This is a genomic window from Actinomadura sp. GTD37 (assembly GCF_041951365.1).
In the GTDB taxonomy this organism is placed as follows: Bacteria; Actinomycetota; Actinomycetes; order Streptosporangiales; family Streptosporangiaceae; genus Spirillospora.
The window spans coordinates 114,662-170,076 of sequence record NZ_JBGNUS010000009.1; the positions used below are offsets into that span (position 1 = coordinate 114,662).

Consider the following 55,415-nt stretch of genomic DNA (forward strand, 5'->3'; position numbering starts at 1 on the left):
CGCCGAGGACCACCATCACGGGCCCGTCCTCGGGCCGGCCGCCCATCACGCGACGAGTTCGAGCAGGTAGTCGGTGAGGGCGGTCACCGTCTCCCGGCGCCGGGCCTCGGCCACGTCGACCTCGACCTGGAGATGGTCCTCGATGTCGCTGATGATGCTGATCGCGTAGACCGAGTCCACCCCGTAGCGGGCGAGTTCGACCGACGGATCGATGTTTTCGGCGGGCCTGTCGAGGTAGAAGGCGATCCTGTCAAGAAGCCACGATTGCAGCTCGGCATGGGAAATAGTTTCCGGTCTGGTCACCACACTCCTCCTTATGTCAGAGGATCGTCAAAACATTCGCGATAGCCATCGGGTGACGAGCAACACGCAAGATACAACCAAAAGCATGACGTGTCTCATATCGCTGTGTGAACGATCGGACACGGCCATGTCTCTGTTTCGTAAATTAAGTCAGCCGAGCGGTAAAAACGGCGCGTTGTTACTGCCGGGTAACCCCTTCCGATAAGGGGCCCAGCCGATCAAGATCGAACAACGCCGTCCCCGTCCGTCCCAGCGGTCCGCTTCTCCCCCGCGCGGCGCACCACGGCACGCCACCTGCACCGTTCCCCGGCGCCCGCGCGGCGGCGGACCGGCGGCCGGGCGCGGCCGGCCGGGCACGTTCCATGAGAGTTTCGGACAACCACCCGGACACCCCCACCGCGGCCGGGTCGCGGACGCCTTGCCCCAGAGACAGAGTCACCTGTCCCCATCGTGTTAGTCCTCAGGCCCTCCGGTCAGCGACGACCGGCCCGGTCAGCCGGGAGGCGACGGGATTGGGCTCGCGCGCCTCCGCGAGCCGCTCCTGCACGGCGGTCAGGTGCCGGGCCCTCCAGCGGTGCGCCGCGAGCCGCTGGAACTTCGCGACACGCGCGGCGGACGGGCGCGGCACGCCGGTCAGCTCGTAGCCGTGGTGGCGGAGCCGGTCGGCGAGGACGTGCTCGACCAGGTCCGCCTCCCAGTCCGCCATGCGCTCCCGCCACGCCCCGACCCGCCGCGTGTTCGGCGCCTCGTGGGTGCGCAGATGCCACCGGCGCTCGGCCGGCACCGTCCGGCGGGCATGCCGGTAGGCCCCGGTCATCTCGGCGTCGTACTCCTCGCCGAGGAACGCGCACAGCTTCACCAGCGCGTCCGCCGGCTCGGCGACGAGGTCCTCGTAGCGGAACTCGTAGAACGCGTCCGGGCCGAGGCGGGCCCCGAGGCGGCGCCCGGCGTCCACCGCCTCCCGCCAGGTCAGCGCGGCGGCGTGGATGTCCCCCGTGAACCAGGGCATCCGCGTCAGCGAGCTGACCGCGTCGCGCCCGTCGCGGACGAGATGGACGAACTGCGCGTCCGGGAACATCCGCTGGAGCATCGGCACCCGCCGGAAGTAGCTCGGCCGCTTGTCGCCCCAGCGCGGCTTGCCGTGCCGCCGCGCGTAGCAGCGGAAGACGGCCGCGAGCGCCGACCCGAGCGTCGGCGGCGCCTGGACGATCTCCTCCACCACGGCGTCGGCGTCCAGGCCGAGGACGGCGAACTTGGTGTCCTCGCCGCCGGTGATCCATTCGGCGAGCGCCCGCCGGTTCTCCGCCCGCCCGAGGTCGCCGAAACCGTGCCGGTTCGCGTAGGCGACGTGCACGAACCGCGTCTCGGACGGGAACGCGATGCGCCGATGCGAGTGCAGCATCTGCTGGAGCAGCGTCGTCCCGGATCGCGGGCAGCCGAGAACGAAGATCGGCCGGCAGGACTCCCTGGTCATGGGGGGCGAACGTACCCGCGCCTCCTGAGCCCAAGCTCCAGCGAAGCTCAACGCGAGCTGAACATCCGGTCGCGCTCCGGGAGATCACCGCCCGGCGGTGAATGGCGAGGTCAGCGGCCCGCGACGGGCCGCCCGCAAGGTATGAGCCTTCCCCATGGGCAGAAAATAAGCTAAAGTAACTATCGGTGTGCCGGGAAGTCTGGTCGGCGGGACAGGATATGTCTCCGATCAGGAGGGCTATGATGACTCCCCGGCACTTTCTCATTGCGCAGGCTCCGCCGCGCCGAACCCGCCCGTGTGACGCCAGGCCCTACGACCTGAGCCACATCACCTGGGCGCACGCCTTCCCAGATAGCTGAGCACGACCCCACCGCTCGTTCAGCGAATCCATTCTTCATTACCGGGACGCCGTCCTCGGCCGCCCGGACGGTCAATGACGTCTCGATGCGGAAGCGTGCATTTCTCATGGGCGAATTCTTCGACGCCGCGCTCGGTTTCCCCACCGCTCTGTTCAGTTTCTCCCTCCTCGTGGTCGCCGCGTACTGGACGCTCGTCCTGCTCGGCGGCCTCGGCGTCGACCTCCTCGGCGCCGGTACCGATGCCGACACGGGGGCCGGTACCGGCGCCGGGGACGCCGACGGCGGAGACGGTGCGGACGGCCCCGCCGCCGAGCCGCTCGCGATGCTCGGCCTCGGCGGCGTCCCCGTCACCGTCGCCCTCTCCGTCCTGCTGACGCTCGCGTGGTTCGGCAGCCTGACCGCGACGGCGCTGCCGGACGGCGGCCTCCCGCGGATCCTGTACCTGGCGGCGGCCCTGGCGGCGGCGTGGCTCGGCACGCGTCTCGCGATCCGGCCGCTGCGCCGCGTCTTCCAGAGCCCGGTCGCGGCGTCGCTGCGCGACTTCGTCGGGCTGCCGTGCGTCATCCGCACCGGACGGGTCGGCCCGGACTTCGGCCAGGCCGAGGTCACCGCGCCCGACGGGTCGTCCGCGATCGTCCAGGTCCGGCAGCCCGCCGCGGACGTGGCCGTCGCGGGCGCGGCGGAGGGCACCGGCCTCACCGCCGGCAGCACCGCGCTGATCTTCGATTTCGATCCGGACGGCCAGTTCTTCTGGGTCATGCGGCACGACACGGCGTCCGACCTGGCCGCGCACGACCGTCCGGCCCGCTGACCCCCGCTTACCCCCGCCGACCTCATCCCCCAGCAGACAGGGATATCGATGGACACCATCACGATCGGAGCCGGCGTGCTCCTCGCGCTCGCCCTGCTCATCGCCCTCGGCCTCATGCTGATGGTGACCCGGTTGTTCCGCAAGGTCGACCAGGGCCGCGCACTGATCATCTCCAAGCTCAAGAAGGTGGACGTCACCTTCACCGGCGCGATCGTCCTGCCGGTGCTGCACAAGGCCGAGCTGATGGACATCTCGGTCAAGACGATCGAGATCGAGCGGACCGGCCGGGACGGGCTGATCTGCAAGGACAACATCCGCGCCGACATCCGCATCACGTTCTTCGTGCGCGTGAACAAGACCGCCGAGGACGTCGTGAAGGTCGCGCAGGCGATCGGCACCGAGCGCGCCAGCAGCCAGGACACGCTGCAGGAGCTGTTCGCGGCCAAGTTCTCCGAGGCGCTGAAGACCGTCGGCAAGCACCTGGACTTCGCCGACCTCTACACCCGCCGCAACGAGTTCCGCGACCACATCATCCAGGTCATCGGCACGGACCTGAACGGCTACAGCCTGGAGGACGCGGCGATCGACTACCTGGAGCAGACGTCGCTGCACTCCCTGGACAGGACGAACATCCTGGACGCCCAGGGCATCCGGAAGATCACCGAGCTGACCGCGATCGAGCACGTCCGCACCAACGAGTTCACCCGCAACGAGGAGAAGGAGATCGCCCGCCAGGACGTGGAGGCGCGCGAGGCGATCCTGGAGCTGGAGCGCCGGCAGGCCGACGCCGAGCTGCGCCAGGAGCGCGAGATCGAGACCGTCCGGGCCCGCGAGCAGGCGGAGGTCGAGCGGGTCAAGGCCGAGGAGCGGCTGCGCGCGCAGAGCGCGCACGTCCGCACCGACGAGCAGCTCGGCGTCCAGCACGAGAACAAGGACCGCGAGGTGTCGGTCGCCGCGAAGAACAAGGAGCGCGTCCTCGCGATCGAGAGCGAGCGCATCGAGAAGGACCGCCTCCTCGAAGTGATCGCCCGCGAGCGGGAGACCGAGCTGACCCGGATCGCGGCCGACAAGGAGGTCGAGGCCGAGAAGCGGGAGATCGCGAACGTCGTCCGGGAGCGGATCGCCGTCGAGCGGACGGTCGCCGAGCAGGAGGAGGGCATCAAGCGGCTCCGCGCGGTCGAGGAGGCCGAGCGCGCCCGCCAGTCGGTGATCATCCACGCGGAGGCCGAGGCGCAGGAGAACCTCGTCAAGGACATCAAGGCCGCCGAGGCGGCCGAGGCGGCCGCGCTGCACCGCGCCCGCGAGGAGCTGACGATGGCGCAGGCCCGCCAGGAGGCCGCCGAGATGGACGCGCAGGCCAAGATCCGGCTGGCCGAGGGGCAGCGCGCCGAGGCCGCCGCCGCCGGGCTCGCCGAGGTCCAGGTCCGCGAGCGCGACGCCGCGGCCATCGAGAAGGTCGGCCGCGCCGAGGCGCTGGTCGCGCGGGAGATGGCGATGGCGGAGGCCGCCCGCGTCCGGGAGGGCCTGCGCGCCGAGGCGGAGGGCCTCACCGAGAAGGCCGGCGCGATGGCCGCGCTGGACGAGGCGTCCCGCCGGCACGAGGAGTACCGGCTGCGCCTGGAGGCGGAGAAGGACGTCCGGCTGGCGGGCATCGAGGTCCAGCGGCAGGTCGCCGAGGCGCAGGCCACCGTCCTCGCCACCGGCCTGGAGAAGGCCGACATCAGCATCGTCGGCGGCGACTCCGTCTTCTTCGACCGGCTGGTCGGCTCGATCGCGCTCGGCAAGAGCGTGGACGGCTTCGTCCAGAACTCCGAGGTCGCGCGGTCGCTCGCCGGCCCGTGGCTGGACGGTTCGGCGTCGTTCGCCGACGACGTGTCCCGGCTGCTCGGCTCGGTCGACGCCGCCGGCGTCCGCGACCTGACCCTCTCGGCGCTGCTGCTCCGCCTGATCAAGTCCGGCGGCCCGGACTCGGCCGGCCTCCAGGACCTCCTGGACACCGCCCGCCGCCTCGGCGTCGCCGACGCCCCCTTGTCCGAGATCAACGGAACCGCAGTGACCGCGAACTGATCAAAGACCTGCGGCGGGTCGTCGCGCCGGGGGCCGCCGGCCCGGCGACTCGCCGCACCCCGCCCTCCACCGGCCACGGCGCCGCGCGGCCGCACGGCCGCCCCGCGCCGGGCCGCGACGCCGACTGTGCGCTTGATGCGGCGCACCGCGTCCGCACGGGTGGCGGGTCGGCCGGGGGCCGGTGGCGAAACAGCGATGACAGACATGCACGGGCGCGAGGCAGACGGGAGAGACCGGTGAACGAGGTCGTCGGGGAGGCCGCCGCGGGCGAGGCCGGACGGGCGGAACTCGACCGCGGGACGTACGAGGTGCTGCGGGCGCGGCTCGCCGAGCACGCGGCCGAGCTGGCGCGGCGGGCGGAGGCGCTGAACGCCCGGCGGCTGGAGGTCTTCGGCGGCGCCGAGATGCGGCTGGCCGGGACGGAGCGGATCCGGACGGCGCACAACTGCGTGCCGCGCGACGTCGTCGCGGTCGGCGACGTGATGCTGTTCGGCTACAACGTGTCCCTCGGGCTGAAGCCGGAGACGGCGGTCGGCGACGTGTTCGCGCTGCACCGGTTCACGCGGGGCGAGGACGGCGTCGCGTTCACCGCGGCCGGTCCGGAGGCGGTGCCGGGGCTGCTCGACGATCCGCGCTTCCTGCGGGACTTCGCCGACATGTACCGGTACTACCGGCAGGCGCGGCTCCTCCAGCTGCGGCTGGTGGACGGGCGGCTGCTCGCCGTCTTCCAGACCGGCCCGCGCCTGTCGGACCTGCGCGTGCTGCGGTGGCGGACGGCCCCGGACGGCGGCGTCGCCTACGAGGACAACCAGGGCGAACGCGACCACGCGTTCCCGCCGGCGCACGACGTCGACTGGGTCGAGACCACGCGGGACGACCACGTCCTCGGGCGGCACCCGCACATCTCGATCGAGGGCGAGGTGTTCGTCGAGACGATCGGCGGCACCCTCACCGTCAAGATCGAGGACGACACCGGCACCGGCGAGGGGATCTACGCGGAGCCGGTGGACGAGCCGTTGCAGTCCCTGGCGGACGCCGACGTCCTGCACGCGCGGGTCGGGGCGCTGATCCTGCTGCGGATCCGCCCGTACAACGAGCAGGCGTGGCGGCACCTCGTGTTCAACGTCCGCACGAAGGAGGTCACGCGGCTCGACGGCATCGAGCAGGCGTGCCGGAGGCTGCCGGACGACCACGGGATCGTCTTCCCGGGCGGCTACCACCTCGACACCGGCGCCGCGAAGACGTTCGACACCGACGTGGCGGGGCTGGAGTACGAGCGGATGATCCGCTCCCCCAACGGGGAGGACGTCCTCTACGTCTTCCACTCGCGGGAGGACGGCCGGTCGCTGCTGCTGCCGTACAACGTCATCCGCAAGCGGGTCGCGACACCGGTCGCCTGCCACGGGTACTCGCTGTTCGAGGACGGGACGCTCGTCGTGATGCGGGCGCTCTCCGCCGAACCGGCCCGCGTCCACCCGATGCAGATCTGGGCGACCCCGTACGTCTCGGACGCGCACGCCGCCGCGCAGCCGGTCGGCGCCGGGCCGCTGGAGCGGGTCGGGAACGCCGAACTCGTGCGCGGCATCTCCGAATGCCTGGCGATCACCCGGATGGTGGACGAGATGTCGCCGTCCGCCCGGGTGTTCGAGGCGCTGATCCCCGCCTGCACGCGCGCCGCCGACCTGTACCACTGGCTCGCGGACGAGGACCTCGGCGCGGTGACGGCGCCGCTCGCGGACGTCCGCGCGACGGCGGGCCAGGTGCTGGACGAGTTCGAGAAGGTCCAGGCGCTCACCGAGCAGGCCGTTTCCGCTGTTTCCGCGGCGGCGGACGACATCGCCGCGCTGACCCGCCGGGCGCGGGCCGAGCCGCCGTCCACGGCCGACGGCTGGGTGTCGCGGCTGGCCTCTTTCCGCCGCGTCCAGGGCCGGCTGGAAACACTGCGGAACATGCGCTACACCGACGCGTCCCGGCTGGACGAGCTTGCCGAGACCGTCCGGGCCGAGTTGCGGGACGCGGGCCAGGGCGCGGTCGAGTTCCTCCAGGGCGCGGACGCCTTCACCGGGTACCACGCCGAGGTCGAGCGCATCACCGAGGCGGCCGGCGCCATCGGGACCGCCGCCGACGCCGCGCCCCTCGCCGACCTCCTCGCCGCGCAGAACGAGGGACTGGAGGTCGTCACCGAGGTCGTCGGCGACCTCGACATCACCGACGCGACCGCGCGGACCGCGATCCTGGAGCGCGTCGGCGAGGTGCTCGGCGGCCTCAACCGGGCCCGCGCCGTCCTCGGCAACCGGCGCCGCGACCTGCTCGGACGCGAGGGCCGCGCCGCGTTCGCCGCCGAACTCGCCCTGCTGGACCAGTCGATCGCCGGCGCCCTGGCGAGCGCCGCCACGCCCGAGGACTGCGACGAGCAGCTGGGCCGCCTGCTGCTCCGCCTGGAGACCCTCCAGGCGCGGTTCGCCGAGCTGGACGAGTTCCTCGGCGAGCTGGAGACCAAGCGGACCGAGGTCTACGAGGCGTTCTCGTCCCGCAAGCAGACCCTGCTGGACGAGCGCGCCCGCCGCACCGACCGGCTCACCGAGTCGGCCGACCGGATCCTCGCGGGCGTCCGCCGCCGCGCCGCCGCCCTCGCCTCACCGGACGACGTCAACACCTACTTCGCGACCGACGCGATGGTGGCGCGGCTCCGGTCGATCGCCGGCGAGCTGCGCGGCCTGGACGACGGCGTCCGGGCGGAGGAGCTGGAAGGACGCGTCAAGGCGGCCCGGCAGGAGGCGGGCCGCGCGCTGCGCGACCGCCTCGACCTGTACGGGGACGACGGCGCGACGATCCGGCTGGGCCGGCACCGGTTCGCGGTCAACACCCGTCCGATCGAGCTGACCCTCGTCCCGCACCGCGACACGGTCGCGTTCGCGATCACGGGGACCGACTACCGGGCGCCCGTCCAGGACGCCGGCTTCGCCGCGACCCGGCCCCTGTGGAACCAGACCCTCGTCTCGGAGACCGCCGAAACGTACCGGGCCGAGTACCTGGCGACGTCCATCCTGGCCTCGTCGCCTCTGGACGACCTGTTCGGGGCGGCGGCCGGCGGGCGCCTGCTCGGCCTCGTCCGCGACGTGGCCGCCGACCGCTACGACGAGGGCTACGAGCGGGGCGTCCACGACCACGACGCGGCCCGCATCCTGGAGACCCTGCTGCGGCTGCGCGCCGACGCGGGCCTGCTCCGCTACCCGGGGCCCGCCCGAGCCACCGCGCAGCTCTTCTGGACGCACGGCCCGGACGAGACCGAGCGCGCCACGTGGTCCACCCGGGCCCGCTCCCTCGTCCGCGCCCGCCGGGCGTTCGGACGCGCCGACGCCCTGACCGCGCTGACCACCGAACTCACGTCCGCCATCGCCGGGTTCACCGGCCGCGACGCCCTGCCCGCGCCCGACCCGCTCACCGCCGAGTACCTCATCGAGGAGCTGGCGAGCGCACCGGACGGCTTCGTGACGAGCCAGGGCGCCCGCACCCTCCTGAAGGGCTTCGCGCAGGCGCTCGGCGACGCGTCCCTGGACGACGACCTGCGCGGCGCCGGAACTCTCGCCGCCCGCCACCAGCTCGCCGAGGCATGGCTCGCCTCCTACCTCGGCACGGGCGCGGACGGCGACCCGGCCGACATCCCCGAGGCCGTGGCGACGCTCCTGTGCGCGGCCACCCGCTACGACTCCCCCGCCGCGCTCACGGCCACCGTCGAAGACCTGCTCGGGCACCACCCGCGCCTCACCGACCGCCGCCTCGACCTGCGCCTGGACGAGTCGCTGGCGCGCACCCACCGGTTCCGCACCGAGCGCGTCCCGGCGTTCCGCGCGTACCAGAAGACCCGCAACGACCTGATCGCGTCCGAGGAGAAGAGGCTCGGGCTGGCCGACCTCAAGCCCCGCACGATGAGCGCGTTCGTCCGCAACCGCCTCGTCGACGAGGTCTACCTGCCGCTCATCGGCGACAACCTCGCGAAGCAGCTGGGCGCCACCGGGTCCGGCAAGCGCACCGACCAGATGGGCCTGCTCCTGCTCATCTCCCCGCCCGGCTACGGCAAGACGACGCTCATGGAATACGTCGCCGACCGCCTCGGCCTGGCACTGGTGAGGGTGGACGGCCCGGCCCTCGGCCACGACGTCACGTCCCTCGACCCCGCCCAGGCCCCGAACGCCACCGCGGCCCGCGAGGTCGAGAAGATCAATTTCGCGCTCGACTTGGGCGACAACGTCCTGCTCTACGTGGACGACATCCAGCACACCTCGCCCGAACTGCTCCAGAAGTTCATCCCGCTCTGCGACGCCCAGCGCCGCATCGAGGGGGTGAAGGACGGCTCCCCTCGCACCTACGACCTGCGCGGCAAGCGTTTCGCCGTCTGCATGGCCGGCAACCCGTACACCGAATCGGGCCGGCGTTTCCGCATTCCCGACATGCTCGCGAACCGCGCCGACGTGTGGAACCTGGGCGACGTCCTGTCCGGCAAGGACGACATTTTCGCACTCAGCTACATCGAGAACGCCCTCACCTCGAACCCCGTCCTCGCGCCCCTCACGACCCGCGACCGCGCCGACGTGGAGTTGCTCGTCCGGCTGGCCTCGGGCGACCGGAGCGTCCGCCCGGACCGGCTCTCGCACCCCTACTCCCAGGCGGAACTGGACGAGATCCTCTCCGTCCTGGGGAAACTGAGCCACGTCCAGCAAGTCGTCCTGGCGGTCAACCGCGCCTACATAGCCTCCGCCGCCCAGGACGACGCGTCCCGCACCGAACCGCCGTTCCGCCTCCAGGGCTCCTACCGCGACATGAACAAACTCGCCGAACGCGTCCTCCCGGTCATGAACGCGACCGAGCTGGAGGCGGCGATAGACGACCACTACCGGGCCGAGTCCCAGACCCTGACTTCCGATGCCGAGGCCAACCTCCTGAAACTGTCCGAACTCCGAGGCGCCCTCACCCCGCCCGAAGCCGACCGCTGGACGGACATCAAGGCGTCCTACCAACGCTCCAAAACCCTCGCGGGCAACACGGACGACCCCTCAGTAGGCGCCCTCCTGCACCTGGCCGACAAACTCGCCGCGATCGAGAAAACCCTCCGCCCCCGCTGACCGGAACCGCCCGACGACCTCAGCCGGGTCGGGCCGTGAAGGCTCAGGGACGGCTCAGGACCATGGAGTTGACGGGCGTCAGGTCCGGGAGGGCGTAGCAGGTGGCGCAGGGCGTGCCCTCGACCGGCGGGATGGTCCAGGTCGAGTCGCACCTGGTGCCGTTGTAGCCGTAGCACAGCGTCACCTTGGCGCCCCCGTACTGGTTGTTGACCACGGGCCTGCGCCCGTACTGGTTGACGAGGTTGTGCGGCCCGTACGACCAGAAGGTCTGCGTGATGCGGGAGAACGTGGCGTCGGTGTAGATGCACACCGCCCCGTACGGGCATCCGAGCCAGGGGCCGCCGGCCGGGCGCGTCTGCGCGGCGTCGGCGGCGTTGGCGGTGGGCCCGGCCAGCGTCGCCGCGGCGACGCCCACCGTGGCCGCGGTCGTGGCGAGCAGCGTGCGCACTTTGGTTCTCATGCCGATTTCCCCCTGCATGACGATGATCAGATGGCGCAGACGCTAACCGGGGGCCGCTTCATTCCTGCTTCACATCGCATTCACCCTCGTGGTCCGGGGTCGTGACGGCGAAAGGCGCGCCCGGGGCCCCGGGCGCGCCTTCTGCTTTCGGCGGACGGTCAGGTGGTGGCGTGGACGCGGGCGTCGGCCTCGATCGCCTCGCGGAGGTGCTTCTCGGCGTCCTCGCTGAGCGAGGTCTGGAGGATCTCGCCGCCGTACGGGGTGATCTGCGGGATGACCTTGTCGGGGGTCACCCGCGTGACCAGGAGGAAGAGGGCGGCGCCGCCGGGCTGGAGCTTCGCGCCGAGTTCGCGCATGAACGAGTCGTCCACGCCGACGTCGCTCATCGAGCCGCCCGCCGCGCCGGCGGCGGCGCCGACGGCCATGCCGACGAGCGGGGCGAAGAAGATCATGCCGAGGAGGCCGCCCCAGACGGTGCCCCAGGCGGCGCCCCGTCCGGTGGTGTTGTGGATCTGGTGCAGCTTGATCTTGCCGTCGGGGCGCTTCTCGACGACGGCGGCGTCCGCGAGCTGGATGACGTTCTGGCGTTGCATGTCGATGAGCCGGTCGCGCACTTCGATGGCACGGTCGACATCCGGGTAGGCGATGGCGATGAGATCGCTCATTGGTGTGTCCCCCAAGGTTCTGCGCCTGAGCGCGACGGTGTGGTGCCCATCGAGACGGAAAGCGATCCCGGAAGGCGAGAACATGACCATTCGCGGGGAGAACCTTGACCCTCGCCAGGCCGGAGGCTCGAATTCCTCGGCGAACTCGGATTCCGCATGCGCCGTCAGCAGATCCGGGGCAGAGGATCGCCCACCAGGAGGTCGACTATCCGGGTTCCGCCGAAGGTCGTCTTCAGCAGGACGGTGCCGGGCGGGTCGTCCTTCACGCGGCCGATGATCGCGGATTCCGCGCCCAGCGGGTGAGCGCGCAGAGACGCGAGCGCCGTTTCGGACGCCTCGGACGAGACCACGACGACGGCCCGGCCCTCGCACGCGACGTACAGCGGGTCTATGCCGAGGATTTCGCACGCCCCCCGGACCTCGGGACGGACGGGAATCGCGTCCTCCTCCACCACCACGGCCATTCCGGCGTCGGTCGCGAGTTCGTTGAGGACGGTCGCCACGCCGCCCCGGGTCGCGTCGCGCATGCGGCGGACGGCGTCCGGGCAGCGGCACGTCAGGTCGGCGAGCAGGCAGTTCAGCGGCGCGGTGTCGGAGACGACGTCCGCCTCGATGTCGAGTTCGCCGCGCGCCAGCATGACGGTGACGCCGTGCTCGCCGATCGGTCCCGTGACGAGAACGGCGTCACCGGGACGGATATCGCCGGCCGGCGGGGAATGGACGACGCCCAGGCCGGCGGTGTTGATGTAGCAGCCGTCCGCCTTCCCGCGCTCGACGACCTTGGTGTCGCCGGTGACGATGTCCACGCCGGCGGCGTCGGCCGCGCACCGCATCGATTCGGTGATGCGGCGCAGGTCGTCGACCGGGAAGCCTTCTTCGAGAATGAAGCCGGCGGAAAGGTGCAGCGGCGTCGCGCCCGAGACGGCGAGGTCGTTGACCGTTCCGTTGACGGCCAGATCACCGATGTCCCCGCCGGGGAAGAACAAGGGCGAGACGACATAGGAATCGGTCGTGAAGGCGAGGTGGGCGCCGTTCACCGTGAATCGCGCCGAGTCGTCCAGGCGGTCGAGGAGCGGGTTGCCGAACGCCTCCCGGAAGACCGCCTCGATCAGCGTACGGGTGGCCTTTCCGCCGGAGCCGTGCGCCAGGGTGACGGCGTCCTCGCGCAGGCGGGCCTTGCGCTCCCGCGCCCGCGAGATGCGTTCGAGCACCTGCTCTTCCCGGATGGTCATCGTGTGGCCTCCTTGACCCGCTCCCGCGTGAACCTGCCGAAGTTGTAGTACGCGGCGCAGGCCCCTTCGGACGACACCATGCAGGTGCCGATCGGCGTCTCCGGGGTGCAGGCGGTGCCGAAGACCTTGCATTCCCACGGTTTCAGGACGCCCTTGAGCACCTCGCCGCATTGGCACGCCTTCGGGTCCGCGACCCGTCCGCCCGGAATGTCGAAGATCCGCTCGGCGTCGAAGGCCGCGTACTCGTCCCGCAGGCGGAGCGCGGAATGCGAGATGAAACCGAGCCCGCGCCATTCGAAATAGGGGCGCACCTCCATCGTCCGGGCGATGGCGTCCAGCGCCTTGGGATTCCCCTCCCAGGGGACGACCCGGCCGTACTGGTTCTCGACCTCCGAGCGGCCCGAGGCGAGCTGGGCCAGCAGCATGTGCACGGACTGGAGCAGGTCGAGCGGCTCGAAACCGGCGACGACCAGCGGCTTGCCGTAGTCGCCCGTGATGAACGAGTACGGCCGGCAGCCGATGACCGTCGACACGTGGCCGGGGCCGAGGAAGCCGTCCAGCCGCAGGTCGGGCGAGTCCAGGATCGCCTTGATCGCCGGGAGGATCGTCACGTGGTTGCAGAACACCGAGAAGTTCCCGACCCCGGCCGCCGCCGCCCGCAGCACCGTCATCGCGGTGGACGGCGCGGTCGTCTCGAACCCGATCCCCATGAACACCACCCGCCGCGACGGGTTCCGCTCGGCGATCTTCAGGGCGTCCAGCGGCGAGTACACCATCCGGATGTCGGCGCCGGCCGCCTTCGCGTCGAAGAACGAGCCGCCGCCCCCGGGGACGCGCATCATGTCGCCGAACGTCGCCAGGATCACGTCCGGCCGGGACGCGATGTGGACGGCGTCGTCCACCCGGCCCATCGGGATGACGCACACCGGGCAGCCCGGCCCGTGCACGAGCGAGACGCTCTCCGGCAGGTAGTCCTCGACGCCGTGCTTGTAGATCGTGTGCGTGTGGCCCCCGCACACCTCCATGAACTTGTAGTGCCGGCCCGGCTCGCACAGGGACGCGATCGACGCCGCCAGCGCCCGCGCCCGCTCCGCGTCCCGGTACTCGTCGACGAAGCGCATCAGTCGATCCCCGATTCCCGCAGTGCGTCGATCTCGTCGTCGTAGGCGTCGCCGATCTCCTGGAGCAGCCGCAGCGTGGCCCGCGCCTCCGCCTCGTCGATCCTGGACATGGCGAAGCCGACATGGATGAGGACCCAGTCGCCCGCCGCGAGCCGCTCCCCGTCCAGCAGGCCGATGTTCACGGCCCGGCGGACGCCGGTGACGTCGACCGTCGCGATCGGACGGTCCGGCATGATCTCCACGATCTCGCCCGGTATCGCCAGGCACATCAGCCGGCCCCCCGCGCCAGTTCCGACTGCGTCAGCTCCCACAGCGCGTGGTAGATCGTCGTCTGCGCCTCCTGGATCCGGTGCACGGACGACGACGGCACGACGAACAGGTGGTGCAGGCCGGGCGTCTCCGCCATCCGCCCGCCGGTGTACCCGGCGAGCCCGACCACCGTCATCCCGCGCCGCGCCGCCTCCCGCAGCGCGGCGATCAGGTTGTCGGAGTTGCCGCTCGTCGACAGCGCCAGCGCGATGTCCCCCGGGCGCCCGAACGCGGCGAGCTGCCGGGCGAACACCACCTCGAACCCGATGTCGTTCGACAGCGCGGTGACGACGGCGGCGTCGTTGGCGAGCGCCAGCGCGGGCAGCGGCCGGCCGTGCCCGTCCCCCGGGTTGAGGAACAGCGCGGCGATGTCCTGCGCGTCCGTCGAGCTGCCGCCGTTGCCGAACGTGAACAGCCGCCCCCCGGCGCGGAACGCGTCCGCCATCCGCGCGGCGCACGCCGCGAGGTCCTCCGCGTACTGCTCCAGGACGGCGTCCCGCAGCCGGACGATGTCGTTCGCCTTGTCGATCGTCGAGCGCCGGACGTCCTCCAGGAGGGTGTCCAGCCCCGACCCGCCCGCGTACAGGAACGGGTAGAGCATTTCGGTCACGTCACGACCCCGATCGCCTCCTTGGCGTGGACGAGGACGGTGTCGCCCTCGGCCGCGTCCACCAGTGCCACGCTGATCCGCTCGACCCGCCCGTCCCCGGCGTCGGCGTCGGCGAAGCCGCCGTCGAGCAGCCGCAGGACGACGACGGGGACGGCCTCGTCCGAACAGGTCGTGCAGTGGCCGCCTGCGCACTCCGTCACACGACCACCTCCCGGCCGAGCACGTCCGGCTGCTCCAGGAACACGTGGACCAGCTCCCAGAGCAGGTGGTACGCCGTGACGTGCACTTCCTTGACGACGCGCGGATCGCCGGACCGCACGGTGACCAGGTGGTCGACCGCGCCGGTGAGCGCCCCGCCGTCGCCGCCCGCCAGCGCGACCGTGAGCATCCCCAGGCCGCGGGCGGTCTCCAGGCCGCGCCGGACGCCGCCGCACCGCCCGTCCGGCGAGATCCCGAACGCGATGTCGTCCGGGCCGCCGAAGCAGCGGACCTGGTGCGCGAAGACGTCGTCGAACCCCGCGCCCGCGCAGACCCCGGTGAGGGTCGCGACGTCGCCGGTGAGCGACAGCGCGGGCAGCGCCCGCTTCCCCACGATCACCGGGTGGACGAACTCGACCGCGACATGCTGCGCGTCCGTCGCGGCGGCGCCGGCGCCGAACGTGAACAGCCGCCCGCCGCGGTGGAAGCGCCGCGCCATCGCGTGGCACGCGGCGGCGATCACGCCGGCGTCGCCCGCGAGCGCCGCGCCCGGCTCGGCGCGCCGCCGGAACACCTCGGCCGCCGTGCCGCTCACCGGTCGCCCCCCGGCGGCGGGACGTCCCGCACGCCGTGCTGCCGCAGCGACATCTCCACCGCGAGGTCCCACCGGTCGGACAGCTCCTCCGACATCGCGTGCGCGTCGTCGCACACCGACGTCGCGACCCGCGCGGTCTCCGCGTCCCCGGCGCGGTCGGCGACGCGCCGCAGCATCTCGGCGGACGCGATCTGCAGGTGGGCGGCCACGTAGGCGTCCCGCAGGTGCCGTCCGGCCGGGTCGCGGCGGCTGCGCCCCAGCCCGGCCTCCAGCACGGCCGCGAACAGCTGCCCCGCGTCCCGGATGATGGACGGGGCCGAGCCGTGCGCCCGCAGCCGCGCCTCGATCTCCCTCGTGTGCGCCCGCGTCCGCTCCGCGTAGCGGCCGAGCCGGCGGCAGATGTCCGGGTCCTCCTCCGCCACCGTGGTCAGCAGTTCGCTCAGCGCGGCCTCGACATGCTCCTGCAGCGCGTGCGCGTCCTTCAGATAGCCGACGAGCTGCCGGTCGATCGTCGTCGCCATGGCCTGTGTCCGATCCCGTGTCAGCGGCGCCGTCACATGGACTCGGACTTGACGTACCTGCGCATCGCCGGCGCCTCCTTGACGGCCATGGCGATCACGGCGAGCGCGAACAGCGCCACCATCAGCCGGACGACGCCCGGACCGATATGGATTCCCTTCCTCATCCCACAACTCCCTTTGTCCGTGTTCAGATGACTCTGCGTTCAGCTAGGCGAGTTCCTTCGCGAGCAGCCCCTCGATCAGCCGGACGGCCTCCCCGACCGCCGCGCCGACCGGGGCGCTGAGCTCCATCTCCCAGGTGGCGTCGACCGGCTGCGACGACGGCTCGCACGCCACCAGCAGGACCCGCGGCGGGACCGGGCCGTTGTCGGCGGCCAGCCGCAGCACCTGCGCCGGGTCGAGCCCGTGCGCGTCGATCACGGCGCCGGTGAAGTCGCCGGAGTCCGGGTCCGGCTCGACGAGCGACACCGTGCCGGGCGCCTCGCCGCGGGCCGCCGCGTCGACCAGGACCACCGTCCGGTAGCCGTCCCCGAGCGCGTACATGAGGTCGATGCCCCGGATGCCGAAGTCGGTGACGTCCACGCCGTCCGGGATCCGCCGCTCCGCCAGCCGCCGGACGACCTCCACCCCGAACCCGTCGTCGCCGTGGAACACGTTCCCGATCCCGGCGACGAGGACCTTGCGGGACGGCCCGTCCTGCGGCAGCGGCTCCACCTCGTCCAGCCCGACGAAGAACCGGTGGCCGAGCTGGTTGCGGGAGCCGAGGTCCCGGCCGGGATCGTCGTCGACCGCGACGACCAGGTGGAGCCCGCCCTCCATGTCCTCTTCGACGCGTTCGACGGTGGCGGTGCGGCCGATCAGCGCGAGGTCGAAGATGTCCGCGCCGCCGTGGGGCCGGAGCCTGACCCGGCTCCCCGCGGTCACCTCCCGCCCGCCGACGAGCGCCTTCCCGTTCACCACACGTCCTTCCTCGGGTCGCGCAGGGTGCCGTGCAGCGCGAGCAGCTCGCCGGGCGAGAGCGCGCCGCACCGCTCCAGGATCTGCCGCGCCTTCGGGTCGGTCGCCGCCATCTCCCGCCGCTCCTCCTCGGTGAGGCTGAGCACGCTGAGGATCAGCAGCCGGTCGATCTCCGTCCCGTCGAACAGGTCGCCGGGGCTCTCCGGCGCGACCCGCGGCCAGTCGTAGAGGACGATCGGCGCCGCGAGGACCGTGCCGGTGCTCCCCGGATCCCCGGCGAGCACCGGCCAGAGCCCGTCGCTCCGGCACTCCGCGACGGCGCCCGCCAGCCGCTCCGGCGGATCGGCGGACGAGACGAACGCCCCGCCGCCGCCGGTACGGCACACGACGTGCGCGGACAGCATCCCGGCCCGTACACCGTCGCCCTCGTTCCCGGCGTCGCCCTCGTTCCCGGCGTCGCCGCTGTTGACGACCTCGACCCGGACCCGGACGGCCCCGTCCCCCACCGGTTCGGCGGACACGTCGACCCACCCGGCCACCCGCTCCCACGACCGGACGAACCGGGCCCCCTCGCCGATCTCCTCGTCCTCGGCGCCCGGCGGTACCGCCACCGGGATCCGGACGGGCCTGCCCAGCACCCGCTTCACGGACATGCGGCCACCGGTCACTTCGCGTTCGCGGGCCTCCTGCCACGTCGTGAACGTCTCGTCGCCCCGGCGGAGTTCGTCCACCGGGATGTCGCCGTCCATGACCTGGCGGTGCACCGCGTGCAGGAAGCGCAGCGCGACCTCGATGTGCGCCGCGGGCTCCGCCTCCAGGACGAACTCGGCGCGCACCGTCCAGCGATCGTGGTTCGCCTCGGCGTGAGCGCGCGGGTAGACGCCGCCGATCGTCCACCGCCGGCGGTTCTTCAGCGCCGACCTCCGGTAGGGCCACAGCAGGTAGCCCTCGTAGAGGACCGCGTCGGCGACCGCCCTCACATGGTCCACTCTTGCTCCCCCTCACGTACCGCCTCGGCGCGGCGCAGCAGCTCGTCGACCGTGTCGTCGAACGAGGAGTGCGCCCGGCGCGCCCGGTACGCGGCCAGCCGGCCGAAGCACGCGTCGTCCAGGCGGAGCCAGCGCGCGGCGCCGTAGTAGCGGTCCATCAGGTCCCGCCACACCTGGACGGGCAGCACGCCGGCCGCCTCGTGGTGCCACGGGATCTGCCCGGTGCGCAGCCGCCCGTCCTCGCCGGGGTAGAAGACCGTGCCGTTGAAGGTGAGGTCGAGCGGGACGTCGCCGCCGCCGAGCGCGTGCAGGTAGCGGTCGGCCGCGACCTGCATGTCGTGCCCGCACGGCAGGGACAGCGTCACCTCCGTCCCGCCGCGGAACGTCGGCACGGTCGCGCCGACGCGCGCCCACGTCAGCCCGTGCAGCGACCTGTCCCACATGTCCGGCGTGCCGAACACGCCCGTGAGCCGGTCGCGTTCGGCCTCGTCGTAGGCCCGGCGCGCCGCCGCGATCGTCACCGTCGTGGTGAGCAGGACGCACTGCACCGGCCCGCCGTCCAGCCGCCGCAGCCCGATCCGCAGGTTCAGCGTCGGCGTCGCCGCGAACGCCTCCGCCTCGACCCCCAGCAGATCGAGCCCGAGCTCCGGCACCCGCCGGTTCGCTTCGCTCATACCTGCCTTAGGCGGGGGGACGACCCCCCGCTCCCCCCGGTTCGCTTCGCTCATACCTGTCCCATGCGGGGGGACGACCCCCCGCTCCCCCCGGTTCGCTTCGCTCATACCTGTCCCATGCGGGGGGACGACCCCCCGCTCCCCCCGGTTCGCTTCGCTCATGCTGGGGACAGGTTCGGCATGGAGTCGAGAATCGGCTCGCGGTCCGACGCGTTGATGCCGGTGGAGCGGCGCTGGGTCGAGCCGCCGTCCGGCCGGTGGCCCGGCTGCTTCTCGTAGTTCCCCGTGTTGTTGCCCTCGCGGACGCCCCGCGTGTGCGACGGCTTGTCCGGCTTCACGTCCGGTCTGCCTATCTTGATCATTTCTCCCCCTTCAGCTCCTCGAAGAACCGGTCGATGCGCTTCCAGACGGCGTCGCCGCCGGCGAAGCCCGCCCAGTGCTCGCGCAGCAGGGCGGTGAGCCGGTAGCAGTCGTCGACCGGGAGGATCCAGTGCTCGGCCGCGCCCCGCGCCCGGTGGACGACCAGCGCCTCCACGTCCGGGCGCAGCTCCGCCAGCGCGGGGTTCGCCTCGGTCAGCCGCCGCCAGCTGTCGGCGTGCACGGACGCGTGCAGCGCGCCCGCCGGGCTCGGGTAGCGGGCCGTCACCTCGCCCGATCCGGCCACGGAGAAGAACGCCAGGTCGACCGGGATGCCGAGGCCGGCCCAGAGCGGGCCGTCCAGGCGGAAGCCCGCCAGCTCGCGCCGCTCGTCCGGGACGAGCCGGTAGTGCCGCCCGCCCGCCGCGTCGCCGCTGAACAGGACGGTGCACGCCGCGCACGCGCACAGCGGGTCGCCGTCCGCCATGTCGAGCAGGTGCCGGTGGACGTCCGGCAGCGGCTCGGCGCACAACTCGCACCGCTCGGCGGGCGCGGCGGGCGCGGCCGACGGGGCGGGCGGCGTCTCCCGGCCGGCCAGCTCCGCCAGCCGCGGGGTCGACAGCCCGGCCGTCATACCCGGCTCCGCAGCTGGTCGAGCGTGATCAGCACCGGCTCCGGCGCGGGCGCGGCGATGTCGACGCGCGCCACCTCGGGCGCCGCGGCCCGGACGGCCCGCTCGACCGCCTCCAGGACCGGACGGGGCGGCGCGGTGCGGCCGGCGGCGGCTGCGGTCAGCCGCAGCGTCCCGTCCTCGATGCCGGCGAACTCCACGGACGTGCGGTGCTCGCCGAGGAACCCGTCCAGCGCGCCGAGCGCCCGCCGCACCCGTGTCTCCGGCGTCTCCGGATGCAGGCCGTGCAGGAGCAGCAGGTGCCGGATCAGCTCGTCCCCGGTCAGCGCCGCGGTGTCCGCCGAGAGCCGCACGACCCGGCCGAGGGCCTCCCCGTACAGCTCCGCCAGCGCCCGGACGGCCGGCTCCGCCGCCGGGTCGAGCCGTTCCAGCAGCCCCTCGAGGTGCCGGACGTGCTCGCGGACGCGCTCGTCGTCCCAGCTCATCAGTGGTCCCCGGGATTCCCCTGCGTGCCGAACATCGGCGAGTGCCGCTTCTCGATCGTCCGGCCGCCGCCGACGTACATGTGCACGCCGCACGGCAGGCACGGGTCGAAGCTGCGGACGGTCCGCATGATGTCGATGCCCTTGAAGTCGTCCGGCCCGTTCTCCTCGAAGATCGGCTGCCCCTGCACCGCGTCCTCGTACGGGCCGGGCACGCCCGCGGAGTCGCGCGGGCTCGCGTTCCACGGCGTCGGCGGGTACGGATGGTAGTTCGCGATCTTGTGGTCGCGGATGACGAGGTGGTGCGAGAGCACGCCCCGGACGGCCTCGTGGAACCCGCAGCCGATCGCCTCCTCCGGGACCTCGAAGTCGGTGAACACCTTCGTCCGCCCGGCCCGGACCTCGTCGAGCGCCTTCTCCGCGAAGTACAGCGCCATCCCGGCCGCGTAGGCGATGAAGTACGCGCGGGCCCGGTCGCGCTCGATGGTGTTGGCGTACTTCGGCGGCGCCCACTCCAGGTTGACCTCCGGCATGCCGGGCGTCTTCGGCAGGTCGATCTGGACGCTGTGCCCGGTGGACCGGACGTACGGCGTGTCCACCTCGCCGGCCAGCGCCGTCGCCCACAGCCGGGCGAGCGGCCCGCCGCCGGTGTCGAGCGCGAGATGGTCGCCCGTCTCGGGGTTCTTCCAGCGCGGGCTCATCACCCAGCTGTAGTTGCCGCCGTCGAGGTCGCGCTTCTGCGGGTTCGGCAGCGTCGTCTGGTTCCACGGGTGCCGCTGGTCGATGGGGTTGCCGAGCGGGTCCTCCTTGACGAACGTCTCCTCGTTGACCCAGTCGTTGTAGTACGAGCTGCCCAGCATGATCCGCATGCCGAGGTTGATGTCGACCAGGTCGGTCGTGACGAGCCGCCCGTCCACGACGACGCCCGGGGTGACGTAGGCGCCGCGGCCCCACTCGGACATGTGCCGGTAGTCGTAGTCGCAGAGATCCGGGTTCTGGAAGGCGCCCCAGCAGCCGAGCAGCGTCCGGCGGCGGCCCACCTGGTCGTAGCCGGGCAGCGCTTCGAGGAAGAAGTCGAAGATGTCGTCGTTCATCGCGACGGACCGCTTCACGAAGTCGAGGCAGCGCGTCAGCCGGACGAGGTAGTCGGTGAACACCTGCGGGGTCGCGACCGTCCCGACACCGCCCGGATACAGCGTGGACGGGTGGACGTGCCGCCCCTCCATCAGGCAGATCATCTCGCGGGTGATGCGGCTCAGCTGCAGGGCCTCCTTGTAGACCGAGCCCTCGAACGGGTTGAACGCGGTCATGATGTCGGCGATCGTCCGGAAGCCGTGGACCGAGCCGCGCGGCGCCTCCGTCGTCTTCGCCGTCGCCAACAGGCCGGGGTTCGTCTCGGCGACCATCCGCTCGCAGAAGTCGACGAACACGAGGTTGTCCTGGAACAGCGTGTGGTCGAACATGTACTCGGCGGCCTCGCCGAGGTTGACGATCCACTCGGCGAGCGGCGGCGGTTTGATCCCGTACGCCATGTTCTGCGCGTAGATCGAGCAGGTCGCATGGTTGTCGCCGCAGATGCCGCAGATGCGGCTGGTGATGAAGTGGGCGTCGCGCGGGTCCTTGCCCTTCATGAACACGCTGTAGCCGCGGAAGATGGACGAGGTGCTCTTGCACTCGGCCACCTGCATGTTCGCGAAGTCGATCTTCGTGTAGATGCCGAGGTTACCGACGATCCGGGTGATCGGATCGAACGCGACCTCGACGAGGCCCCCCGGCGTGGGGGTCCTGTCGCTCCTTGCCTGCGTGCCCTGCTTCATCGGCGCGGCCTTTCGGTGACGGGACGGCTCGGGGTCAGTGGCGCGGCCAGCGGGGCTGGTAGCCGCTGGTGAGCCTCTCCCGGTTGTGGCGCCACTTCGGTTCCTTGTTGGCGCTCCTGTTGGTGATCGACCGCATCGTGCGGATGAACGGTCCGTAGGACTTCAGCAGCGTCGAGGACAGGCTCGCGCCGGGCGGCTCGTCCATGAACGGCATGAACCTGTCCGGGAAGCCGGGCATCGTGCAGCCGATGCAGATCCCGCCCACGTTGGGGCAGCCTCCGACGCCGTCCATCCAGCCGCGCTTGGTGACGTTGCAGTTCACGACCGGACCCCAGCAGCCGACCTTCACCTGGCATTTCGGCGAGTTGTAGTCGCGGGCGAAGTCGGCCTGCTCGTAGTAAGCGGCGCGGTCGCAGCCCTCGTGGACGGTCTTGCCGAACAGCCACGTCGGGCGGAGCTTGTCGTCCAGCGGGATCACCGGCGCCTGCCCGACCGCCTGGTACAGCACCCACAGCAGGGTCTCCATGAAGTTGTCCGGCTGGACGGGGCAGCCCGGCACGTTGACGATCGGCATGCCGCCGGCGGAGCGGAAGTCCCAGCCGAGGTAGTCGGCGAGTCCCATGCAGCCGGTCGGGTTGCCCGCCATCGCGTGGATGCCGCCGTAGGTCGCGCAGGTGCCCGCCGCGACGACCGCCCACGCCTTCGGCGCGAGCCGGTCGATCCACTCGTTCAGCGTGATCGGCTCGCCGGTCTCGGGGTCGTTGCCCATCGACGTCCAGTAGCCGTCCCCGTTGATGTTCTCGTTCGGGATCGACCCCTCGACGACGAAGATGAACGGGTCGAGCTCGCCGCGCGCCGCCTGCCGGAACGCCTCCATGAACTCGTCGCCGTTCTCGTAGGCGAGCACCTTGTTGTGGAGGTGGACCTTCGGCAGGCCCGGTATCGCGCCGAGGACGACGTCCTCGATGCTCGGCAGCGAGGCCGCGGTCACCGAGATCGTGTCCCCGTCGCAGCTCATTCCCTCGGACGTCCACAGAATGTGGATCTCTTCCGTCAGCGGCTCCGCCGCGGCGACGCTCACCATCGGTTTCCCTCCCGGCCGGCAGAGATCATTTATCGTTTCCGGCCTGCCCTTGCGGATGGCGCCGAAACACCGGCCGAAAACCCGTAAACCAAGCTTCCGGATTCGGTAAACGCACCGTTTGAGCGGGGGAGATCAGGGCACCGGAACAGCGCCCGTACAGTGGGAGAGGGGCTGCGAGCGATCGGAGGAAGGGTGCACGAACTGGCCGTCACGGAGAGCGTCATAGCGGCAATTTCCGCACAATTGCCCGATTCGCGGGTGGCCGTGGTCCACCTCGAAATAGGGAGACTTTCCGGAGTCATGCCGGACGCGGTGCGATTCTGCTTCGAGCTCGCCGGGGAGGGGACCTGCGTGGCGGGCGCCCGGCTCGACATCACCGAACCCGAAGGGGTGGGCGACTGCGCGACGTGCGGGAGCGTGTTCCGGGCGCGCGGACCGCTCGCCCTGTGCCCCTGCGGCAGCGCCGACGTGACGATCAGCGGCGGCGCCGACCTGACGATCAAAGCGGTGGAGGTCGCCGACGATGTGTGAGACCTGCGGCTGCGACGCGGGGCCGGTCGACGGCTCCACGACGCGCCTGACGACCCTCGACCCGCCCGACCACGACCACGGGCCCGGCCACGAGCACGGCCACGGGCACGGCCACGAGCGCGGCCGTACCGTGACGCTGGAGCAGCGGGTGCTGGCCCGCAACGACGACCTGGCCGGACGCAACCGGGCCTGGCTGACCGAGCGCGGCGTCCTCGCGCTCAACGTGATGAGCTCGCCCGGCTCGGGCAAGACGACGCTGCTGGAGCGCACCGTCGCCGACCTCGGCCGGGACCGTCCGGTCTCGGTGATCGAGGGCGACCAGGAGACGCTGCTCGACGCGCGCCGCCTCGTCGCCGCCGGGGCCCGGACCGTCCAGGTCAACACGGGCGCCGGCTGCCACCTCGACGCCGCGATGGTGGCCGAGGCGCTGACCGTCCTCGCGCCCCCGGACGGCTCGACCGTCTTCATCGAGAACGTCGGCAACCTCGTCTGCCCCGCCCTGTTCGACCTCGGCGAGCGCGCCCGCGTCGTGCTGATGTCGGTCACCGAGGGCGCCGACAAGCCGCTGAAGTACCCGCACATGTTCCGCGGCGCGGACGTCCTGCTCCTCAACAAGATCGACCTGCTGCCGCACGTCGACTTCGACGTCGACGCCTGCCGGGACGCCGCCCAGCGCCTCTGCCCCGGCCTGCACGTCCTCCCCGTGTCCGCGACCCGCGGCGACGGCCTCGGCGCCTGGTACGACTGGCTCACCGACGCCTAGCCGCCTTCCCGCGATCGCCTGCTTGACCTCGAGCGCGCTCCACCTTCTAGCGTGCTGGGCGTTCGCCTAACGAGGGAGCGCGCAGTATGCGGTACCGCAAGCTCGGCCGTACCGGGGTCGAGGTCAGCAGCCAGTGCCTCGGAGCGATGATGTTCGGCTCGGTCGGCAATCCCGACCACGACGAATGCGAGCGCATGGTCCACCGGGCGCTGGACGCCGGGATCAACTTCATCGACACCGCCGACATGTACTCCGCCGGAGAGAGCGAGGAGGCGGTCGGCAAGGCCGTCAAGGGCCGCCGGGACGACATCGTCCTCGCGACGAAGTTCTTCTTCCCGCTGGGCGAGGAGCGCAACAGCCGGGGCGGGTCGCGGCGCTACATCGTCCGCGCGGTGGAGGACAGCCTCCGGCGGCTGGGCACCGACCGCATCGACCTCTACCAGATGCACCGCCCCGACTGGGACACCGATCTGGAGGAGACGCTCGACGCCCTGTCCGACCTGGTCGGGCAGGGCAAGGTCCTGTACGTGGGGTCGTCGTCCTTCCCCGCCGACCAGATCGTGGAGGCGCAGTGGGCGGCCGAGCGGCGCGGCGGCGTCCGGTTCGTCTGCGAGCAGCCCCAGTACTCGGTCTTCGCGCGGTCGATCGAGCGGGCGGTGCTGCCCGCCGCGCAGCGGCACGGGATGGGGGTCATCCCGTGGAGCCCGCTCGCGGGCGGCTGGCTGACCGGCAAGTACCGGCGGGGCGCGGAGGCGCCCGCCGGCGCCCGGTTCGCGCCGTCGCCGGCGCATCCGGCATGGCGGCAGCGGGCCGTCGACGTGGACCCGAGCGCCCCCGTCCGGTACGAGGCCGTCGAGCGGCTCGCCAAGATCGCCGAGGGGGCCGGGCTGCCCCTGGCGCACCTGGCGCTCGCCTTCGTCGGCGAGCACCCGGCCGTCACCTCGACGATCATCGGGCCGAAGACCGCGGCGCAGCTGGACGACCTGCTCGCCGCCGCCGACGTCCGCCTCGACGCCGCCGTGCTGGACGCTATCGACGAGGTCGTCCCGCCCGGCACCGACATCGCCGGCATCATGCACGGCGCCGACGAGCCGGGGCTGCGCCCGCGGAACCGCCGCCGGTCCCCGGCCGCTACCTGATCAGCGGGTCGCGGGGCAGCTTCAGGATGCGCTCGGCGATCTGGTTGCGGGTGATCTCGGACGTGCCGCCCGCGATGGACATGCCGCGGGAGCCGAGCCGCATCAGCCCGGCGAACTGGCCGAGGCCCTCGTTGAACGCGGTGCCGGGCCCGGCGAACGCGGCGAGGAGGTCGGCGGTGGCGTGGCCGTGCTCGGCGAGGACCAGCTTGGTGATGTTGCCCTCCGGGCCGGGCTCGCCGCCGGCGACGGCGCGCTCGGCGGAGCGCAGGTTCAGCAGCCGGAGGGCCTGCTCCTCGGCGAGGTAGGCGCCGACGCGCTCGGCGGCCGCGGGGACGCGGTCGCCGTGCTCGCGGTAGAGCGCGACGGCGTCGGGTCCTGGCGGGCCGCCGACGCCGCCGCCGATGCTGACGCGCTCGTTGCCGAGCGTGGCGCGGGCGACCGTCCAGCCCTTGTTCGGCTCGCCGACCACGTCGGCGTCGGGGACGAAGACGTCGGAGAAGAACACCTCGTTGAAGTCGGAGCCGCCGGTGATCTGGCGGAGCGGCCGGACCTCCACGCCCGGGTGCTCCATGTCGAGGACGACCATGGTGACGCCGGCGTGCTTGGCCGCGTCCGGGTCGGTCCGGACGGTCGCGAACCCCCAGCGGCAGTGCTGGGCGCCGCTCGTCCAGACCTTCTGGCCGTTGACGACCCAGCCGCCCTCGACCTTCACGGCGCGGGTCTTCACGGCGGCGGCGTCCGAGCCGGCCTCGGGCTCGCTGAACAGCTGGCACCAGACCTCGTCGCCGGTGAGCGCGGGCCGCACCCAGCGGTCGATCTGGTCCTGGGTGCCGTGCTGGACGAGGGTGAGGATCACCCAGCCGGTGATGCCGAGCTGGGCGCGCTTCACTCCGGCGGCGCGGAACTCGTCCTCGATGACGAGCTGGAGCCCGGCGCTCGCCTCCACGCCCCAGGGCCGCGGCCAGTGCGGCTGGACGTAGCCGGTGTCGATCAGCTTCTGCCGCTGCTCGGCGGCGGGCAGCGCGGCGATCTCGCGGGCCAGCGCGCGGATCTCCGGACGCCGCGCCTCCGCCTCGGGCGGCAGGTCGAGGGTCGCCGCGCGGACGACGCCGGCGGCCTTCAGGCGGGTCACGTCCCGTTCGGCGGAGCGCGGGTCGAACACGGCCTCCAGCGTCGCGGCCCGGCGCATCAGCAGGTGGGCGTCGTGCTCCCAGGTGAAGCCGATGCCGCCGTGCACCTGGATGTTGAGGCCGGTGTCGGCGGTGAACGCGGGCAGGGCGAGCGCCGCGGCGACGGCCGCCGCCAGCTCGAACTGGTCGGCGGGCCCGGACGCGGCGCGCGCGGCGTCCCACACGGCGGCCGTGCTCAGCTCGGCGGCGACGAGCATGTTCGCGCAGTGGTGCTTGACCGCCTGGAACGTCGCGATGGGGCGGCCGAACTGCTCGCGGACCTTCGCGTACTCGACGGCGTTCGCCACGCATTCGAGCGCGCCGCCGACGGCTTCGGCCGAGACGAGCGTGCGGGCGACGGCGGTGGCCAGGGCCCTGGCGCCGGGGAGCACGTCGGCGGCGGCGCCGTCCAGGGCGACCCGCGCGGAGCGGCGGGACGGGTCCAAATTCTCTGGGACGTCGACCGCAGCGGCGTCCGCCCGCACGACGACCATGTCGTCGCCGGCCGCGAGGACGAGCAGTTCCGCGAGGCCGCCGCCCAGCACGACGCCCGCGTCGCCGGTGGCGGCGCCGTCCCGCAGGCTGAGCGAGCCGTCCAGGCCGAGGGCCGCCGGGACCGCCCCGGAGGCGAGGCCGGGCAGCAGGCGCGCCCGCTGCTCGTCGCTCCCGGCGGCCGCGATCACCGCGGACGCGATCATCGTGGGCAGCATGGGGCCGGGCGCGACGGCGCGTCCCAGCTCCTCGGCGACCACGACCAGCTCCGGGAGGCCCGCTCCGCCGCCGCCGTGCTCCTCGGGGAGGTGCAGGCCGAGCAGCCCGAGCGCGGCGAACCCGGTCCAGTACGCGGGAAGCGTCTCCTTCTCGGCGTCCAGCAGCGCGCGGTTCGCGGCCCGCGCCCCGTGGTCGCGCAGGAACGAGCGCGCCGTCCGCGCCAGCTCGCGGTGCTCCTCGCTGATGGCGATCGCCATGGCCCCTCCAAGGATCGTTCCGTCCAGAGACCAGAATGGCATTCGGTTGCCGTCGGGGGCGAGGGGGCGTGCGGATCTATCTCAGCGCGTCGACGAAACGCGCCGCCTCCTCGCGGCTCATCCCCGTCTCCGCGCACACCAGCGCGAGGGCGGACGCGTGGTCGCCGGCGTCCTTGAACGCCCGGACCCGGTCGGACAGCGTCCCGCCGCCCGCCACCGGCCTCGCCACGCGCCCGTCGCGGAGCGCGTCGACGTAGTCCTTGGCGGCGCGCGACCCGAGGCCCGCCTCCGCCCTCACCATCTTGGCCGCGGGCCGCGTCCCGCCTGCGGCGATCAGCCCCAGCGCCCGCTCCCGCACCTCCGGCGGCACCCGCGCGGCGAGGGCCTCGCCCTTCAGCGCGTCCACGTACTCCTTGGCCTCCTTGAGCCCGAGGCCGGTGACCTCCCGGACCAGCTTGACGGCCGGAATGTAGCGCTCCTCCGCGACCATCTCGACGACCCGCTCGCGATCTTCGGGGCGGATGTGGCGCACGGACGCCGACCACTTCATGGGCACTCCTCTGACGGGGGGCGGACGATCCGATTCTCGCCGACCGGCCCGCCGCGCCGCATCCTCCGAGGCGGTCCGCTCAGCGCAGCGGACGGCGGCCGAGGAGCGCGACGAGCCGGTCGCCGGGGGCCGCGTCCGGCGGCGGCTCGACGGGGTCGGCGAACAGCGGGCGGTGCGGCGGGTCCGGGAGGACCAGCGGGCAGACCGCCAGCAGGTCGTCCGCCAGCAGCGGCGGGACGGGCCGCCGCTCACCGGTCGCCTGGGCGATGTCCCAGCCGTGGACGGCGACCTCGATCGCACCGGCCCCCGCCAGCGCCTCCCCCGCCAGCCGCCGGTTCCCGACCGTGACCGTCTTCAGGGCGGCGGACGCCCGCAGCACCCGGACGGCCCGCACCCGCAGCGCCGACACCGGGTCGTCCGGCGGCCCCTCCCGGCCCGCGGCCGTCGCGACGTGCCCGGTGGTCATGCCCTCGTGCAGCGCCGCCAGGGACTCGCCGAGATGCAGCAGGAGCATGTCGAGATCCCAGGCCGCGCACGGCGTGCGGCGGGCGCGCATGTGCGGCGCGATCCCCTGGACGGCCGTCAGCGCGAAGCCGATCGCCCGGTCCAGCAGCCGCGCGCCGCACTCGGCGTCCTGGGTGGCCCGCATCCGCTCGCACATCCGGCCTCCAAAGTGGGTGTTGGCCCTACGTTCTGTGGACCGCCCCCGTGCCGGAAAGTCATCGGGCGGGACGCCGTCGCGGAGATCCGCGTCAGGCGTGTCCGGCGAGCCGCGGCCACGGTTCGGCGGGCGCCATCCACAGCCACGCTCTCGTGCGCGTCTCCTTGACCTCGACGTTGATCATCTCGAAGTCCGCGGCCTCGATCAGGTGGTATCCGATCGCCGCCTCGTAGACGTATTCCGAGATGACGAGCGCGAAGTCGGTGCCGGCGTACGCGAGGCGGTCCTTCATCACCGGGGCCTCCAGCAGCCGGAACAGGTTGTTGACCGAGGTGCCGGCCACACCGTGGGCGTCCTCGTGCAGGAATCCCGCGTGCAGTGCCATCCGCAACTGGATCCGGGCCTCGGGCACCGCGGTCCTGTTGTGCGCACGGATCTCGTCGCGAATGCTCTGGACGAGCAGGCTGAGCACGACGTCGAGCCCGGTCCGCGGACCGACGACCATGAAGATCCCGTCCCCGCGGTCCTCCAGGCGGATCCGGCGGCGGCCCACGCGGGCGGTCACGTACGCCTCCTCGACGATCCCGTACATGACCTCGCGCAGGTAGATCTGCATCGCCTCGTCGCGGCTGGTGAACCGCACGATGTCGATGGCCAGCATCACGTGCAGGAGGGGGTGCGCCCCCCGCTGCCGCCGGGCGATGGGGCGGCGGAGCGGCATCCTCAGGACGCTCCTCATCGCGGGTCACCGGCCTCGTGCTCCGTCGGGGCGAGGCGCGGGCCGCTGCGAGGTATCGGGGACATTGCCGGCCTTCTCCTTGGTGCAGATCGTCGACATTGACGATCATCGGCTTTTCGGTCGCAGCCCTGACTATTTCGTGCACTTAGCCGAGTTCGCGGTGGTTTACCAGGAAAACCCCAGGAGCACCGTTTTGCGAACGGCAGTGGCCGCAACGGAACGACAGGGAACGCCGCGCCCGCACCAAGAAATTGCATCACTTCCGGCAAATATCACTATTTCCGGCAATTGGCCCCGCGCGCTCAGAACCGGGAAGCGGGATCCGCACCGGCCGCGGCGACACAGGACAGGAAGGCGCGCGCCGCCTCCAGGTCGCCGCGGTTCGCGGCCGCGTAGGCGAGGACGTGGGCGTGCGCCACCGCCAACCGCCGGTCGACCTCCGCGCCGTCCACCGGCACCAGGTTCGCCGCGACGTTCAGACCGGCCGCCGCGGCGTTGATCAGGTAGGCGGCGGCCTTGTGCCCGTACCCCGCGGCGCACGCGAGCATCACCGCGGTCTCGTAGACGGCGTTCCGGTCTCCCGTGGCCGACCGCCTCTCCAGGGCCGCCGCGTACCGGCCGTGCCTGCGGAGCTCGGCGCTCTCGCCGGGTTCGAGCAGGACCGGGTCGGCCCGGCGTTCCGGACCGGCCGCGGGCGCCTGAACGGACCCGCCGGCCGCCGGGGACCGTGCGGCGCGTGCGGCCTTCGCCGCGCGGAGCAGGCGATGCCAATCCGGAAGCGAGGCCAGGCCCGGATCGTCGTCCAGGCTGCCGTGCTCGAAGCCGCACCGCTGCAGGCTCAGCACGATCGCGGTGAGCATCCCCGACTTGGGCAGCCGGACGCCGTTGACGACCTGGCTCAGCGTGGACCGGCTGATGCTGTGCGGCACCGACCGGCGGCCGCCGTCGAGCGGGTAGAGGTCCTCCAGCCGGCCGGCGGTCCGGTCCACGGTGGTGGACGACGGCGAGCCCGCCCCGAGGTAGAGCTCCCGGAGCCGGCGGTGGAGTTCCTGATCAGGCTGCTCATCGGCCATGGGTCGCCTCGTTCTGTCGGCCCGTGCGCCGCCACGATGCCATGCCCGCGGACGCCGGTCTGTGTCCCATGACACGTCCGGCGCTCACAGCGAGGCGATCACCTCGCGCAGGATCGGCGCGGTGCGCGCCGGCGGCGGCGCCTGCGACCCGAGGACGTTCATGGCGTGCCGGTAGTAGTCCTGGTCGCCGGGGCGGTCCGGGTAGAGGGCGTGGTCCAGCTGCTCCAGGAACACCACGTCGGCCAGGTCCTCGTCCGGCAGCCGGAGCAGCGTCATCGGGCCGCTCAGCGCGGCGTGCCCGCCGATGGCGAACGGCAGGACCTGGACGGTGACGTTGGGCGCGTCGCACAGGTCCAGCAGGTGTTCGAGCTGCCGGAACATCGTGCCCCGGCCGCCGACGGGGCGGCGCAGCGCCGCCTCGTCCAGGATCGTCCAGAGGCGGGCCGGCCGGGAGCGGTGGAGGATGTCCTGCCGGCGCATGCGCAGGCCCACCCTGGCGTCGATCTCCGACGCGGCCTCCGCGCGGTGCACCAGCGTGATCTGCGCACGGGCGTAGGCGGGAGTCTGCAGCAGGTCGGGGACGTACTGGACGGCATAGCAGCGGACGACGTCCGCGACCTGCTCCGCGCCGATGTACGGCAGGAACCACGCCGGGATGAACTCCCGGTAGGACTGCCACCAGCCGGGCGCATGGGACTGGCGGGCCAGTTCCAGCAGCGCCACCCGGGTGGCGTGCTCGTCGACGCCGTAGAGATCGCACAGCGCCATCGCGTCGTCGAGCCCGCACCGGGTGATGCCGGACTCCAGCGCGGCGAGCCTGTCCTCGGAGCCGACCGCCGGCGCGGCCGCTCCCCGGCTCATGCCCCGCCCGCCGCGCAGCCGGCGCAGCCGGACGGCCAGCACGAGCCTCGGCAGGGTCAGCCCGGCCGAGTCGTCGGCGCGCAGCTCGGCGGCCACCCCCGCGGTGAGCCGCCCGGCCGGGACCGCGCTCATGACCTGCTCCTCATCGTCACCATGCCCGCCCCCGGGGACGCCCCGCGGCGGGTGCGGCTCAGGGCTTGCGTGCGACGCCGCCGAACTGGTCGCTCTCCTCGGGTTCGCCGAACGGCACGGCCTCGGGCCGCCACCGGGTGCAGGAGACGACTCCGGGCTCCACCATCTCCAGGCCCTGGAAAAGGCTCCGGAGCTGCGCGGGGGTGCGGTGGATGCCGGGCGGCCTGCCGTACTGGTTCCATTGCCGGATCGCCTCGGCCATCTTCTCGCCGGTGACCTCGATCGTGGGATGCGCGATCGCGAGATGACTGCCGGGCGCCATCGGCTCCAGCAGCCGGCCGATGATCGACCGGGCCTCGTCGTCGTCGGTGATGTGCCAGACCACGCCCAGCATCGTGATCGCGACGGGTTCGGAGAAGTCGAGCGTCGCGGCGGCCCCGCGCAGGATCGCCTCCGGATCGTGCATGTCGGCGTCCAGATAATCGGTGGCGCCTTCCGGGGTGCTGCCCAGCAGTGCCCGCGCGTGCGTCAGCACCAGCGGATCGTTGTCGACGTAGACGACCCGGCAGGCCGGATCGATCCGCTGCGCGACGTCGTGGGTGTTGTCGGCGGTGGGCAGCCCCGTCCCGATGTCGAGGAACTGCCGAATTCCGGCCTCGCCGGCCAGAAAGCGCACCACCCGTCCCAGGAACAGCCGGTCGGCACGGGCCTGCTCGACGATGTCGGGCAGCACCGCCGCTATTTGATCGCCCAGCTCGCGATCAACTTCGTAGTTCTCTTTTCCGCCCAGCCAATAGTCCCAGATACGGGCCGAGTGAGACACCGTCGTATCGATCCCCGGAGCCGGTTGGGGGGACGGCGCGCGCGAATCGCTCATGGCCTGCTCTGCCTCCGTGGGTCGACGCAGTGTCTTCCCACAATAGTTCCCAGGCCAATCCCCTCAATGTCCCATTCAGGCCACGGCGGGAATGAACGCCGGGCAGCGGTTCGTCAGGCGGTCGCCTCGACCTCCTCGCGGGTCAGGACGGGGTCGGGGGCGGTCGGCGCGGTCGACGCGGCGACCGGGGCCGAGACGCCGCCGGCGACGCGGGCCCCGGCCTCGCGGAACTCCCGGATCGGTCCGGTGGCGTCGTGGAGGCCGTTGAGGACGGCCCACAGCGCCGCCCGGCGCGCGCGCAGCGCGACGGGGTTCGGCGGCTGGTAGAGGCAGAGCTTCTGCGCCCACTTCGGGAGCATGTCGCGGGCGGCCCAGTCCATGAAGGCGCTGCCGGGCTCCCAGGGCTTGGCCTTGCTGTCGCGCAGGTTGGGCCCCGTCGCGAACGCCTTGATCGGGGTGACCGCCAGGCGCGGCAGGTAGGACTCAAGGCATTCGGCGACCTCCGCCTTGGTGGCGGGCAGGTCGGTCCCGCCCAGGGCCTCGCCGACGCGGACGAACTCGCGGTAGTAGCGGTCGATGTCGTCGAGCGGGCGGCGGTGGTAGCGCTCGTGCGCGGTCGCGAGCCCCCACACGACGGTGGCGTAGTTCCAGCGCAGCCACTCGGGGTCGTCGGCGTCGTAGGCCAGCCCGTCCGGGCGGGTGCCCTTGATGGTGTGGTGCATGGCGCGGACGGTGCGGGCCAGCCGCTCGGCGGTCGCGGTGGAGCCGTAGGCCGTCCCGATGAAGAAGGAGAGGGAGTGGCCCAGGCGGACGGCGGCGCCCTCCGGGTCGATGTTGCCGGTCGGGACGCCGTCCGCGCGCTCGGGGATGCGGGAGTGGTCGTAGGCCATCCAGCTGATGCTCGGGTCGAGCCCCTCGATGTAGGCGGCGCCGACCAGGCCGAGGATCAGCGTGGGCAGGTGCGAGTGGACGTACCAGACCGCGCTGCCGGGCCCGAACCAGCCGGGGTCGCCGTCGGGCCCGGCGAAGTCCAGGCCCTTGAAGAACCTGGAGCGGATATCGGCGTCGAAGGCCCGCTCGAACCGCGTCGCGACGATGTTCGTCTTGCCCAGATCCATCTTGCCCGGCATGTGCGCTCCCATTTCTGGCTACAACTGTGGCCAGAGTAAGGGTTTGGGTACACCTGTGTCCAGACTTGGCCCCGGGGCGAGGGCTCGGCGGTATCGTCGGGGCATGGCGAACGCGCGCACGGCCACGTCCACCCGGTGGGCCGGGGTCCCCGCGAGCCGGCGGCGGGACGAGCGGCGCGGCATGCTCGTCCAGGCCGCGTACCGGCTGTTCGGCGAGGAGGGCGAGGCCGGCCTGACGGTCCGGGCCGCGTGCCGCGAGGCCGAGCTGCACACGCGCTACTTCTACGAGAACTTCGCCGGCACCGACGAGCTGCTCGCGGCCGTCTACGACCGGGAGGCCACGGCCCTCGCCGACGCGCTGGCGGGCGCGCTCGACGAGGCCGGTCCGAGCCCGAACGTCCGCACCCGCGCGGGAATCCGCAGCGTGCTCCGCTTCATCAGCGACGACCCGCGCAGGGGGCGCGTCCTGTTCGCGGAGGCGCGCGGCAACGAGGTCCTCGCCGAGCGGCGCCGCGCCGCGCAGACCGCCCTGCTGGACGGCGTCCTCGCGATGAGCAACATCGAGAACCCGGCGCTCCCGGTCGTCATCGCCGCGACGATGTTCACCGGCGCCATGACCGAACTGGCCCAGCAGTGGGCGGACGGGAGGCTAGGCGACGACCTGGACGCGGTAGTCGACAGCGCCGTAGACCTGTCCCTGGCCCTCCACACCACCGCCGCAAGGCACGCCTGACCCCGTTGACTTGCGGCGTGTTGTTGTTATGCGGGCGCTCATAACGACAACACGCCGCAAGTCGACGATCAGGTGATCAGCTCCAGGGCACGGTCGAGGGAGATCACGTCGGCGTACTTGGCCTGGAGGTCGAGCAGGTTGGCCTCGTGCAGGCGCGGGTCGCGGTCACCGCACGCCTCGTCCACCACGAGCGGGCGGAAGCCGTGCTGCAGGGCGTCGGTCGCGGTGGCCCGGATGCAGCCGCTCGTGGTCAGCCCGCAGATGAACAGGGTGTCGATCCCGGACGCGGTCAGGGTCGCCGCGAGCGACGTCCCGTGGAACGCGCTCGCGTACTGCTTGGTGACCACCGTCTCCCCCGGCCGGGGGGAGACCCCCTCGGCGAAGTCGCCGAGGGGGTTCCCTTCCTCGAACACGCGGAGCGCGGGGACCTTGCGGCGGAACAGCCCGCCGTCCGCGCCGCCCGGCTGGAAGCTCACCCGGGTGAACAGCACGGGCAGCCCGGCCGTCCGCGCCGCGCCGACCAGGGCCACGGTCGCGGCCAGCGCGTCCTCCACGGGGGCGCGCAGCGGCGACCCGTCCGCCAGGTACGCGCGGGCGAAGTCGACCACCAGCACCGCCGGGGCCCTGCCGCAGCCGAGGCTCTCGCCGAAGCCCGATTCCCGGTAGCCGGCGACGAGGTCGTCCGAACCGGTCATCGGCGCAGCGCGTCCGCCGAGCGGACGTCGACCGGCGGACGCGGCGCGGGCAGCCCGGTCTCCTCCTCGCAGCGGGCGAGGATCTCCGCCAGCGGCGGGCCCATGTCGAACACGGGGATCTCCGGCCGCGCGGCGGCCATCTCGGCCCGCAGCGCCTCGGAGGCCGCCGCGTCCAGGACGCCGTCGTCGCCGCAGACGACGCCGTAGCCCTCCCGGGCGCCGCCGGCGGTCACCAGCCCGCGCCGCACCTCCAGCGCGACCTGCTCGGCCGGCCGGGCGAGCGGGTCGCCCCAGCCGCCGCCGCCCCAGGTCACGAAGTGCAGGACGTCGCCCGGCGCGACCGGGACGTCGTGGATCTTGCTGGGCAGCACCTCGCGGGTGCCGTCGACCCGGTCGATCCACTTGCGTCCCCGCTCACCCGGACGCCCGCCGTTCACGCCCCACGGGTAGGTGAGCCAGCGGTCGTCGTGGATCGCGATCGTGCCCGGCTCCTCGAAGTGGTACGCCACGTCCACGCCGTTGCCGCCGCGGTGCAGGCCGGCGCCGCCGGAGTCGGCGATCGTCTCCCACCGCTCGATCCGCAGCGGGTAGTACGACTCCAGGTACTCGCAGGGGATGTTGACGAACGACGGCCACAGCGAGTGCCCGTCCGGGCCGTCCCCGACCGGGCGTCCCGGCACCCCGCCGAACCCGATCGAGTACAGCTGGAACCACTCGCCCGCGCGCGGCCCGGACGTGTAGTGCCCCGAGTACATGAAGTGCGGCGAGGACGAGAACCCGGCCGCGTTCAGGATCTCCGGGTTCGTCTGCCCGAGCAGCCCGCCGAACAGGTCGAACACCCGGCCGATGCCGTGGTTGCGGGCGTTCAGCGCGGCCGGGCGGCGCGGCCTCCAGAACGAGTCCTCGGGGATCGTGACGTCGATCAGCGGGTAGAAGCCGTCGTTCCACAGGATCTGCGGGTCGGCGACCGTGATCACGTAGATGCCGAAGAACATCCGGACGAGGTTCTCGTTGATGAAGTAGTTGATCGGCCCGACCGCCTGCGGGGCGGCGTGGCTGAAGTCCAGATGGATCTTCTCGCCGGTCCGGGTCAGCGAGATCTTCAGCTCGTAGGGGCCGTAGCCGCAGCCGTCGTCGTCGATGTAGTCGGCGAACTCCAGCGTCTGGCCGTCCTCGAAGAGGGTCGCCAGCAGCACCTTCATGGCCTGGTAGTTGCGTTCGAGCAGATCGTCCAGCGCCGACAGGTAGGTCTCGACGCCGAACCGGTCGCACAGCTCGGTCACCCGGCGGGCGGCCGTCGTGCAGGCCGCGGTCAGCCCGTTCAGGTCGGCCCGGTTCCAGTCCGGCATCCGGACCTGGTTGAGGATGATCCGCAGCGCGGCCTCGTTGAGCTTCCCGGCCTCGTACAGCTTGAACGGCGGGACGATCACGCCCTCTTCGTAGATGGTGCGGGCGTCGGCGGGCATCGAGGACGGCGTCTTGCCGCCCACGTCCGTCATGTGCCCGAACATCGACGACCAGCCGACCAGCCGGCCCTCGTGGAAGATCGGCACGACCAGCAGCCAGTCGTTGGCGTGGCTGATCGCCGCGCCGCACGCGTACGGGTCGGACGTCATCAGGATGTCGCCCTCGCCGATCGTCCCGTCGAAGTTCGCCAGGAAGTCCGGCACCGACAGGCCGAACTGGCCGACGACCATCTTCCCGGACGGGTCGGCGATCAGCGGGAACTCGTCGTGCTGCTCGCGGATGCCCGGCGACAGCGCGGTGCGGAACAGCACCTCGTCCATCTCGTGCCGGGCGTTGCGCAGCGCGTTCTCGATGATGTCCAGCGTGACCGGGTCGACGTCGACCCGGCCGACCGGCTCCGTGGTGGTCTGCAGGATCTCGGCCATCAGGCCTCCTCAGTCGGGCGGATCAGCAGGCTGCCGCTCGGGTGCACGGTCGCGGCGTGCCCGGACAGGACGAGGGTGGTGGAGTCCATCTCGACCACGACGGCCGGTCCGGTCACCACGTCCCCCGCGCGCAGCTTGGAACGTTCGAAGATGCGGGCGGGCACGGACGCGCCGTCCATCCACACCTCGGTCTCGCGGACCAGCGCCGCGGACGGGTCGCCGGTCCCCTCGGGCAGGGTGCGCCAGGCGACCTCCGGGCGGGGGCCGCTCACCGTGACCCGCAGGTTGATCACCTCGCGCTCGTTGTCGAGCAGGAACGAGAACAGCCGCTTGTGCTCGGCGTCGAACCTGGCGCCCAACTCGGTGAGCAGGTCGCCGTCCACGGTCCCGCGGTCGATCTCGACGGGGATCTCGAAGCCCTGCCCGTGGTAGCGCAGGTCGAACTGGTACGTCGCGGTCTGGGCGTCGCGCGGCACGCCCTCCGACTCCAGGCGGGCGGCGGCCGCGTCGGCCAGTTCGGCGAGCGCGGCGCGCAGCTCGGCGTCGTCGAGGGTGGAGAACAGGCGCACCATCGTGCGGGCGCTCTCGTCGCGGGCGCAGGTCGTCGCGTCCCCGTAGGCGCACAGGACGCCCGGCGACGGCGGCACGATCACCGGCCACGCGCCGGTCAGCCGGCCGAGCGCGTTCGCGTGCAGCGGGCCCGCGCCGCCGAACGACATCAGCGCGAAGTCGCGCGGGTCGAAGCCCTGCTGGACGCTGATCAGCCGCAGCGCGCCCAGCATGTTCTCGTTGACGATGTCGATGATCCCGGCCGCCGCGGCCTCCACGCCGGGCAGGCCCATCGCCTCGGCGACGCCGCTCACCGCCTTGCGGGCGGCCTCGACGTCCAGCGAGATCTCGCCGCCGGCGAGCTGCGTCGGCAGGTAGCCGAGGACGACGTTGGCGTCGGTGACCGTCGGCTCCGTGCCGCCCGCGCCGTAGGCGGCGGGGCCGGGGGCGGCGCCTGCCGACTGCGGCCCGACGCGCAGCGCCTTCGTCAGCTCGGGGACGTGCGCGATCGAGCCGCCGCCCGCGCCGACCGTGCGGACGTCCACGCTGGTCGCCCGGACGGTCAGGTCGCCGACGCTCGTCTCCCGGCCGATGCGCGGGCGCCCGTCGAGCACCAGCGCCACGTCCGTGGACGTGCCGCCCATGTCGAAGGTGAGGAAGTCGGAGAACCCGGCCTGCTCGGCGAACCACGCCGCGCCGGTCACGCCCCCCGCCGGCCCGGACAGCAGCAGCGACACCGGGTCCTCGGCCGCCTTGGACGCCTGGGTCAGCCCGCCGTCGCTGCGCAGCACCGACAGCGGCGCCGCGATCCCGCTGCCGGTCAGCGACCGGTCGAGATTGCTGACGTACCGGGCGACCTCCGGCTGCACGTAGCTGTTGGCGACGGTCGTGACGGTGCGCTCGTACTCGCGCATCTCCGGCAGGACGTGGCTGGACAGCGACACCGGGATCCCCGGCAGCTCCTCGGCCGCCAGCTCCGCCACCCGCCGCTCGTGCGCGTCGTTCGCGTACGAGTTGATCAGCGAGACGGTCAGCGCCTCGATGCCGGCCCCGGCGAGCCTGCGCAGCTCGGCGCGGGCGCGCTCCTCGTCCAGCGGGGTCACCACCGAGCCGTCGGCGGTGATCCGGCCGGGGATCTCGACCGTGTGCTCCAGCCGCGCCAGCGGCTCCGGCTTCGGCCAGATGATCCAGCCGGCCAGCCCGCCCGGCACGTACGACCGGGCGATCTGCAGGACCTGCCGGAACCCCTGCGTGGTCACGAGCCCGACCCGCGCTCCCCTGCCCTGGAGGATCGCGTTGGTCGCCACCGTCGTGCCGTGCAGGACGTGCGCCACCTCGGTCAGCTCGATCCCCGCGTCCCGGCACACCTTGCGGATGCCGTTGAGGACGCCTTCGGACTGGTCCGCCGGGGTCGACGCGGTCTTGGCGCGGTGGCTGACGCCGGTCTCCTCGTCCACCAGGAGCACGTCCGTGAACGTGCCCCCTACATCAACGCCTAGGCGATATCCCATGCTGGTCTCCCGATGCCTTGCTTGCTTAGATGACTCCGCGCTCGGCCAGCGCGGCGATCTCGTCTTCCTGAAGGTCCAGGAGGCTGCCGTAGACCTCCCGGTTGTGCTCGCCGAGGCCGGGACCGGCGTGCCGCACCGACCCGGGGGACTCGCTGAGCCTGGGGAACGCGTTGTGCATCGGGAGCTCGCCGAAGTCGGGATGGACGAGCCGCACGATCGCCTCGCGCGCCGCGAAGTGCGGGTCGTCGAACATGTCCTTGGCGGTGTAGATGCGGCCGGCGGGCACGCCGCCCTCGTGGAGGGCCGCCAGGAGGGCCTCGATGCCGAGCGTCGCCGACCAGGCGGAGATCAGCTCGTCCAGTTCGGCCATGTTCCGGCCCCGGTCGGCGTGGCCGGCGAACCGCGGGTCGTCCGCCAGCTCGGGCCGGCCCATCGTCTTGGCGAGCCGCCCGAACACGGTGTCCTGGTTGGCGGCGATCAGGATCATCTCGCCGGACGCCGTCGGGTACACGTTGCTGGGCGACACGTTGGGCAGGACGGACCCGGTCCGCTCGCGCTGGTAGCCGGCCACGGCCCACTCCGGCAGCAGCGACTCCATCATCGCCAGCACCGCCTCGTAGATGGCCGAGTCGACGATCTGGCCCCGGCCGGTGTTGCTCCGGTGGTGGACGGCGACGAGCGCGCCGATCGTCGCGAACACCGCGGCGAGCGAGTCGCCGAGCGAGATCCCGGCGCGGGACGGCGCGTTGCCCGGATCGCCGGTCACGTAGCGGATGCCGCCCATCGCCTCGCCGATCGACCCGTACCCGGCGCGCGGCGCGTAGGGGCCGCTCTGCCCGAACCCGGACACCCGGACGAGGATCAGCCCCGGGTTCTCCGCGCGGAGCCGGTCGAAGTCCATCCCCCAGCGCTCCAGCGTGCCGGGGCGGAAGTTCTCCACGACGATGTCGGCCTCGGCGATGATCCGCCGCGCCAGGTCCTGGCCCTCCGGCGTGCGCAGGTTGCAGGTCACCGACTTCTTGTTGCGCGCGACCACCGGCCACCAGAGGGACTTGCCGTGCGGCTTCTCCCGTCCCCACTGGCGCATCGGGTCGCCGGCGCCGGGCGACTCCAGCTTGATCACGTCGGCGCCGAAGTCGCCGAGCAGCTGGCCGCAGAACGGGCCGGCGAGCAGCTGTCCCATCTCCACCACGCGCAGGTCGGCGAGCGGTCCGCGGGCGTCCTGCGTGGCGCCCTGCGCGGCGCCGTCGTGCGTTGACATCTAGGGAGTCCTCGTTTCGGTCGTGTCGTGCCGGTCGTTCTCGTCGTCGGCGGCGCGGTGGGCGGCGCGGAGCAGCACCGCCTTCGCGGCGAGCACGTGCGCCCGCATCACCGACTCGGCCCAGGTGCCGTCCGCCGCCCGCAGCGCGACGACCAGCTCCCGGTGGTGCGCGAAGCTGCGGGCGAGGTCGTCCGGCGAGTACCGGTGGAAGGTCCGCATCACCAGCGGGAGCTGCACGACCGCGTTGAGCATGGACACCAGCCGGGGGCTGGCCGCCGCGGCGCGGACGATGCCGTGGAGGTCGGCGTTCAGCTCGGCGACCCGGTCCAGGTCCTGGCCGTCGCCCGGTTCGGCGCAGCGCTCGATGACGTCGCACAGCTTCTCCATGGCGGCGACGTCCGCGGGGTCGATCCGGGTGGCGGCGCGGCGCGCGGCGGCGCCCTCCAGCAGCATCCGCAGGTCGTAGATCTCCTCCAGGTCCTCCGGCGTCCAGTCCGGGACGCGGGCGCCGCGGTGCGGCAGGACCTCGACGAGTCCCTCGACCTCGAGCCGGCGCAGCGCCTCCCGGACCGGCGTCCGGCTGGAGCCGGTCTGCTCGGCCAGCTCGGCCTCGCCGAGCCGTCCTCCGGGCGGGTGGACGCCGTCCAGGATGTCGGCGCGCAACCGTGCGTACACACGGTCCACGGCACGGACCATCCCCACCTCCTCGTTGGTCGATTGTATGCAAGATATGCATTTCGGACGCTTGACACAAGGGTTAGACCTGGCCGATTCTCAAGATGTCCACAGATTGCATACAAGGGAAGCCACATGGCGCACGTCGAAGTGATCGAGGTCGGACCCCGGGACGGGCTGCAGAACGAGGCCGCGATCCTGCCCACCGCCGACAAGGTGCGGCTCATCGAGCGGAGCATCGCCGCCGGGCTGCGGCGCATCGAGGCCGTCAGCTTCGTCAACCCGAAGCGCGTCCCGCAGATGGCGGACGCCGAGGCGGTGATGGAGCGGCTCCCCCGGCCCGACGGGGTGCGCTACGCGGGGCTCGTCCTCAACCGGCGCGGCCTCGACCGGGCCCTCGCCGCCGGCGTGGACGAGGTCAACGTCGTCGTCGTGGCGACGGACGAGTTCAGCCGCCGCAACCAGGGCTGCTCCGTCGACGAGGGAGTGGCCGCCTGGGCGCGGATCGCCGCCGACGCCCGTGCCGCCGGGCTCTTCCGCAGCGTCACCATCGCCGCGTCCTTCGGCTGCCCGTTCGAGGGCGAGGTGCCGGCCGACCGCCTCCTCGACCTGGTGCGGCGCATCGCCGAGAGCGAGCCCGACGAGATCGCGCTGGCCGACACGATCGGCGTCGGCGTCCCCGCGCAGGTGCGCACGCTGCTGACCGGCGCCGCCGAGGTCGCCCCCGGCGTCCCGCTGCGCTGCCACTTCCACAACACGCGCAACACCGGCTATGCCAACGCGCTCACCGCGCTCGACCACGGCGTGAGCGCGCTGGACGCGAGCACCGGCGGCTTCGGCGGCTGCCCCTTCGCGCCCGCCGCCACCGGCAACATCGCGACCGAGGACCTCGTGTACGCGCTGGACCGCACCGGCGTCACCACCGGCGTCCAGATCGCGCCGGTGACGGAGACGGCGGCCTGGCTGAGCGGGCGCCTGGACAGCCCGGTGCAGGCCCTGCTCGGCCGCGCCGGGTCCTTCCCCGGCTGACGCTCACCACGCGGGCGCGCTCGCCACTCGGCGCGGGCGCGCTCGCCACGCAGCGCGGGCGCGCTCACGAGTCGGCGCGGCTCACCACTCGGGGCGTGAGCCGTCGCGCTGGAGGAACTCCAGGCGGTTGCCCAGGTTGTCGAAGGCATAGCACCTGCGGTGGCCTGGGAAGTTGTCGTCCCAGGTGACCTCGGTGCCGTTGGCGGTGAGGCGTTCGGCCAGCGCGTCCAGGTCGTGGACGCGGATGCCGGGGTGTGCTTTGCGGGCAGGGCGGAAGTCCTGCTCGACGCCCAGGTGGATCTCCAGGGCGTCCGCGCGTATCCACAGCCCGCCGCGCGCCGCCAGGACCGGCGGCTTCTTGATCTCGACCATGCCGAGGACGTCCACGTAGAACGCGCGGCACTCGTCCTCGCTGCCCGCCGGGATCGCGATCTGCACGTGATGCAGCCCGAAACCGAACGGCGAATCGTGGTCCGGCCCGTAGCCCTGCGCTGAAACTTCGCTCATGGATCACATCATCGCGCGGGTGAAGTACACCCGGACGGTGGTTCCGTCTGGCCCGCTATGGATGCGGACGAGATCGGCCAGTTTGTACACGAGCAGCAGCCCCCGGCCGCCGACCGAGTCGGGCGGCACCGGGCGCCGACCGGCCAGGGGGTCCTCGATGTGGCCGCCGTCGCTGACCTCGATGACGAGATGGGTGGCGTCGGTCCACAGGCAGAGGACGCCGGAGCCGCCGCCGTGCTCGACGGAGTTGGCGGTCAGCTCGCTGGTGACGAGTTCGACGTCCTGGACCCGGTCCTCCGTGAACCCGGCCGCGGTCGCGCACTCGACGGCCAGCGCCCGCGCCGCCTTCAGCGTGCCCGCGTCGTAGGGGAGCCGCCGCGGCCGGCCGGTCCGCTGATCGAGGTGATCGAGGTGATCGCCGACCCGCTCCCCGCTGCCGGTCATGACCGTCCCTCCGACCGCGCTCATTGCCCTGCGGCAATCACGAATGGTACCGACTGAGGGCGAACGGCATGGCCCGCCTGCCTCTGGATCTTCCCCGGCCGGCGGCGCCTAGACCTCGCGCAGGCCCACGGCGCCCGCGAGTCCGGACGTGGGAGGCCGCCCCCGGCCGCCGCGTCCGACGTCCCGTTCCCGGATGAGAAGCGGGGGCACGCAGCAGGTGCTGCCTTTACCGCATTCTTCGCACACTGGGAGGGGACGGCACCGAGTACCAGGGCCCTTCGGCTTCCCGACCACCGCGAGGCATCCCCGTGAATCGCAACGCACCCGACCGCACCCTCCGGATCGGCGGGCGTCCGCTGCCCGTCGCCGGTCCCGCCCGGATGTACGTCTGCGGGATCACCCCGTACGACGCCACCCACCTCGGCCACGCCCGCACCTTCGTCTGGGCCGACGTCGCCGCCCGCGTCCTGCGGCACGCGGGCGGGGACGTGCTCGTCTGCCGCAACGTCACCGACGTCGACGACGTGCTGAACCAGGCCGCGCACCGCGCCGGCAGCCCCTACGACAGCTTCGCCGCCGTCCAGCAGTACTACTTCGAACGCGACCTCGACACCCTCGGCGTCCACGCCGTGGACCACCAGCCGCGCGCGCACAACCACGTCACGGAGGTCATCGCGCTCGCGCGGGGGCTTCTCACGTCCGGCGACGCCTACCTCCGGGACGGCGCGGTCCTCCTCCACGGCGCCGACGTCCCCCGGCGGGCGGGGCTCGGCGACGGGGAGGCCCGTGCGCTGCTGGCCGAATACGGGGACGACCCCGGCGACCCCGGCAAGGAGCATCCGTTCGACGTCGCCGTCTGGCGGCCGTCCCGCTCGGGCGAGCCCGCCTGGCCCAGCCCGTGGGGCCCCGGCCGGCCCGGCTGGCACGCCGAATGCGCCGCGATGGCCATGACGACCTTCGGGCCGGCGCTCGACCTGCACGCCGGCGGCGCCGACCTGCGCTTTCCGCACCACGCCTACGAGCGCGCCATGGCCGAGGCGCTGACCGGCGTGCGCCCCTTCTCCCGGGCCTGGCTGCACGTGGGCGTGGTCCGCCGGGACGGCGAGAAGATGGCGAAGTCGACCGGGAACCTGGTGCTCGTGTCCGACCTGGTCCCGGGCCGTCCGGCCGCCGCCGTCCGGCTCATGCTCATCGCCGAGCCCTGGCGGGACGAATGGGACTACACCCCCGCCGCCCTCGACCGGGCCGGCGAACGCCTGGACCGGCTCCACACCGCGGCCGGCCGGCGCGACCCGTCCCCCGCCGCCGAAGCGGCCGTGACCGAGGCGCTCCTGGACGACCTCGACGTCCGCACCGCCCTCGACGTCGCCGGACAGGAAGGCGGACGCGCCACCCGCCTGGCCATGCACGTGCTCGCCCTCGACTGACGCCGGGACCGCTCGCCCCGCTAGGCCGTGATGACGCGGACGCCGGCCTCGGTGAAGGCGGCGACCTCCTCCTCGGGGACGGTCCCGTCCGTCACCAGGACGTCGATGTCGTCGATGCCGCAGATGCGGGCGAACGCCCGGTGCCCGACCTTCGAGCCGTCCGCCACCACGACCACCTGCTCGGCGCGCTCGGCCATCAGCCGGTTCACGTCGGCCTCGCCCTCGTTGTGGCACGTCGCGCCGTGCCGGGCGTCCACCCCGTTCACCCCGATGACCGCCACGTCCAGCGTCACGTGGTCGAAGATGCCGGTGGCGAGCGGCCCGGTCAGCTCGTAGGACTGCGGCCGCGGCACCCCGCCGGTCAGGACGATCTTCACATGCGGCCGGACGGCCAGCTCGTTGCCGATGTTCAGCGCGTTCGTCACGATCGTCAGCGCCGGCGCCGCCCCCTCGGCGTGCAGGTCGGCGCGCGTCGCGAGGACCCGGGCGACCTCGGACGTCGTCGTCCCGCCGTTCAGCCCGACGACCCATCCCGGCCTGGCCAGCTCGGCGGTCGCCGCCGCTATCCGCTGCTTCTCCGACGCGTGCCGCGCCGCCTTGTAGCGCAGCGGCAGGTCGTAGCTGACGCTCTGCGCGACGGCGCCGCCGCGGGTCCGGGAGAGCATCTGCTGCTGCGCGAGCTGGTCGAAGTCGCGGCGGATCGTCGCGGCCGACACCCCCATCCGCAGGGACGCCTCCTCGACCGTGAGCCTGCCCGCGTCCGCGAGCAGTTCGAGCAGCGCGTTCCAGCGCTCGTGCCGGGTCGCCCGCGCGGGTGAGGGAGCGTCCGGGACGAAGGCCATCCGAGGATTCTAGCCTGCGCGCCCCTGGCCTTAGCTGCGCGTTCTAGCCGTGGAACAATCAGCCACGATCATGTGCGCGCATCGAGGGGACGCCATGCCGAAACCGGGCGACGAACCGGCCCCCGGGACGATCCTCACCAACGCCCGGATCGTCCTGCCGGACGGCGTCCGCCACGGAGACCTCCACATCGCGGACGGCAGGATCACGACCGCCGCCACGGGCGAGGAGATCGACCTCGCCGGACGGTACGTCGTCCCCGGCTTCGTGGACATGCACGTCCACGGCGGAGCGGGCGCGTCGTACCAGCGTCCCGAAGAGGCCCGCCGCGCCGCGGCCTTCCACCTCGCCCACGGCACCACGACCACGATGGCCAGCCTGGTCACCGGCACCCCGCGGGAACTCGCCGACGCCGTCGCGGGCCTCGCCGGCCTCGCCGCGGACGGCGTGATCGCCGGCATCCACCTCGAAGGCCCCTACCTGGCCCGCGACCGCTGCGGCGCCCACGACCCGGCGCTGCTGCGCGCCCCCGACCCCGCCGAGTTCCGCCGGCTCGTCCGGCTCGGCCGCGGACACCTCCGCATGATCACCCTCGCGCCCGAACTGCCCGGCGCCCTCGACCTCGTCCGGGCGGCCGCGGACGCGGGCGTCATCCCCGCCGTCGGCCACACCGAGGCCACCGGCGGCACCGCCCGCGCCGCCTTCGACGCGGGCGCGCGCGTCGCCACGCACCTGTTCAACGCGATGCGGCCGCTGCACCACCGCGAGGGCGGGCCGATCGCCGCCGCGCTGGACGACCCCCGGGTCACCGTCGAACTGATCAACGACGGCGTGCACGTGGAGCCCGCCGTGACGCGCCTCGCGTTCGCCGCCGCCGGCCCCCGCGTCGCACTGATCACCGACGCCATGGCCGCCGCCGGGATGGGCGACGGCGACTACCGCCTCGGCGTCATGGACGTCGAGGTCCGCGGCGGCCGCGCCACGCTCGCCGGCGGAACGTCCATCGCCGGCAGCACGATCACCATGGCGGACGCCTTCCGCCGCGCCGTCGCCGACGCCGGGCTGCCCGTCGAGGACGCCGCCCGCGCCGCGTCCCTCACCCCGGCCCGCGCGCTCGGCATCGGCTCCCGCACCGGCTCGCTCGAACCCGGCAAGGACGCCGACCTCGCCGTCCTGGACGACGACCTCCAGGTCGCCTGGGTGATGAAACACGGCACGATCGTCCCGCGTGCCCGAATTCTCGGGGACAATTGATGGCGTCCAGACGTCCGTCCAGGGAATCATGGAACCGTGGAACGTTTACGGGGATGGCCGGTCACCCTGACCGAAGGTCCTGTCGGCCTGCGCCCGCTGCGGCACCGCGACGCCGCCGTATGGCGTGAACTGCGGGTTCGCAACGCCGAGTGGCTCCGCCCGTGGGAGCCCACCAACCCCGAGACGCCGCTGTTCCGCAGCGGCCTCGGACCGTACCTCAGCATGGTCCACACCATGCGCCGCGAGGCCCGGCAGGGTCTCGCGCTGCCCTGGGTCGTCACCCACGAGGACCGGTTCGCGGGCCAGCTCACCATCGGCGCGATCGTCTGGGGCTCCGCCCGGTCGGCGCAGATCGGCTACTGGGTCGACCGGCAGGTCGCCGGGCGCGGCGTCATTCCCACCGCGGTCGCCCTCGCCGTCGACCACTGTTTCTTCACCGTCGGCCTCCACCGGCTGGAGGCGAATATCCGCCCGGAGAACACCGCGAGCCGCCGCGTCGTCGAAAAGCTCGGATTCCGGGAAGAGGGAATTCGCCGCCGCCACCTGCACATCGACGGCGCCTGGCGCGACCACATCTGCTACGCCCTCACCGTCGAGGACGTGCCCGGTGGCCTGCGCGCACGCTGGCTCGCCGAGCGCAAACAGGCATTTCCCCGCCGCACATGAGCCCCCCATGACTTTCCCGCCGTAAGAATCCTGCGTTCGAGAAGGCCCGGCAAACGGAGAGTAACGGCGAGATCGATCTCGCGACACACCGTCCCTTATGCTCGTCAACCTCTGACACCCCCTCGTACCGTGCGGGGCGTGACCCTGCTCCCATTGCACGTTCGCGCGCCGAAAGTCGGCCCGCCTCTTAAGCGTGCCCTGGGACGGTGGGGCCGGTGAGCAGCGCAGTCCTGTACCTCGCCATCGTCGCCGTCTGGGCGATCGTCCTCGTGCCCATGTGGCTGCGCCGCGACACCGAGGCGACGGGAATCTCCCGCCTCCTCCACAAACGCCCCGAGGAGGACGAGGAGACGCCGCCCGAGGAGACCCCGGAGGAGGCCCCCGAGCCCCGCCGCCGGGTCACCCGCGCCACCGTCATCGCCCGGCGCCGCCGCCGCACCACGGGCCTGGCGGCCCTCGTCCTCACCGCCGCCGCCGTCGTCGCGTCCGGCCTCGCGCCCTGGTGGGCCACCCTGCCCCCGGTCGCGCTGCTCGCCGGCCACCTCGCGCTGCTCCGCGTCGCCGTCGGCATGGACACCGCCCGCCACCGCGCCGCCGCCCACGCCCGCGCCCGCGCCCGCACCGCCGCGGCCCACGCCCTGGAGACCCGCCGCGCCACCGAGGCCGCCGAGGTCATCGAACTCATCACCCCCGACGAGATCTTCGACCAGTACGCCGACGACCGCCGCGCCGTCGGCGAGTAACCCGTGCGCGAGCACCCCCCGGAGTTTGCTAACCTTACGGAGTCCTTGGGGCTGTAGCGCAGTCCGGTAGCGCACCTCGTTCGCATCGAGGGGGTCAGGGGTTCAAATCCCCTCAGCTCCACCAGGAACACCCAGGTCAGAGGCCGGTTAAGGAGAAATCCCAAACCGGCCTCTTGGTCATTTGTCACCACGCTGCCACCATGACCGCCCGACACCAGATGGCACGCCTGGTCGCCCGAACACACCACCCTCCGCCGCACCGCCGCGGTCACAACCCCGCGAGGCAGCCCGCACCGCCGAGGCACAAGATCGTTACCTGAGGACGCAGGGGACTTCCACCATCCCCGCCCCGGCGGCCACCGAGCACCTCGGCCACCGTTACGGACCGGTGCGCCCGTGCGCGCGACCGTACGCCCGTCACACGGGTCGTGTCCGCCTTCAAACCGCACGATCGGCGCGTCGTAGGATCAAGCTCCCACCCAGCGATCTCTCGACTTTGGCGGCCTCGGGTCAAAGGGTGGACCACGCTTACCAACCCACGGCCGGTCATAATGTGCGCGATGGGGCTTTCAGGCGTGGAGTCTGAGGTGTCGGGAGCGGGGCCGGGGGGGGCGAATGGGAGCAGGGGAAGAGCTGGAGTGGCTGCGGGGCGCTGAGCGGGCGCAGCGGGTCTTCGGTGAGCCTTACGACAGGCCCGATGGCGCCACGGTGATTCCGGTCGCGCGGGTCACCGCCGGGAGGCGCCCGCGGGCCACGCCGCTCGGCGTCTTCGTCGTCCACGAGGGCAAGGCGTCCTGGACGCCGGCCGTGGACAGCACCCGGATCGCGCTGCTGGGCGGGCTGATCGGGCTGGTCGCCGCGGGGCTGGCGACCGCGGCGGTCCTGCGTCGGCCGCCCTGGCCGGATATCTCGATTCATAAGATCACGAAGCACTGAGCGTCCGCGGCGACGTCCGGCCCGCCGGCATATATCGGTGGACGGTGGGCCTGGACGTTTTGGTAGCCCTCGGTACTGCGCATCATTCGTGAACCGCGTCTGGCATTAGCGCACCAGCCGGACCGAGTTCTCAATCGGTCCAACACGGGATGCAAGATAGCTGGTAGAGCGTTTACCTGTTGTGGATAACTTCCGCTCGGAAGATCACACTGGCCAGGCAGGGGACCGAGCGCGGTCCCTCAAAAGCCAGGACCGGAGGTACATGACGACACCCAAACGAGGCAGCGACGGCTCGGAACCGCTGCAGCGTCGAGCCAAGCTCGGCGGAGGACGGCGGCGCGAGCGGGAGTTGAGAATTCGGGTCGACGACCAAGAGTACGAAGAGATCCACGAAGCGGCGATGCCGGCCGGGCTCGCTTGTAGCGCGTTCGTCATAAGGACGGTGCGCACCGCGATCCGTGAGCAGCGTCCCCTGGACGGCGCACTCGTCGCATTGCATGCCGAGCTGCGGAATGCCAGCCGTCAGGTGAACGCAGTTGGGGTCAACCTCAACCAGCTCGATGCACCATGCCAATGCCCACGGCCAGGTTCCGGAATCGGCGACGCGGTTGGCGGAATATTGCTTCCAGGTGGTGCGGCGGACCGAGGCCGCCATCGTGGCGCCCGGCTCCGCGAGCCGGCATGCGGCCTGTTCCGTCCGGTTCCGTTTCGCGCCGCTGTGATCGGCTCGTGCCGGTGCTCATAAGGACGCCCTCCACGGCGGCCAAGGCTTCACCGATCATCACTGGGCGGCTGACACGGCGCGAGCCACCCGCCGGCACCCGGTCTTCGCACGACGCGTTGAGGCGCCCCGCTACGCTGCCGCCAGTTCGACGTCCGGGGCCGGGCCTGCGGCCGCTCCGGGTCGGTCCCGCCCCGGCCGACCGGCCTTGTACCAGCGCCGTTAAACGCCCGTGTGTCGGGAGCGAGCCTCGTTGATCTCCGCTTCGTGACGTACTGCCCAATCGGCCAGCGCTGACAGCGGTTCGAGCAGCGTGCCGCCGAGCGGGGTCAGGCTGTACTCGACGCTGGGCGGCACCGTCGGGTGCACCTCGCGCCGGACCAGCCCGTCGGCCTCCAGACCTCGCAAGGTACGGGTCAGCATGCGTTGGCTGATGCCCTCGATGGCGCGGTGCAGCTCGTTGTACCGGCGCGGACGACCCCCGAGCAGGATCATCAGCAGCATGCTCCACTTGTCGCCCACTCGCCGGAACACGTCCCCGACCGGACATGCGGCCAACTCGTCGGTGAGCACCGGCAAAGGCAGGTCGTGCGCCAGTACAGAAGGAACACCGGTGTTCGTACCGGACATGAAACTGCCTTCTTTCGTCATCCGGCCGGGCGGCCCATGATCAGACGTGCCGCTACGAGCCTAGGAGTCAGACCGTGCCAGACCAACCGCCCAAGACCGTCATCATCAGCGGCGGGACCACCGGCATGGGCCGGGCGGTCGCCCTGGAACGACTGGCCAGGGGCGACCACGTCACCGTGATCGGCAGTAACCAGGCGAGGGGACGCGCCCTGCTCGACCAAGCCGCCGATCCGAACCTGCGGTTTCTGCGGGCGGACTTGTCCTCGATCGCCGAAGTCGAACAGGTCGTCGCTGATATTTCCGAGCAACACCAGGCCGTTGATGCGCTGGCGTTGTTCGCCAATCGGATCAGCCCCAAGTACACCGAGACCCCGGACGGACTTGAGTTCACCTTCGCCCTGTACTACCTGAGCCGCTATCTGCTCGGCCACCGGCTACGCCCCCTTTTCGACGCCGCCCCCAGCCCCGTGATCATCAACGTGGCCGGTGTCGGTAAAACCGCAGGGACGATTTCTTGGGACGATCCGCAGTTGGCGCGCCATTACGGTCAGGTGCGCGCCCAACTCCAGGCCGGCCGGGCGAACGACCTGCTGGGCGTCGCTTTCGCCAGCCAGACTGAGAGCAAGGTCCGCTATATCCTCTACCATCCCGGATTTACTCGCAGCGGTGCCGACGCCCACCCGAATCCGGTCATCCAGAGGACGATCAAAGTGCTCGCGAGGTTCTTTGCCCGCCCCATCGCCGACGCGGTCCGGCCGATCGTCGAATGGATCGACCGACCGCCCGCAGGCGCATTGTCCGCGATCGACCGCGGCAAGCCCGTCGACTTGTCCCTGAAGACCTTGGACCCGGACGATGCCGCCCGTCTCGCCGCCTACACGCAGGACCTGCTGCGCAGCCGCGGCCACTAGCGCCAGGGCAGCCGGAACGCCACAGGGCAGGGCGCCTCGGCGAAGAGTTCATTTCACTGGCGCATGTCATGATCTGGGTGAAGAAGCCGGGAGCGCCCGGCAGTTCGAAGCCGCCGAGGGGCGGGAGGTCAGGCTGTTCTCCGGGTTGTGCGTGCGGGGGTCTGGTCGCAGGTGGAGTCAGTTGGTAGCAGGCGCTGGGCGTGGAGGGCCATGAGGTAGTCCAGGGCGTGGGCGGGGTTGTACAGGTCGGGGCCGAGTAGGTCGTTGAGTTGGCGGACGCGGTTGCGGACGGTTTGCGGGTGGGTGTGCAGGCGGGCGGCGGTGCTGCTGCTGTTGAAGCCGCACTCGAAGTAGGCGAGCAGGGTGTCGGTGAGCCGCAGCCGCTGGGACGGGCGCAGCCGGCGGAGCGGCGCGAGTTTCCGGTCGGCGATGGTGCGGGCGAGTTCCGGGTTCTGGAGGAGCAGGAGGGCCGGGGTGTGCTCGCTCAGATGCACCGGGAGCATGTCGGGCGGGAGCAGTTCCAGGCCCCGGTGGGCCAGCCGCAGCGACGCGGCGGCGCGGGTGATCTCGACCGTGGGGCCGACGACGGACGGATGGCCGCCGAGCATCGCCTCCGTCGCCGCGCGCCGTGCGGGGCCGGACGGGTCGGGGAAGATCAGGCACGGGGGGTCCAGGTGCAGCCCGGTGAGCACGTCCGGGGGCAGGATTCGGCGGGGTCCCGGAGTGCGGGGGTCGACGGCGATCGCCGCGACCGTGCGGGGCAGCGGCCAGTCCGCGGCGGTGGCGGCGTCCGCGAGGTCGTGCGGTTCGGGGCGCGGACGCAGCAGCAGTTCGACGAGGCGGCGCCGGGCGGGTCCGGCGTGGCCGGTGGCCCGCGCCTCGGCCGCGCGGTGCCCGGCGGCGGCGGCCTGCTGGAGCCGGTCGGTGTAGGCGAGGCCGAGGCGGACGAATGTGCCGCCGCGCCGGGGCGTGAGGTCGCGCCGGACGGCCTGTTCGGCAAGGCGTTCGGCGACGGCGCCGGTCGCGGCCGACAGTGCCGTCCGGAGGTCTTCGGGGCTGCGCCCGTCGTCGGCCTCCGCCTGGCCGAGCAGTTGGAAGACGCGGATGACCTGCGGGGGCGGCTCGTCCGGCGCGCGCAGGAAGCCCTCGATCGCGGCGGTGATGGCCTCGCGCAGGAGGTCGCGGCCGTCCGGCCGGCGGCTCCATTGGCAGGCGATGACGCGGGCGCGTGCGGTGTCGGCCGCCTCCGCGGCGATGGCGGGGATCGACCGGCGCAGCCACCGCATCGGCCCGGCGTCCGGGAACGGCGCGGACGGGGCTCGCGGGGTCATCGGACGGTGGGCTCGCGGTGCAGCCGTGCCGGTGCGGGACGGTATCGGGGTTCGTGGTGCGGGACGGCGGCGATCGCCAGGATCGTCAGTCCCAGTGCCGAGGCCGTCTGTCCGCGGCCGTCCGGCCAGGGTTCGCCGTAGAGGGACGTCGCCACGACCAGCAGGTAGGTCTTCGCCGTCGCGGTCGCGACCAGGCCGACGATCACGAGGCGGCTGCGCTGCAAGGCGATCTGGAGTTGCCCCATGGCCGGCAGCGCGGTGACCGCGAACACGTAGGGGTAAGGGGTGCCGAGCAGCGCCGCAGGGGACGTCCCCTGGCCGGACGCTCCGCGGAGCATCAGTTCGGCGGTGCCGGTGAGCAGGCCGACGTTGACGGCGAGGGCGACACCGGTCAGCGGACGTGCGTGGACGCCCTTCCGGGCCCGGTCGCCGGCCATGAACGCGATGCACGGGACCAGCAGGGAGGGCAGGGCGACGGCCACGACGAGCGGCGGCGCGGGCGTGCCGGGGTCGGACGGGCCGTGGAGCCCGGTCGAGGCGTGCACGAACAGCACGGTCGCGGCCGCCAGCAGCAGCGCGCACCCCCATTCGCGGGGGGTGAGCCGTTCGCCCAGGACCGGCACGGCGAGGATGAGCAGTACCCCGAGCCCGGCCAGGAACATGGGCAGCGCCTCGACCAGCGAGAGTCCGGTCAGCGCGGCCGTCTGGACGGCGGCGCCGACGCCCAGGAGGGCCGCGCCGGTGATCCACGTCCTGCTGGTGAGCAGCGTCGCGGCCAGCGACCAGGTACGGGTCCCGCTGAGGGGCGGCATCCGGGCGGCGGCCAGCTTGAAGTGGGCGAGGCCGCTGAAGTAGATCGCCGTCGAGAGGACGGCGAGGGCTTGGTACAGCATCGGGAGATGGCCGGCCGGCTGGAGGTGCGTCGGCATGGCGGGACCCTTCCGTGCCGCCCGCGGCCCGGCCGGTCGGCGCGCAGGGCCGGGCCGCGGGCGGCGGCTCGGGGTGGGAGGGGAGGAGCCGGTGATGACCGGGACGGCCGCGGTCAGGGCTTGGCGGGGTCCCAGAGGTCGAAGGCGTTGGCCTCGCCGGCCTTGAACCGCCGGTCATCGTCGTCGTAGAAGCCCTGGAACTCCTTGGGCAGGTACATCTCGAACAGCTTGACGGGGGTGCCGCCGGCGCCGGACGCGTCCAGGATCGCGTTGGCGGCCTTGCGTCCCGCCTCGTTGGCGCCCTCCATGGTGGCCAGGTTGATGTCGGCCCGCACGTAGTCGGAGGCCAGGAACAGGTTGGGCAGGGCGGTGGCGGCCTCGGGCCGGTGGTTCCACGAGCTGGGCCTGTTGATGAGCAGCGGCTCGTCGTTGGCGGCCTGCGGGGTGCCGTTGCCGGTGATGGCGGGGTCGATGAAGTAGGAGTGGATGTTGGCGTCGTTGAGGACGACCGGCCCCCACGGGATCGCCTTGCGCAACTGCGCGACGACCTCCTTGAAGATCTGGTCGTGGGTGCAGTCGCGGGCCGCCTTGCCGTAGAGGATGCCGGGCTTGTCCCAGGCGGAGATGTCGATCGACAGGCACTCGTTGACGTCGCCCTTGCCGTACGTCGTGCCGAACTTGTTCTTCCAGAACTGCGCCTGGCTGATCGAGGTGAGCGCCCACGGCTGGGCCGCGTAGGCGACGTGCCCCTTGGCCAGGTCGATCGGCTGCCGCAGGTAGATCATGATGCCGTTCATCCAGTCGGTGGTCAGCTCGCGCAGCGACTTCAGCCCGGGGTCGGCGGCCAGGATGTCGTCGTTGAGCAGCGGTACCGCGCGTTCGATCGGCACGGCGAGGACGTAGTGGTCGGCCTGGACGTCGACGGTCCCGCCGGCCCCGGTGACGCGGGCACTGGCGATCTTCTTGTCCTGGACGGTGAATCCCTGCAGCGTCGCGTCGGGCTGGAAGGTCACGCCCAGCGAGCGCAGGTGCGTCATCCACGGGTCGATGAGCGCCTCGTTGGTGGGGGCGTTGAGCAGCCTGTCGGGCGCCTTGTAGCCGCCCAGGCCCAGGGTGCTGTAGACCCATGCCTCGGCCATCTTGCCCATGGTGTGGGCGTTGGCCTTGTCGGGCTTGGCGGCGACGAGGGTGCCGGTGAACATGTCGACCAGGAGCTCGTTGTACGGCTTGGACATCTTCTCCGAGTGGACGAACTGCGCGAAGCTCATGTCCTCCCACTGCTTGTACCGCCGCAGCGGGCCGCTGGTGACGAACGCGATCATCTTCTGGAGGAAGTAGCCGACCTCCCAGGCGGGGACCTTGCCGAGCACGTTGACCCCGGTGCTGAGGAAGTTCAGCAGCGACTCGGGGCTGAGGGTCCCCTCGATGCTGCCCGCCGCGGGCAGCACGAACTTGGTGCCCTCGTAGAACGCGGCGACCTCCCTGCCCGCGACCAGGTTGCCGGCGGCGTTGCCGCCGCCGGACAGCGGGATCCGGCTCATCGTGTCGGGGAGGTTCTGGTAGAAGCCCGGGAAGAACCGGAACCCGTGCTCGGCGGGCAGGTCCTTGCGCCCGCCGGACGCGGAGTCCGGCACCGGCATGCTGCGGCACTTGCCGCCCCATGCCTTGCGCTCGTAGACGGTGACCTGGAATCCGCGCTCGGCGAGTTCGTGGGCGGTCGACAGCCCGCCCATCCCGCCGCCGAAGATCGCGACGCGGCGGCCGGCCGCGGCGCGGCCGATGCGCGGGGCGCGGCGGGCGGACGGGGTGGCCGCCGACGCCGTGCCCTGGCCCAGCGCACCGGCCGCGGCGACCGCGCCGGCCGCCGCCAGCGCCCCTGTCACGAACCGGCGGCGGTCGACTCCGCCTTCCTCGGCTGGCCGCCCGGCGGCCTCGTGCTCGTTCCTCGATGGGGTCCTGTCGTCCACGACGCTCTCCTCGTCCGGGGGTGGGACAACCCGTAACCGACGTTGATGTCGGTTCGATGGGCCCCAACTATGAACAGGCCGCCGCAGGGGAGTCAACCCCTGCGGCGGCCCAATTCACTTCGGGAATACGCGCCTCGCGCGTCCCACGGACGGCGGGAAAGCCGGCTATCTCGCGTGCCCAAGCCCCGTCCACAGCAGCCGCATCGCACCTTCGACCAGCGTCGATCGCGGCATGTCGGGATTGCGCTCCCACCACTGCGCCGCGCCGTCCAGACCGGTGATCAGCAACTCGACCATCGCCTCGGCGATCGGCTCGCGGGGGTCCAGGCCGA

At 72.3% G+C, this 55,415-nt stretch carries 57 protein-coding genes and 1 tRNA gene (2 of these 58 running past the window's edge); 16 read left to right on the forward strand and 42 right to left on the reverse strand.

The window, feature by feature from the left end; all coding sequences use genetic code 11:
- The 3 genes from ACA511_RS34170 to ACA511_RS34180 form a co-directional block, all read right to left on the reverse strand.
- Positions 1-16 carry the start of an SGNH/GDSL hydrolase family protein gene (locus ACA511_RS34170; protein ID WP_375028967.1) on the reverse strand. Its footprint begins 578 nt before the window's first position, so only the first 16 of its 594 coding nucleotides appear in the window; it begins with the start codon at positions 14-16; its stop codon lies beyond the left edge, outside the window.
- A 29-nt stretch (positions 17-45) separates the two neighbouring features.
- Entirely contained in the window at positions 46-303 is a 258-nt protein-coding gene (locus tag ACA511_RS34175) for an acyl carrier protein (RefSeq protein WP_375028833.1), read from the reverse strand.
- Positions 304-763: 460 nt separating this feature from the next.
- On the reverse strand, positions 764-1,777 hold the full coding sequence (locus tag ACA511_RS34180; RefSeq protein ID WP_375028834.1) for a sulfotransferase: 1,014 nt from the start codon (positions 1,775-1,777) through the stop codon (positions 764-766).
- A gap of 444 nt (positions 1,778-2,221) precedes the next feature.
- On the opposite strand from ACA511_RS34180, the gene ACA511_RS34185 reads away from it, so the two are divergent.
- From ACA511_RS34185 to ACA511_RS34195, 3 genes are all read left to right on the forward strand, one after another.
- Entirely contained in the window at positions 2,222-2,947 is a 726-nt protein-coding gene (locus ACA511_RS34185; protein ID WP_375028835.1) for a hypothetical protein, read from the forward strand.
- Between the two features lie 48 nt (positions 2,948-2,995).
- A complete protein-coding gene (locus ACA511_RS34190) occupies positions 2,996-5,014 on the forward strand; it encodes an SPFH domain-containing protein (RefSeq protein WP_375028836.1) in 2,019 nt (672 codons plus the stop codon).
- A gap of 236 nt (positions 5,015-5,250) precedes the next feature.
- A complete protein-coding gene (locus ACA511_RS34195; RefSeq protein ID WP_375028837.1) occupies positions 5,251-10,137 on the forward strand; it encodes a DNA repair ATPase in 4,887 nt (1,628 codons plus the stop codon).
- A gap of 43 nt (positions 10,138-10,180) precedes the next feature.
- Here the strand turns inward: ACA511_RS34195 and ACA511_RS34200 are convergent, their stop codons facing one another.
- The 18 genes from ACA511_RS34200 to ACA511_RS34285 all read right to left on the reverse strand — a co-directional run bounded on the left by ACA511_RS34200 (position 10,181) and on the right by ACA511_RS34285 (position 22,839).
- A complete protein-coding gene (locus ACA511_RS34200; protein ID WP_375028838.1) occupies positions 10,181-10,597 on the reverse strand; it encodes a hypothetical protein in 417 nt (138 codons plus the stop codon).
- Positions 10,598-10,755: 158 nt separating this feature from the next.
- Entirely contained in the window at positions 10,756-11,262 is a 507-nt protein-coding gene (locus tag ACA511_RS34205; protein WP_375028839.1) for a DUF1269 domain-containing protein, read from the reverse strand.
- 164 nt (positions 11,263-11,426) lie between these two features.
- Entirely contained in the window at positions 11,427-12,494 is a 1,068-nt protein-coding gene (gene hypE / locus ACA511_RS34210) for a hydrogenase expression/formation protein HypE (protein WP_375028840.1), read from the reverse strand.
- A complete protein-coding gene (gene hypD / locus ACA511_RS34215; protein ID WP_375028841.1) occupies positions 12,491-13,615 on the reverse strand; it encodes a hydrogenase formation protein HypD in 1,125 nt (374 codons plus the stop codon). The genes hypE and hypD overlap by 4 nt, the downstream gene beginning before the upstream one ends.
- Entirely contained in the window at positions 13,615-13,884 is a 270-nt protein-coding gene (locus ACA511_RS34220; protein ID WP_375028842.1) for a HypC/HybG/HupF family hydrogenase formation chaperone, read from the reverse strand. The genes hypD and ACA511_RS34220 overlap by 1 nt, the downstream gene beginning before the upstream one ends.
- The gene (locus tag ACA511_RS34225) at positions 13,884-14,525 is read right to left on the reverse strand and encodes an SIS domain-containing protein (RefSeq protein ID WP_375028968.1); all 642 of its coding nucleotides are present in this window, start codon (positions 14,523-14,525) and stop codon (positions 13,884-13,886) included. Before ACA511_RS34225 ends, ACA511_RS34220 begins: the two co-directional genes overlap by 1 nt.
- Positions 14,526-14,530: 5 nt before the next feature.
- Complete coding sequence (locus ACA511_RS34230; RefSeq protein ID WP_375028843.1) at positions 14,531-14,734, reverse strand: HypC/HybG/HupF family hydrogenase formation chaperone; 204 nt, start codon at positions 14,732-14,734, stop codon at positions 14,531-14,533.
- On the reverse strand, positions 14,731-15,327 hold the full coding sequence (locus ACA511_RS34235) for an SIS domain-containing protein (protein WP_375028844.1): 597 nt from the start codon (positions 15,325-15,327) through the stop codon (positions 14,731-14,733). The genes ACA511_RS34230 and ACA511_RS34235 overlap by 4 nt, the downstream gene beginning before the upstream one ends.
- Positions 15,324-15,848, reverse strand: coding sequence for a DUF892 family protein (locus ACA511_RS34240; RefSeq protein ID WP_375028845.1), 525 nt, complete (start codon positions 15,846-15,848; stop codon positions 15,324-15,326). Before ACA511_RS34240 ends, ACA511_RS34235 begins: the two co-directional genes overlap by 4 nt.
- A gap of 32 nt (positions 15,849-15,880) precedes the next feature.
- Complete coding sequence (locus tag ACA511_RS34245) at positions 15,881-16,012, reverse strand: hypothetical protein (RefSeq protein ID WP_375028846.1); 132 nt, start codon at positions 16,010-16,012, stop codon at positions 15,881-15,883.
- Positions 16,013-16,055: 43 nt separating this feature from the next.
- Positions 16,056-16,805 carry a hydrogenase maturation protease gene (locus ACA511_RS34250; RefSeq protein WP_375028847.1) on the reverse strand — a complete coding sequence of 250 codons (750 nt, stop codon included), beginning with the start codon at positions 16,803-16,805 and terminating at the stop codon, positions 16,056-16,058.
- Positions 16,802-17,794: a hypothetical protein gene (locus ACA511_RS34255; protein WP_375028848.1), complete on the reverse strand. Its 993-nt coding sequence runs from the start codon at positions 17,792-17,794 to the stop codon at positions 16,802-16,804. The genes ACA511_RS34250 and ACA511_RS34255 overlap by 4 nt, the downstream gene beginning before the upstream one ends.
- A complete protein-coding gene (locus ACA511_RS34260) occupies positions 17,782-18,468 on the reverse strand; it encodes a DUF6084 family protein (RefSeq protein WP_375028849.1) in 687 nt (228 codons plus the stop codon). Before ACA511_RS34260 ends, ACA511_RS34255 begins: the two co-directional genes overlap by 13 nt.
- Positions 18,469-18,626: 158 nt before the next feature.
- Positions 18,627-18,830, reverse strand: a complete 204-nt coding sequence (locus tag ACA511_RS34265; protein ID WP_375028850.1) for a hypothetical protein — start codon at positions 18,828-18,830, stop codon at positions 18,627-18,629.
- A complete protein-coding gene (locus ACA511_RS34270; RefSeq protein WP_375028851.1) occupies positions 18,827-19,459 on the reverse strand; it encodes a DUF5947 family protein in 633 nt (210 codons plus the stop codon). Before ACA511_RS34270 ends, ACA511_RS34265 begins: the two co-directional genes overlap by 4 nt.
- Complete coding sequence (locus tag ACA511_RS34275; RefSeq protein WP_375028852.1) at positions 19,456-19,941, reverse strand: hypothetical protein; 486 nt, start codon at positions 19,939-19,941, stop codon at positions 19,456-19,458. Before ACA511_RS34275 ends, ACA511_RS34270 begins: the two co-directional genes overlap by 4 nt.
- On the reverse strand, positions 19,941-21,755 hold the full coding sequence (locus ACA511_RS34280) for a nickel-dependent hydrogenase large subunit (protein ID WP_375028853.1): 1,815 nt from the start codon (positions 21,753-21,755) through the stop codon (positions 19,941-19,943). The genes ACA511_RS34275 and ACA511_RS34280 overlap by 1 nt, the downstream gene beginning before the upstream one ends.
- Before the next feature lie 34 nt (positions 21,756-21,789).
- Complete coding sequence (locus ACA511_RS34285) at positions 21,790-22,839, reverse strand: hydrogenase expression protein HypE (protein WP_375028854.1); 1,050 nt, start codon at positions 22,837-22,839, stop codon at positions 21,790-21,792.
- A gap of 192 nt (positions 22,840-23,031) precedes the next feature.
- On the opposite strand from ACA511_RS34285, the gene ACA511_RS34290 reads away from it, so the two are divergent.
- The 3 genes from ACA511_RS34290 (at position 23,032) to ACA511_RS34300 (ending at position 25,272) form a co-directional block, all read left to right on the forward strand.
- Positions 23,032-23,370, forward strand: a complete 339-nt coding sequence (locus ACA511_RS34290; protein WP_375028855.1) for a hydrogenase maturation nickel metallochaperone HypA — start codon at positions 23,032-23,034, stop codon at positions 23,368-23,370.
- Positions 23,363-24,133: a hydrogenase nickel incorporation protein HypB gene (gene hypB, locus ACA511_RS34295; protein WP_375028856.1), complete on the forward strand. Its 771-nt coding sequence runs from the start codon at positions 23,363-23,365 to the stop codon at positions 24,131-24,133. The genes ACA511_RS34290 and hypB overlap by 8 nt, the downstream gene beginning before the upstream one ends.
- A gap of 86 nt (positions 24,134-24,219) precedes the next feature.
- On the forward strand, positions 24,220-25,272 hold the full coding sequence (locus ACA511_RS34300; protein ID WP_375028857.1) for an aldo/keto reductase: 1,053 nt from the start codon (positions 24,220-24,222) through the stop codon (positions 25,270-25,272).
- Here ACA511_RS34300 and ACA511_RS34305 read toward each other — a convergent pair.
- The 8 genes from ACA511_RS34305 to ACA511_RS34340 all read right to left on the reverse strand — a co-directional run bounded on the left by ACA511_RS34305 (position 25,265) and on the right by ACA511_RS34340 (position 33,432).
- On the reverse strand, positions 25,265-27,409 hold the full coding sequence (locus ACA511_RS34305) for an acyl-CoA dehydrogenase (protein ID WP_375028858.1): 2,145 nt from the start codon (positions 27,407-27,409) through the stop codon (positions 25,265-25,267). The genes ACA511_RS34300 and ACA511_RS34305 overlap by 8 nt on opposite strands.
- Before the next feature lie 76 nt (positions 27,410-27,485).
- Positions 27,486-27,959 (reverse strand): ribosomal protein L7/L12, encoded by a 474-nt coding sequence (locus ACA511_RS34310; RefSeq protein ID WP_375028859.1) that lies wholly within the window; start codon positions 27,957-27,959, stop codon positions 27,486-27,488.
- 79 nt (positions 27,960-28,038) lie between these two features.
- On the reverse strand, positions 28,039-28,620 hold the full coding sequence (locus ACA511_RS34315) for a TIGR03086 family metal-binding protein (RefSeq protein ID WP_375028860.1): 582 nt from the start codon (positions 28,618-28,620) through the stop codon (positions 28,039-28,041).
- Positions 28,621-28,711: 91 nt separating this feature from the next.
- Positions 28,712-29,359, reverse strand: coding sequence for a hypothetical protein (locus ACA511_RS34320; protein ID WP_375028861.1), 648 nt, complete (start codon positions 29,357-29,359; stop codon positions 28,712-28,714).
- Positions 29,360-29,661: 302 nt separating this feature from the next.
- Positions 29,662-30,432, reverse strand: a complete 771-nt coding sequence (locus ACA511_RS34325) for a hypothetical protein (RefSeq protein WP_375028862.1) — start codon at positions 30,430-30,432, stop codon at positions 29,662-29,664.
- Positions 30,433-30,516: 84 nt separating this feature from the next.
- Complete coding sequence (locus ACA511_RS34330) at positions 30,517-31,425, reverse strand: DUF5753 domain-containing protein (RefSeq protein WP_375028863.1); 909 nt, start codon at positions 31,423-31,425, stop codon at positions 30,517-30,519.
- 58 nt (positions 31,426-31,483) lie between these two features.
- Positions 31,484-32,302 (reverse strand): SAM-dependent methyltransferase, encoded by an 819-nt coding sequence (locus tag ACA511_RS34335; protein ID WP_375028864.1) that lies wholly within the window; start codon positions 32,300-32,302, stop codon positions 31,484-31,486.
- Between the two features lie 113 nt (positions 32,303-32,415).
- Positions 32,416-33,432: an oxygenase MpaB family protein gene (locus ACA511_RS34340; RefSeq protein WP_375028865.1), complete on the reverse strand. Its 1,017-nt coding sequence runs from the start codon at positions 33,430-33,432 to the stop codon at positions 32,416-32,418.
- 103 nt (positions 33,433-33,535) lie between these two features.
- On the opposite strand from ACA511_RS34340, the gene ACA511_RS34345 reads away from it, so the two are divergent.
- Positions 33,536-34,165, forward strand: coding sequence for a TetR/AcrR family transcriptional regulator (locus tag ACA511_RS34345; RefSeq protein WP_375028866.1), 630 nt, complete (start codon positions 33,536-33,538; stop codon positions 34,163-34,165).
- A 68-nt stretch (positions 34,166-34,233) separates the two neighbouring features.
- Here the strand turns inward: ACA511_RS34345 and ACA511_RS34350 are convergent, their stop codons facing one another.
- The 5 genes from ACA511_RS34350 to ACA511_RS34370 are packed head-to-tail and all read right to left on the reverse strand — an operon-like array spanning position 34,234 to position 40,757.
- Positions 34,234-34,860 carry an isochorismatase family protein gene (locus ACA511_RS34350; protein ID WP_375028867.1) on the reverse strand — a complete coding sequence of 209 codons (627 nt, stop codon included), beginning with the start codon at positions 34,858-34,860 and terminating at the stop codon, positions 34,234-34,236.
- A complete protein-coding gene (locus ACA511_RS34355; RefSeq protein ID WP_375028868.1) occupies positions 34,857-36,752 on the reverse strand; it encodes a hydantoinase B/oxoprolinase family protein in 1,896 nt (631 codons plus the stop codon). The genes ACA511_RS34350 and ACA511_RS34355 overlap by 4 nt, the downstream gene beginning before the upstream one ends.
- Positions 36,752-38,812 carry a hydantoinase/oxoprolinase family protein gene (locus ACA511_RS34360; protein WP_375028869.1) on the reverse strand — a complete coding sequence of 687 codons (2,061 nt, stop codon included), beginning with the start codon at positions 38,810-38,812 and terminating at the stop codon, positions 36,752-36,754. The genes ACA511_RS34355 and ACA511_RS34360 overlap by 1 nt, the downstream gene beginning before the upstream one ends.
- 25 nt (positions 38,813-38,837) lie before the next feature.
- Positions 38,838-40,073 carry a CaiB/BaiF CoA transferase family protein gene (locus ACA511_RS34365; protein WP_375028870.1) on the reverse strand — a complete coding sequence of 412 codons (1,236 nt, stop codon included), beginning with the start codon at positions 40,071-40,073 and terminating at the stop codon, positions 38,838-38,840.
- Positions 40,074-40,757 (reverse strand): GntR family transcriptional regulator, encoded by a 684-nt coding sequence (locus ACA511_RS34370; protein ID WP_375028871.1) that lies wholly within the window; start codon positions 40,755-40,757, stop codon positions 40,074-40,076.
- A 126-nt stretch (positions 40,758-40,883) separates the two neighbouring features.
- Between ACA511_RS34370 and ACA511_RS34375 the strand changes: the two genes are divergently transcribed.
- A complete protein-coding gene (locus ACA511_RS34375) occupies positions 40,884-41,777 on the forward strand; it encodes a hydroxymethylglutaryl-CoA lyase (RefSeq protein ID WP_375028872.1) in 894 nt (297 codons plus the stop codon).
- A gap of 81 nt (positions 41,778-41,858) precedes the next feature.
- Here ACA511_RS34375 and ACA511_RS34380 read toward each other — a convergent pair whose 3' ends face one another.
- Both ACA511_RS34380 and ACA511_RS34385 read right to left on the reverse strand, forming a co-directional pair.
- Complete coding sequence (locus tag ACA511_RS34380) at positions 41,859-42,284, reverse strand: VOC family protein (protein WP_375028873.1); 426 nt, start codon at positions 42,282-42,284, stop codon at positions 41,859-41,861.
- A 3-nt stretch (positions 42,285-42,287) separates the two neighbouring features.
- Positions 42,288-42,728, reverse strand: coding sequence for an ATP-binding protein (locus ACA511_RS34385; protein WP_375028874.1), 441 nt, complete (start codon positions 42,726-42,728; stop codon positions 42,288-42,290).
- Positions 42,729-43,036: 308 nt separating this feature from the next.
- Here ACA511_RS34385 and ACA511_RS34390 point away from each other — a divergent pair, with 308 nt between their 5' ends.
- Entirely contained in the window at positions 43,037-44,155 is a 1,119-nt protein-coding gene (locus tag ACA511_RS34390) for a class I tRNA ligase family protein (RefSeq protein WP_375028875.1), read from the forward strand.
- A gap of 20 nt (positions 44,156-44,175) precedes the next feature.
- Here ACA511_RS34390 and ACA511_RS34395 read toward each other — a convergent pair whose 3' ends face one another.
- Complete coding sequence (locus tag ACA511_RS34395) at positions 44,176-44,997, reverse strand: DeoR/GlpR family DNA-binding transcription regulator (RefSeq protein WP_375028876.1); 822 nt, start codon at positions 44,995-44,997, stop codon at positions 44,176-44,178.
- Between the two features lie 94 nt (positions 44,998-45,091).
- On the opposite strand from ACA511_RS34395, the gene nagA reads away from it, so the two are divergent.
- The 6 genes from nagA (at position 45,092) to ACA511_RS34425 (ending at position 49,339) form a co-directional block, all read left to right on the forward strand.
- The gene (nagA, locus tag ACA511_RS34400) at positions 45,092-46,249 is read left to right on the forward strand and encodes an N-acetylglucosamine-6-phosphate deacetylase (protein ID WP_375028877.1); all 1,158 of its coding nucleotides are present in this window, start codon (positions 45,092-45,094) and stop codon (positions 46,247-46,249) included.
- Positions 46,250-46,285: 36 nt separating this feature from the next.
- Positions 46,286-46,915: a GNAT family N-acetyltransferase gene (locus ACA511_RS34405; RefSeq protein WP_375028878.1), complete on the forward strand. Its 630-nt coding sequence runs from the start codon at positions 46,286-46,288 to the stop codon at positions 46,913-46,915.
- A 215-nt stretch (positions 46,916-47,130) separates the two neighbouring features.
- Positions 47,131-47,658 carry a hypothetical protein gene (locus tag ACA511_RS34410; RefSeq protein WP_375028879.1) on the forward strand — a complete coding sequence of 176 codons (528 nt, stop codon included), beginning with the start codon at positions 47,131-47,133 and terminating at the stop codon, positions 47,656-47,658.
- A gap of 47 nt (positions 47,659-47,705) precedes the next feature.
- Positions 47,706-47,782, forward strand: a tRNA-Ala gene (locus ACA511_RS34415).
- 491 nt (positions 47,783-48,273) lie between these two features.
- A complete protein-coding gene (locus ACA511_RS34420) occupies positions 48,274-48,594 on the forward strand; it encodes a hypothetical protein (protein ID WP_375028880.1) in 321 nt (106 codons plus the stop codon).
- Between the two features lie 262 nt (positions 48,595-48,856).
- Positions 48,857-49,339: a hypothetical protein gene (locus ACA511_RS34425; RefSeq protein ID WP_375028881.1), complete on the forward strand. Its 483-nt coding sequence runs from the start codon at positions 48,857-48,859 to the stop codon at positions 49,337-49,339.
- Between the two features lie 198 nt (positions 49,340-49,537).
- Here ACA511_RS34425 and ACA511_RS34430 read toward each other — a convergent pair whose 3' ends face one another.
- The gene (locus ACA511_RS34430) at positions 49,538-49,945 is read right to left on the reverse strand and encodes a winged helix-turn-helix transcriptional regulator (protein WP_375028882.1); all 408 of its coding nucleotides are present in this window, start codon (positions 49,943-49,945) and stop codon (positions 49,538-49,540) included.
- A gap of 74 nt (positions 49,946-50,019) precedes the next feature.
- Here ACA511_RS34430 and ACA511_RS34435 point away from each other — a divergent pair, with 74 nt between their 5' ends.
- Entirely contained in the window at positions 50,020-50,856 is an 837-nt protein-coding gene (locus ACA511_RS34435) for an SDR family NAD(P)-dependent oxidoreductase (protein WP_375028883.1), read from the forward strand.
- A 128-nt stretch (positions 50,857-50,984) separates the two neighbouring features.
- Here ACA511_RS34435 and ACA511_RS34440 read toward each other — a convergent pair whose 3' ends face one another.
- From ACA511_RS34440 to ACA511_RS34455, 4 genes are all read right to left on the reverse strand, one after another.
- The gene (locus tag ACA511_RS34440) at positions 50,985-52,187 is read right to left on the reverse strand and encodes a PucR family transcriptional regulator (protein ID WP_375028884.1); all 1,203 of its coding nucleotides are present in this window, start codon (positions 52,185-52,187) and stop codon (positions 50,985-50,987) included.
- Positions 52,184-53,116 (reverse strand): hypothetical protein, encoded by a 933-nt coding sequence (locus tag ACA511_RS34445; RefSeq protein WP_375028885.1) that lies wholly within the window; start codon positions 53,114-53,116, stop codon positions 52,184-52,186. Before ACA511_RS34445 ends, ACA511_RS34440 begins: the two co-directional genes overlap by 4 nt.
- 113 nt (positions 53,117-53,229) lie before the next feature.
- On the reverse strand, positions 53,230-55,083 hold the full coding sequence (locus tag ACA511_RS34450; protein WP_375028886.1) for an FAD-dependent oxidoreductase: 1,854 nt from the start codon (positions 55,081-55,083) through the stop codon (positions 53,230-53,232).
- Positions 55,084-55,248: 165 nt separating this feature from the next.
- Positions 55,249-55,415 carry the 3' end of a TetR/AcrR family transcriptional regulator gene (locus ACA511_RS34455; RefSeq protein ID WP_375028887.1) on the reverse strand. It continues 448 nt past the right edge of the window, so the window shows 167 of its 615 coding nt (coding positions 449-615); its start codon lies off the right edge, out of view — the gene reads right to left on this strand; the stop codon is at positions 55,249-55,251.

Coding starts and splice junctions, on each gene's coding strand:
- ACA511_RS34180 (WP_375028834.1), bottom strand. CDS start 1,777: ATGACCAGGGAGTCCTGCCGGCCGATCTTCGTTCTCGGCTGCCCGCGA.
- ACA511_RS34185 (WP_375028835.1), top strand. CDS start 2,222: ATGCGGAAGCGTGCATTTCTCATGGGCGAATTCTTCGACGCCGCGCTC.
- ACA511_RS34190 (WP_375028836.1), top strand. CDS start 2,996: ATGGACACCATCACGATCGGAGCCGGCGTGCTCCTCGCGCTCGCCCTG.
- ACA511_RS34200 (WP_375028838.1), bottom strand. CDS start 10,597: ATGAGAACCAAAGTGCGCACGCTGCTCGCCACGACCGCGGCCACGGTG.
- ACA511_RS34205 (WP_375028839.1), bottom strand. CDS start 11,262: ATGAGCGATCTCATCGCCATCGCCTACCCGGATGTCGACCGTGCCATC.
- hypE (WP_375028840.1), bottom strand. CDS start 12,494: ATGACCATCCGGGAAGAGCAGGTGCTCGAACGCATCTCGCGGGCGCGG.
- hypD (WP_375028841.1), bottom strand. CDS start 13,615: ATGCGCTTCGTCGACGAGTACCGGGACGCGGAGCGGGCGCGGGCGCTG.
- ACA511_RS34220 (WP_375028842.1), bottom strand. CDS start 13,884: ATGTGCCTGGCGATACCGGGCGAGATCGTGGAGATCATGCCGGACCGT.
- ACA511_RS34225 (WP_375028968.1), bottom strand. CDS start 14,525: ATGCTCTACCCGTTCCTGTACGCGGGCGGGTCGGGGCTGGACACCCTC.
- ACA511_RS34240 (WP_375028845.1), bottom strand. CDS start 15,848: ATGGCGACGACGATCGACCGGCAGCTCGTCGGCTATCTGAAGGACGCG.
- ACA511_RS34245 (WP_375028846.1), bottom strand. CDS start 16,012: ATGAGGAAGGGAATCCATATCGGTCCGGGCGTCGTCCGGCTGATGGTG.
- ACA511_RS34260 (WP_375028849.1), bottom strand. CDS start 18,468: ATGAGCGAAGCGAACCGGCGGGTGCCGGAGCTCGGGCTCGATCTGCTG.
- ACA511_RS34265 (WP_375028850.1), bottom strand. CDS start 18,830: ATGATCAAGATAGGCAGACCGGACGTGAAGCCGGACAAGCCGTCGCAC.
- ACA511_RS34270 (WP_375028851.1), bottom strand. CDS start 19,459: ATGACGGCCGGGCTGTCGACCCCGCGGCTGGCGGAGCTGGCCGGCCGG.
- ACA511_RS34275 (WP_375028852.1), bottom strand. CDS start 19,941: ATGAGCTGGGACGACGAGCGCGTCCGCGAGCACGTCCGGCACCTCGAG.
- ACA511_RS34280 (WP_375028853.1), bottom strand. CDS start 21,755: ATGAAGCAGGGCACGCAGGCAAGGAGCGACAGGACCCCCACGCCGGGG.
- ACA511_RS34285 (WP_375028854.1), bottom strand. CDS start 22,839: ATGGTGAGCGTCGCCGCGGCGGAGCCGCTGACGGAAGAGATCCACATT.
- hypB (WP_375028856.1), top strand. CDS start 23,363: ATGTGTGAGACCTGCGGCTGCGACGCGGGGCCGGTCGACGGCTCCACG.
- ACA511_RS34300 (WP_375028857.1), top strand. CDS start 24,220: ATGCGGTACCGCAAGCTCGGCCGTACCGGGGTCGAGGTCAGCAGCCAG.
- ACA511_RS34305 (WP_375028858.1), bottom strand. CDS start 27,409: ATGGCGATCGCCATCAGCGAGGAGCACCGCGAGCTGGCGCGGACGGCG.
- ACA511_RS34310 (WP_375028859.1), bottom strand. CDS start 27,959: ATGAAGTGGTCGGCGTCCGTGCGCCACATCCGCCCCGAAGATCGCGAG.
- ACA511_RS34315 (WP_375028860.1), bottom strand. CDS start 28,620: ATGTGCGAGCGGATGCGGGCCACCCAGGACGCCGAGTGCGGCGCGCGG.
- ACA511_RS34320 (WP_375028861.1), bottom strand. CDS start 29,359: ATGAGGAGCGTCCTGAGGATGCCGCTCCGCCGCCCCATCGCCCGGCGG.
- ACA511_RS34325 (WP_375028862.1), bottom strand. CDS start 30,432: ATGGCCGATGAGCAGCCTGATCAGGAACTCCACCGCCGGCTCCGGGAG.
- ACA511_RS34330 (WP_375028863.1), bottom strand. CDS start 31,425: ATGAGCGCGGTCCCGGCCGGGCGGCTCACCGCGGGGGTGGCCGCCGAG.
- ACA511_RS34335 (WP_375028864.1), bottom strand. CDS start 32,302: ATGAGCGATTCGCGCGCGCCGTCCCCCCAACCGGCTCCGGGGATCGAT.
- ACA511_RS34340 (WP_375028865.1), bottom strand. CDS start 33,432: ATGCCGGGCAAGATGGATCTGGGCAAGACGAACATCGTCGCGACGCGG.
- ACA511_RS34345 (WP_375028866.1), top strand. CDS start 33,536: ATGGCGAACGCGCGCACGGCCACGTCCACCCGGTGGGCCGGGGTCCCC.
- ACA511_RS34350 (WP_375028867.1), bottom strand. CDS start 34,860: ATGACCGGTTCGGACGACCTCGTCGCCGGCTACCGGGAATCGGGCTTC.
- ACA511_RS34355 (WP_375028868.1), bottom strand. CDS start 36,752: ATGGCCGAGATCCTGCAGACCACCACGGAGCCGGTCGGCCGGGTCGAC.
- ACA511_RS34360 (WP_375028869.1), bottom strand. CDS start 38,812: ATGGGATATCGCCTAGGCGTTGATGTAGGGGGCACGTTCACGGACGTG.
- ACA511_RS34365 (WP_375028870.1), bottom strand. CDS start 40,073: ATGTCAACGCACGACGGCGCCGCGCAGGGCGCCACGCAGGACGCCCGC.
- ACA511_RS34375 (WP_375028872.1), top strand. CDS start 40,884: ATGGCGCACGTCGAAGTGATCGAGGTCGGACCCCGGGACGGGCTGCAG.
- ACA511_RS34380 (WP_375028873.1), bottom strand. CDS start 42,284: ATGAGCGAAGTTTCAGCGCAGGGCTACGGGCCGGACCACGATTCGCCG.
- ACA511_RS34385 (WP_375028874.1), bottom strand. CDS start 42,728: ATGACCGGCAGCGGGGAGCGGGTCGGCGATCACCTCGATCACCTCGAT.
- ACA511_RS34395 (WP_375028876.1), bottom strand. CDS start 44,997: ATGGCCTTCGTCCCGGACGCTCCCTCACCCGCGCGGGCGACCCGGCAC.
- nagA (WP_375028877.1), top strand. CDS start 45,092: ATGCCGAAACCGGGCGACGAACCGGCCCCCGGGACGATCCTCACCAAC.
- ACA511_RS34420 (WP_375028880.1), top strand. CDS start 48,274: ATGGGAGCAGGGGAAGAGCTGGAGTGGCTGCGGGGCGCTGAGCGGGCG.
- ACA511_RS34425 (WP_375028881.1), top strand. CDS start 48,857: ATGACGACACCCAAACGAGGCAGCGACGGCTCGGAACCGCTGCAGCGT.
- ACA511_RS34430 (WP_375028882.1), bottom strand. CDS start 49,945: ATGTCCGGTACGAACACCGGTGTTCCTTCTGTACTGGCGCACGACCTG.
- ACA511_RS34440 (WP_375028884.1), bottom strand. CDS start 52,187: ATGACCCCGCGAGCCCCGTCCGCGCCGTTCCCGGACGCCGGGCCGATG.
- ACA511_RS34445 (WP_375028885.1), bottom strand. CDS start 53,116: ATGCCGACGCACCTCCAGCCGGCCGGCCATCTCCCGATGCTGTACCAA.